This window comes from Granulosicoccus antarcticus IMCC3135 (genome assembly GCF_002215215.1).
Taxonomy (GTDB): domain Bacteria; phylum Pseudomonadota; class Gammaproteobacteria; order Granulosicoccales; family Granulosicoccaceae; genus Granulosicoccus; species Granulosicoccus antarcticus.
The window spans coordinates 1-57,500 of the sequence record NZ_CP018632.1; the positions used below are offsets into that span (position 1 = coordinate 1).

43 protein-coding genes (1 of these 43 running past the window's edge) are annotated in these 57,500 nt (G+C 52.0%); 29 read left to right on the plus strand and 14 right to left on the minus strand.

Features of this window, described 5'->3' with window-relative positions; translation table 11 throughout:
• The first annotated feature begins 301 nt into the window (after positions 1 to 301).
• From dnaA to IMCC3135_RS00035, 7 genes are all read left to right on the plus strand, one after another.
• The gene (dnaA, locus tag IMCC3135_RS00005; protein ID WP_088915700.1) at positions 302 to 1,693 is read left to right on the plus strand and encodes a chromosomal replication initiator protein DnaA; all 1,392 of its coding nucleotides are present in this window, start codon (positions 302 to 304) and stop codon (positions 1,691 to 1,693) included.
• 262 nt (positions 1,694 to 1,955) lie between these two features.
• Complete coding sequence (dnaN, locus tag IMCC3135_RS00010) at positions 1,956 to 3,062, plus strand: DNA polymerase III subunit beta (RefSeq protein ID WP_088915701.1); 1,107 nt, start codon at positions 1,956 to 1,958, stop codon at positions 3,060 to 3,062.
• Complete coding sequence (gene recF / locus IMCC3135_RS00015; RefSeq protein WP_088915702.1) at positions 3,059 to 4,129, plus strand: DNA replication/repair protein RecF; 1,071 nt, start codon at positions 3,059 to 3,061, stop codon at positions 4,127 to 4,129. The genes dnaN and recF overlap by 4 nt, the downstream gene beginning before the upstream one ends.
• A 35-nt stretch (positions 4,130 to 4,164) precedes the next feature.
• Positions 4,165 to 6,576 (plus strand): DNA topoisomerase (ATP-hydrolyzing) subunit B, encoded by a 2,412-nt coding sequence (gene gyrB / locus IMCC3135_RS00020; RefSeq protein WP_088915703.1) that lies wholly within the window; start codon positions 4,165 to 4,167, stop codon positions 6,574 to 6,576.
• 55 nt (positions 6,577 to 6,631) lie between these two features.
• Positions 6,632 to 8,656 carry a M3 family metallopeptidase gene (locus IMCC3135_RS00025; protein WP_088915704.1) on the plus strand — a complete coding sequence of 675 codons (2,025 nt, stop codon included), beginning with the start codon at positions 6,632 to 6,634 and terminating at the stop codon, positions 8,654 to 8,656.
• Positions 8,657 to 8,665: 9 nt separating this feature from the next.
• A complete protein-coding gene (gene ubiD, locus IMCC3135_RS00030; protein WP_088915705.1) occupies positions 8,666 to 10,123 on the plus strand; it encodes a 4-hydroxy-3-polyprenylbenzoate decarboxylase in 1,458 nt (485 codons plus the stop codon).
• A 192-nt stretch (positions 10,124 to 10,315) separates the two neighbouring features.
• Positions 10,316 to 10,861, plus strand: coding sequence for a hypothetical protein (locus IMCC3135_RS00035; RefSeq protein ID WP_157735644.1), 546 nt, complete (start codon positions 10,316 to 10,318; stop codon positions 10,859 to 10,861).
• Here IMCC3135_RS00035 and IMCC3135_RS00040 read toward each other — a convergent pair.
• Both IMCC3135_RS00040 and IMCC3135_RS00045 read right to left on the minus strand, forming a co-directional pair.
• A complete protein-coding gene (locus tag IMCC3135_RS00040; protein ID WP_157735646.1) occupies positions 10,757 to 13,477 on the minus strand; it encodes an EAL domain-containing protein in 2,721 nt (906 codons plus the stop codon). The genes IMCC3135_RS00035 and IMCC3135_RS00040 overlap by 105 nt on opposite strands.
• 182 nt (positions 13,478 to 13,659) lie before the next feature.
• Entirely contained in the window at positions 13,660 to 14,406 is a 747-nt protein-coding gene (locus IMCC3135_RS00045) for a uroporphyrinogen-III synthase (protein ID WP_088915708.1), read from the minus strand.
• Positions 14,407 to 14,486: 80 nt separating this feature from the next.
• Between IMCC3135_RS00045 and argH the strand changes: the two genes are divergently transcribed.
• On the plus strand, positions 14,487 to 15,938 hold the full coding sequence (gene argH / locus IMCC3135_RS00050; RefSeq protein ID WP_088915709.1) for an argininosuccinate lyase: 1,452 nt from the start codon (positions 14,487 to 14,489) through the stop codon (positions 15,936 to 15,938).
• On the opposite strand, the gene IMCC3135_RS00055 is transcribed toward argH, so the two are convergent.
• On the minus strand, positions 15,923 to 16,600 hold the full coding sequence (locus IMCC3135_RS00055; RefSeq protein WP_088915710.1) for an alpha/beta hydrolase: 678 nt from the start codon (positions 16,598 to 16,600) through the stop codon (positions 15,923 to 15,925). The two genes, argH and IMCC3135_RS00055, sit on opposite strands and share 16 nt — an antisense overlap.
• A gap of 74 nt (positions 16,601 to 16,674) precedes the next feature.
• Here IMCC3135_RS00055 and IMCC3135_RS00060 point away from each other — a divergent pair, with 74 nt between their 5' ends.
• Genes IMCC3135_RS00060 through xerC form a run of 5 tightly spaced genes read left to right on the plus strand, consistent with a single transcriptional unit; the run spans position 16,675 to position 20,836 of the window.
• Positions 16,675 to 16,929 (plus strand): hypothetical protein, encoded by a 255-nt coding sequence (locus IMCC3135_RS00060; RefSeq protein ID WP_157735647.1) that lies wholly within the window; start codon positions 16,675 to 16,677, stop codon positions 16,927 to 16,929.
• 39 nt (positions 16,930 to 16,968) lie between these two features.
• Positions 16,969 to 18,216 (plus strand): diaminopimelate decarboxylase, encoded by a 1,248-nt coding sequence (gene lysA, locus IMCC3135_RS00065; protein ID WP_088915712.1) that lies wholly within the window; start codon positions 16,969 to 16,971, stop codon positions 18,214 to 18,216.
• Complete coding sequence (gene dapF / locus IMCC3135_RS00070) at positions 18,213 to 19,046, plus strand: diaminopimelate epimerase (protein ID WP_088915713.1); 834 nt, start codon at positions 18,213 to 18,215, stop codon at positions 19,044 to 19,046. The genes lysA and dapF overlap by 4 nt, the downstream gene beginning before the upstream one ends.
• Positions 19,047 to 19,052: 6 nt before the next feature.
• Positions 19,053 to 19,847, plus strand: a complete 795-nt coding sequence (locus tag IMCC3135_RS00075; protein ID WP_088915714.1) for a DUF484 family protein — start codon at positions 19,053 to 19,055, stop codon at positions 19,845 to 19,847.
• Positions 19,848 to 19,849: 2 nt separating this feature from the next.
• Complete coding sequence (gene xerC, locus IMCC3135_RS00080; protein WP_269467046.1) at positions 19,850 to 20,836, plus strand: tyrosine recombinase XerC; 987 nt, start codon at positions 19,850 to 19,852, stop codon at positions 20,834 to 20,836.
• A gap of 72 nt (positions 20,837 to 20,908) precedes the next feature.
• Here xerC and IMCC3135_RS00085 read toward each other — a convergent pair whose 3' ends face one another.
• Positions 20,909 to 22,453, minus strand: coding sequence for a hypothetical protein (locus IMCC3135_RS00085; RefSeq protein ID WP_088915715.1), 1,545 nt, complete (start codon positions 22,451 to 22,453; stop codon positions 20,909 to 20,911).
• A gap of 173 nt (positions 22,454 to 22,626) precedes the next feature.
• Here IMCC3135_RS00085 and hslV point away from each other — a divergent pair, with 173 nt between their 5' ends.
• From hslV to IMCC3135_RS00120, 7 genes are all read left to right on the plus strand, one after another.
• Entirely contained in the window at positions 22,627 to 23,166 is a 540-nt protein-coding gene (gene hslV, locus IMCC3135_RS00090) for an ATP-dependent protease subunit HslV (RefSeq protein WP_088915716.1), read from the plus strand.
• Between the two features lie 7 nt (positions 23,167 to 23,173).
• Positions 23,174 to 24,505, plus strand: coding sequence for an ATP-dependent protease ATPase subunit HslU (hslU, locus tag IMCC3135_RS00095; RefSeq protein ID WP_088915717.1), 1,332 nt, complete (start codon positions 23,174 to 23,176; stop codon positions 24,503 to 24,505).
• 24 nt (positions 24,506 to 24,529) lie between these two features.
• Positions 24,530 to 24,883, plus strand: a complete 354-nt coding sequence (locus tag IMCC3135_RS00100; protein ID WP_088915718.1) for a gamma-butyrobetaine hydroxylase family protein — start codon at positions 24,530 to 24,532, stop codon at positions 24,881 to 24,883.
• Positions 24,884 to 24,970: 87 nt separating this feature from the next.
• Positions 24,971 to 25,750, plus strand: a complete 780-nt coding sequence (gene ubiE, locus IMCC3135_RS00105; RefSeq protein ID WP_088915719.1) for a bifunctional demethylmenaquinone methyltransferase/2-methoxy-6-polyprenyl-1,4-benzoquinol methylase UbiE — start codon at positions 24,971 to 24,973, stop codon at positions 25,748 to 25,750.
• A gap of 30 nt (positions 25,751 to 25,780) precedes the next feature.
• Positions 25,781 to 26,395 (plus strand): ubiquinone biosynthesis accessory factor UbiJ, encoded by a 615-nt coding sequence (locus IMCC3135_RS00110; RefSeq protein ID WP_088915720.1) that lies wholly within the window; start codon positions 25,781 to 25,783, stop codon positions 26,393 to 26,395.
• On the plus strand, positions 26,392 to 28,068 hold the full coding sequence (gene ubiB, locus IMCC3135_RS00115) for a ubiquinone biosynthesis regulatory protein kinase UbiB (protein ID WP_088915721.1): 1,677 nt from the start codon (positions 26,392 to 26,394) through the stop codon (positions 28,066 to 28,068). The genes IMCC3135_RS00110 and ubiB overlap by 4 nt, the downstream gene beginning before the upstream one ends.
• 110 nt (positions 28,069 to 28,178) lie before the next feature.
• The gene (locus IMCC3135_RS00120; RefSeq protein WP_088915722.1) at positions 28,179 to 28,490 is read left to right on the plus strand and encodes a hypothetical protein; all 312 of its coding nucleotides are present in this window, start codon (positions 28,179 to 28,181) and stop codon (positions 28,488 to 28,490) included.
• A gap of 4 nt (positions 28,491 to 28,494) precedes the next feature.
• Here the strand turns inward: IMCC3135_RS00120 and IMCC3135_RS00125 are convergent, their stop codons facing one another.
• Positions 28,495 to 29,148, minus strand: a complete 654-nt coding sequence (locus IMCC3135_RS00125; RefSeq protein ID WP_088921608.1) for a carbonic anhydrase — start codon at positions 29,146 to 29,148, stop codon at positions 28,495 to 28,497.
• 109 nt (positions 29,149 to 29,257) lie between these two features.
• Between IMCC3135_RS00125 and IMCC3135_RS00130 the strand changes: the two genes are divergently transcribed.
• The 3 genes from IMCC3135_RS00130 to uvrD all read left to right on the plus strand — a co-directional run bounded on the left by IMCC3135_RS00130 (position 29,258) and on the right by uvrD (position 33,359).
• Positions 29,258 to 30,100: a mechanosensitive ion channel domain-containing protein gene (locus tag IMCC3135_RS00130; protein WP_088915723.1), complete on the plus strand. Its 843-nt coding sequence runs from the start codon at positions 29,258 to 29,260 to the stop codon at positions 30,098 to 30,100.
• Positions 30,101 to 30,107: 7 nt separating this feature from the next.
• Positions 30,108 to 31,085: a zinc transporter ZntB gene (locus IMCC3135_RS00135; RefSeq protein WP_205737840.1), complete on the plus strand. Its 978-nt coding sequence runs from the start codon at positions 30,108 to 30,110 to the stop codon at positions 31,083 to 31,085.
• Between the two features lie 102 nt (positions 31,086 to 31,187).
• Positions 31,188 to 33,359, plus strand: a complete 2,172-nt coding sequence (gene uvrD / locus IMCC3135_RS00140) for a DNA helicase II (protein ID WP_088915725.1) — start codon at positions 31,188 to 31,190, stop codon at positions 33,357 to 33,359.
• A 93-nt stretch (positions 33,360 to 33,452) separates the two neighbouring features.
• Here the strand turns inward: uvrD and IMCC3135_RS00145 are convergent, their stop codons facing one another.
• From IMCC3135_RS00145 to IMCC3135_RS00160, 4 genes are all read right to left on the minus strand, one after another.
• On the minus strand, positions 33,453 to 33,923 hold the full coding sequence (locus IMCC3135_RS00145) for a flavodoxin family protein (RefSeq protein ID WP_088915726.1): 471 nt from the start codon (positions 33,921 to 33,923) through the stop codon (positions 33,453 to 33,455).
• A 48-nt stretch (positions 33,924 to 33,971) separates the two neighbouring features.
• Positions 33,972 to 34,301, minus strand: a complete 330-nt coding sequence (locus tag IMCC3135_RS00150) for a glutathione binding-like protein (RefSeq protein WP_205737841.1) — start codon at positions 34,299 to 34,301, stop codon at positions 33,972 to 33,974.
• Between the two features lie 79 nt (positions 34,302 to 34,380).
• Positions 34,381 to 35,307 (minus strand): hypothetical protein, encoded by a 927-nt coding sequence (locus tag IMCC3135_RS00155; protein WP_088915728.1) that lies wholly within the window; start codon positions 35,305 to 35,307, stop codon positions 34,381 to 34,383.
• Positions 35,304 to 36,143 (minus strand): DUF6502 family protein, encoded by an 840-nt coding sequence (locus IMCC3135_RS00160; RefSeq protein WP_088915729.1) that lies wholly within the window; start codon positions 36,141 to 36,143, stop codon positions 35,304 to 35,306. Before IMCC3135_RS00160 ends, IMCC3135_RS00155 begins: the two co-directional genes overlap by 4 nt.
• Before the next feature lie 149 nt (positions 36,144 to 36,292).
• Between IMCC3135_RS00160 and IMCC3135_RS00165 the strand changes: the two genes are divergently transcribed.
• A complete protein-coding gene (locus IMCC3135_RS00165; protein WP_088915730.1) occupies positions 36,293 to 37,117 on the plus strand; it encodes an HpcH/HpaI aldolase family protein in 825 nt (274 codons plus the stop codon).
• Here IMCC3135_RS00165 and IMCC3135_RS00170 read toward each other — a convergent pair.
• Complete coding sequence (locus IMCC3135_RS00170) at positions 37,093 to 37,509, minus strand: hypothetical protein (RefSeq protein ID WP_157735649.1); 417 nt, start codon at positions 37,507 to 37,509, stop codon at positions 37,093 to 37,095. The two genes, IMCC3135_RS00165 and IMCC3135_RS00170, sit on opposite strands and share 25 nt — an antisense overlap.
• Positions 37,510 to 38,001: 492 nt before the next feature.
• Here IMCC3135_RS00170 and IMCC3135_RS00175 point away from each other — a divergent pair, with 492 nt between their 5' ends.
• The 3 genes from IMCC3135_RS00175 to IMCC3135_RS00185 all read left to right on the plus strand — a co-directional run bounded on the left by IMCC3135_RS00175 (position 38,002) and on the right by IMCC3135_RS00185 (position 42,411).
• Entirely contained in the window at positions 38,002 to 39,102 is a 1,101-nt protein-coding gene (locus IMCC3135_RS00175; RefSeq protein ID WP_088915732.1) for a TRAP transporter substrate-binding protein, read from the plus strand.
• A gap of 149 nt (positions 39,103 to 39,251) precedes the next feature.
• On the plus strand, positions 39,252 to 40,307 hold the full coding sequence (locus IMCC3135_RS00180; RefSeq protein ID WP_088915733.1) for a TRAP transporter small permease subunit: 1,056 nt from the start codon (positions 39,252 to 39,254) through the stop codon (positions 40,305 to 40,307).
• 1 nt (position 40,308) lies between these two features.
• Positions 40,309 to 42,411 (plus strand): TRAP transporter large permease, encoded by a 2,103-nt coding sequence (locus IMCC3135_RS00185; protein WP_088915734.1) that lies wholly within the window; start codon positions 40,309 to 40,311, stop codon positions 42,409 to 42,411.
• Between the two features lie 140 nt (positions 42,412 to 42,551).
• Here the strand turns inward: IMCC3135_RS00185 and IMCC3135_RS00190 are convergent, their stop codons facing one another.
• The 3 genes from IMCC3135_RS00190 to IMCC3135_RS00200 form a co-directional block, all read right to left on the minus strand.
• Positions 42,552 to 46,994 (minus strand): PEP/pyruvate-binding domain-containing protein, encoded by a 4,443-nt coding sequence (locus IMCC3135_RS00190; RefSeq protein ID WP_088915735.1) that lies wholly within the window; start codon positions 46,992 to 46,994, stop codon positions 42,552 to 42,554.
• 13 nt (positions 46,995 to 47,007) lie between these two features.
• Complete coding sequence (locus IMCC3135_RS00195) at positions 47,008 to 49,260, minus strand: response regulator (RefSeq protein WP_088915736.1); 2,253 nt, start codon at positions 49,258 to 49,260, stop codon at positions 47,008 to 47,010.
• Between the two features lie 121 nt (positions 49,261 to 49,381).
• Complete coding sequence (locus tag IMCC3135_RS00200) at positions 49,382 to 50,569, minus strand: PhnD/SsuA/transferrin family substrate-binding protein (RefSeq protein ID WP_088915737.1); 1,188 nt, start codon at positions 50,567 to 50,569, stop codon at positions 49,382 to 49,384.
• 381 nt (positions 50,570 to 50,950) lie between these two features.
• On the opposite strand from IMCC3135_RS00200, the gene IMCC3135_RS00205 reads away from it, so the two are divergent.
• Complete coding sequence (locus IMCC3135_RS00205) at positions 50,951 to 53,878, plus strand: hybrid sensor histidine kinase/response regulator (RefSeq protein WP_157735651.1); 2,928 nt, start codon at positions 50,951 to 50,953, stop codon at positions 53,876 to 53,878.
• Between the two features lie 188 nt (positions 53,879 to 54,066).
• On the opposite strand, the gene IMCC3135_RS00210 is transcribed toward IMCC3135_RS00205, so the two are convergent.
• A complete protein-coding gene (locus tag IMCC3135_RS00210) occupies positions 54,067 to 54,789 on the minus strand; it encodes an LOG family protein (RefSeq protein WP_088915739.1) in 723 nt (240 codons plus the stop codon).
• Positions 54,790 to 54,881: 92 nt separating this feature from the next.
• Here IMCC3135_RS00210 and polA point away from each other — a divergent pair, with 92 nt between their 5' ends.
• A protein-coding gene (polA, locus tag IMCC3135_RS00215) for a DNA polymerase I (RefSeq protein ID WP_088915740.1) crosses the window boundary here: on the plus strand, positions 54,882 to 57,500 show its 5' portion. It continues 168 nt past the right edge of the window; 2,619 of the gene's 2,787 nt are visible here — the first part of the coding sequence; the start codon lies at positions 54,882 to 54,884; its stop codon lies beyond the right edge, outside the window.

Sequence of the window (57,500 nt, forward strand, 5' to 3'; positions counted from 1 at the left end):
GGATGATTTTGACTGTTTTGTTAAGTACTTTTTCATCTCTTTATATAGAGTCGAACCATTGACAGCGGGATTCTTTCTAGCCGTTTCAGTCGCGCCCCGTGTAGGCTACTCTTCCGACCGGATTCATCCGGGCTGCAGCACGAATTTTTCGATCCGCGCCTCAGCTCCATGAGTTCTAGTAAAATTCAACATTGAACCTCGATGCGTTATTCGCGTAGAGTTCATTCCCCCTGCCGTCGTCACCTTGGTTATACAACCATACGTGATAGCTGCTACCGTTCATGCCTTGGAGATAACGCAGTTGAGAGCACCACTTTGGGATCGCTGTCTGTTGAAACTCGAAGCTGAGTTATCGGACCAGCAACTCAACACTTGGATACGACCGCTCCAGGCTTGGCATGAAGCCGATCAATTGCGCATCCTGGCGCCGAACCGTTTCGTATTGGATATGGTGCAAAGCAGTTTCCATGCGCGTATTCAGGAAATTGCCAGCGCATTGACGGCCCCTGAGTCTATCGAGGTCAAACTGGTCATTGGCTCCGGCCAGGCCAATGAGACGCGGGATGCATTCCCGGCACTCGATCGCGAACAGCCAAATCGCTCGCGAGAACGCAATTCTATGTTCGGCGCGGCCCCTGCGAAATCCCAGATAGCCAAGAGCATCCCGCCTCTGGACTCTCACCTGAAACCCGAGTTCAGTTTCAACACTCTGGTCGCAGGTAAAAGCAACCAACTCGGTCGTGCCGCCGCTCTACAGATTGGCGGTGCCCCCGGAACGGCTTACAACCCCTACCTTATTTATGGTGCATCGGGTTTGGGCAAAACTCACCTGATGCAGGCCATCGGCAATGAAATCCTGGCCAACAAACCAGATGCCAGAGTTTCATATATCAATTCTGAAACGTATGTGCATGAGATGGTCAACGCACTTCAGCATGGAAAGATGAATGAATTCAAGGCCTACTATCGTGGCCTCGATGCGCTTTTGATTGACGATATTCAGTTTTTTGCCGGCAAGGAGCAGACTCAGGAAGAGTTCTTCCACAACTTCAACGCTCTTTTTGAAGGTAACCAGCAAATCGTTTTGACCTGCGATCGTTATCCCAAGGAGATCAACGGTCTGGAAGAGCGTCTGAAAACCCGCTTTGGCTGGGGCTTGTCAGTTGCCATCGAACCGCCTGAGCTTGAGATGCGTGTAGCCATCCTGAACAGCAAGGCCGAACAACGCGGTGTAATACTCCCCTCAGAAGTCAGCTTCTTCATTGCCAAACGGATCCGCAGCAATGTGCGCGAATTGGAAGGAGCACTGAAACGCGTCATAGCAAATTCTCAATTGATAGGCACCCCTATTACACTGGAATTTACTCGAGAAGCCCTCGCAGACCTTCTGGCCGTGCAAGCCAAGACTGTCAGCATAGAAAACATTCAGAAAACGGTTGCCGAGTACTACAACATCCGTCTCGCTGACCTGTCTGGCAAAAGCCGCTCACGCTCCGTTGCGCGCCCTCGGCAGCTAGCCATGGCCCTGGCCAAGGAACTGACCAGCAAAAGCCTCCCAGAGATTGGTAAGGTCTTTGGCGGCAGAGATCATACGACGGTCCTGCATGCGTGTCGCAAGATCGTCGAACTGAAAGAGTCCGATGACAACATCCGCGAAGACTACAGCAACCTTCTAAGGACTCTGTCCAACTAAGTTACCTTCCCTTTCAGGATGACTCATCTTCGGGTATAACCCTGTGGATAAGTTATCAACAAAGTGTGCATTGAATGAACTCTCATATTTATCCACAATTCATGCACAGGAAGGAAGCCTGAAGTCAGAGTAGTTATACAGACCAAAATAAACGTCCAAGTTATTGATTTAATAAGTAAAAAACGGGTTATCCACAGACTTAGCCGTCAGTAATAGTAGTAATAATAACCACACAATACAAACACACCTTTTTCTATCAGCCATGAAATTCAGTGCACAACGCGAAACTTTGCTGACGCCTCTGCAGCATGTAGTAGGCGCAGTTGAACGCAGACAGACCTCTCCCATACTCGGAAATGTCTTGATGACGGCCGATGATGGCTATCTGACGCTCACAGCAACCGACTCCGAAATTGAAATGCAAGCCAGAGTGGAAATGCATATCGATCAACCAGGGTCGACAACGGTACCTGCAAGAAAACTGTTGGAAATTTGCAAACATCTACCCGATTCAGCCAGGGTCGACTTTATCGCCACCGGTGACAAAGTCATTTTCAAGTCGGGCAGAAGCAAATTCACATTGGCAACACTTCCAGCTGAAGAATTTCCAACTGTTGATGCGTTAAACGAACCTCAACAAGTCATATTGACCGCTGACGTACTTTTGCAATGCATCAAGAACACAGCTTTTTCAATGGCCCAACAAGATGTCCGTTTTTACTTGAATGGCATGCTTCTGGAAATTGGTGCAGATCGTCTTTCTTGTGTTGCCACTGATGGTCATCGTCTTGCCTATTCACAATGCGCAACCAATGCCGAACCAGAAACTCCTGTCAGAGCAATCATTCCCAGAAAAAGCGTTGGTGAATTACAGCGGCTCCTGGGAAGTGTTGAATCTACTGACACCGTCACCTTGTTAGTCACCTCCCAACATCTGCAGATTCAGGTAGGTGGAGTCAGACTGACAACCAAATTGATTGATGGACGTTTTCCTGACTACAACCGCGTCATACCCATTGACGGAAACAAGGAATTACTCATTGATTGCCAAACGCTCAAGCAATCACTGACGCGAGCTTCAGTGTTATCCAATGAAAAATATCGAGGTGTCAGAATTGCTCTTCAAACCGGTACTTTGACAATCTCCAGTAACAACCCTGATCAAGAAGAAGCCATCGATGAGTTGGAAGTTGATTACACCGGTGATTCAGCTGAAATAGGTTTCAATGTCACTTACTTGCTCGACGTACTGAATTCACTTGAAACCGTCAATGCAAGAATTCTGATCAAGGATGGAAACAGTAGTGCTTTGATCACCCCGGAAACCACTAGCGACAGCAAGTACGTTGTCATGCCGATGCGTTTGTGATTCTCACAAAGCTGGAAGTATCCAGCTTCCGAAATGTTGTAAATCTATCCCTGGAACCGCATCCCCGTCTCAATCTGATTACGGGTGATAACGGAGCTGGTAAAAGCTCGATTCTGGAAGCGATTCAATGCCTGTCTACCGGGCATTCTTTCAGAACTCGAAAGGCCCGCGAATTAATCAGCCGGCAATCACAGTCATTCACTTTGACTGCACTCTTCAAAGATCCCAACACTGCTCGTGAACATCGTTGCGGTTTGCAACGAATGCGCGATGGTTCTGTGGAACTTCGTCTGGATTTCGAAGAAGTTGGCAGTATGTCTGGCGTAACCAGACTTTTACCCGTAAAAGCCTTAACACCAGACAGTCATAAGCTCATTCAAGAAGGTCCTCATGAGCGACGTCAATTCCTGGATTGGGGAGTGTTCCACATGGAACATTCGTTTTTTGACATCTGGAAGCAATTCAAACGGTCACTATCTCAACGGAATCAACTTTTACGTGATTCCGGATCTATAAATGAATTGCGCACCTGGGACGGACTATTTGTCGAGTCTGCAGAGCAGTTAAACAAACTACGCGCCGTTTACGTTGAACAATTAGCCATTGCACTTCAAAAACGAATGACTGATATCAATGCAAGGTTCCACGTGGAACTTCAGTATCGATCAGGTTGGTCAGATGAACACAAACTCGCAGATTTGCTGATTCGCAACCTTGATTACCACCGGCGAATGAAAACCACCACTGACGGACCGCATAGAGCCGAGCTGAGTCTGCTTGTTGATGGGGTGCCAGCGAAACAAGTGCTTTCCAGAGGTCAACAGAAGGTGTTGGTCTATTTACTGCATCTGTCCCAGCTAGACTTACTTGCAAACATCAACGCTCGACAAGCCGTGGTTCTCTGTGATGATCTGACTTCAGAGTTGGACAAAGAGCACTCAACCGAACTGATTCGTCAGTTATTGGATCTGGACGGTCAGGTGTTCGTTTCGGCTGTTGATTTGGAGGTTTTACGAGACTATGAACACACTGAGTTTCGTATAGAGCACGGAGGGCTTAAAAAGTAGTATAATTAGTAGGTTACGCTAAGCAGACTGAACGAATGAGCGATTCTCCCAGCTACGACTCCAGCAACATCAAGGTTCTCAAAGGACTCGATGCAGTACGCAAGCGTCCCGGGATGTACATTGGAGACACAGACGACGGTACCGGTTTACACCATATGGTGTTTGAGGTCGTCGACAACTCCATTGATGAGGCTCTTGCAGGACACTGCAGTGCCATCAACGTCACTATCCATACCGACGAATCCGTTAGTGTTTCAGATGACGGTCGCGGTATACCGGTAGATATTCACAAAGAAGAAGGCCGTTCCGCCGCAGAAGTCATCATGACTGTGCTGCACGCCGGCGGTAAATTCGACGATAACTCCTACAAGGTTTCCGGCGGATTGCATGGCGTAGGCATTTCAGTCGTCAACGCACTCAGCGAATGGTTGAAACTGACTATTCATCGCGATGGGTTCATTCATACCCAGGAATACAGCGATAGTAAGCCAGTGTCAGACCTTCAACAGGGCGAAGCCACTGAACTTACCGGTTCGAAGATTCATTTCAAACCCAGCGCCGATACGTTTACCAACATTCACTTCGAATACGAAATTTTGCGCAAACGACTGCGTGAATTGTCGTTCTTGAATCGTGGTGTTCGCATAATCCTGAAAGATGAACGAAGCGATCAAACCGATACATTCGAAGCTGAAGGCGGTATTCGCGCCTTCGTTGAGCATCTGAACCGCAAGAAAAACTCAGTTCACGGCACGGTCATCCACACATTGGGCTCGAAAGACGATGTCGCAGTAGAAGTCGCGCTGCAGTGGACCGATACCTATCAGGAAAACATTTTCTGCTTTACCAACAATATTCCACAACGGGATGGTGGTACGCACCTGGCTGGCTTTCGTTCTGCCATGACACGCACGCTTAACCAGTACATGGAAACCGTTGGTGTCAGCACCAAGGCCAAGGTTTCTGCCACCGGTGATGACGCACGCGAAGGACTGACAGCGGTTCTATCGGTCAAGGTACCTGATCCGAAATTTTCGTCGCAGACCAAGGACAAACTGGTCTCCTCGGAAGTCAAAGGCATTGTCGAATCCGTGCTCGGTGAATTCATGCACGACTTTCTGCAGGAGAATCCGACAGAAGCTCGACAGATCACAGCCAAGATCATTGATGCTGCCCGTGCTCGAGAAGCGGCGCGTAAAGCCCGCGAAATGACACGTCGCAAGGGAGCTCTGGATATTGCAGGGCTGCCAGGTAAGCTGGCTGATTGTCAGGAGAAAGATCCAGCCAAATCAGAAATCTATCTGGTGGAAGGGGACTCGGCTGGTGGATCAGCCAAGCAAGGCCGCGATCGTCGTCGTCAAGCCATTCTGCCGCTGAAAGGCAAGATCCTGAATGTTGAAAAGGCTCGATTCGACAAGATGCTGCAAAGCGTCGAGGTCGGCACTCTGATCACAGCGCTAGGTTGCGGGATTGGTCGGGATGAGTTCGACATCGACAAGCTGCGTTATCACTACATTGTCATCATGACCGATGCTGATGTCGATGGCTCCCATATCCGAACTCTGCTCCTGACATTCTTTTATCGTCAGATGCCAGAGCTCATTCGACGTGGTCATATCTACATCGCACAACCTCCTTTGTTCAAGGTCAAGAAGGGCAAGCAGGAACGCTACGTCAAGGACGAACCTGAACTCAACGCCTATCTGTTACAGCTGGCTCTGGATGGTGCTCGCCTGCATGTTAATGCAGATGCCCCCAGCATCAGCGAGACCGGTTTCGAGTCACTGGCCCAGGAATACATGCGCGTTGGATTGCTGATGAATCGTATGCAGCGACGTTTCAATCGCGACATTCTGGAAGCCATTATCAACCAGTCAGCCCTGACGGAAGATGATCTGAAGGATGCAAGCAAAGTCGCTGCCTATGGCAAGGAACTGGTAGGCACACTCAATTCGCAATTGTCCGTCACCTCGCAATACACCTCTACACCACTAGAGAAAGATGAACTGCACGGTGTGCAATTGATCCGACGCGTGCATGGCAACGACAAGGAAGTATTCCTGGATCCTGGATTCTTCAAATCTCCGGACTACCGCACCCTGGCCAAGTTGGCAGAGAAGCTGGTAGATATGCTGGGTGAGGGCGCTTATGTCGCTCGAGGTGAGCGTGAGCAGCCGGTCAGCACGTTCAAGGATGCGATGGAGTGGCTGTTAACTGAATCCAAGCGAGGCCTGACCATTCAGCGCTACAAAGGTCTGGGTGAAATGAATCCTGAGCAATTGTGGGAAACCACAATGGACCCGACGGCGCGACGCATGCTCCAGGTCAATATCGAGGATGCCATTGCTGCAGATGAAGTATTCGACACTCTGATGGGCGATCAGGTTGAACCTCGTCGTGACTTTATCGAACGTAATGCTCTGTCGGTTGCAAACCTGGACATCTAGGTTCTGACCTTCGTCTCTACACACGAACCATTTTTCAATCACTGTCTATTAGCTCATGTCTGAACTGCTGATTCAACGCCCTGACTTCTCTGCCATCGATGTCGATACAATCGAACAGCAGCTCGAAGAAAAGCTGGCTGATTGTCGTTCGGTTGTTGCCACGGTTTCTGCACTGGAGAGTCCCGATTGGGATTCTCTGGTACAGCCCATGGGAGAGGTTCATAACCGATTGAGTCTGTTCTGGTCTCCGATTAGTCACCTCAATTCGGTGATGAATAACGATCAGTTGCGAGAGGTTTACAACCGCTGTCTTCCAACTCTCAGCACCTACTACACGGAGTTGGGTCAGAATAGTGCCTTGTACAATGCAACACTGTCACTTAAGGACAGTGCCGAATTCGCGGCCATGCCGGCGGAACGTCAGCAACAGATTCACCACGAACTACGTGATTTCGAACTGGGTGGTGTTTCTCTGGAAGCAGCTGACAAGAAACGCTATGGGGAGATTGCTCTGGAGCTATCTCGTCTGACCACTGAATTTTCAGACAGCGTTCTGGATGCCACCAACGCTTGGGAAAAACTTATTGCTGATGAGGTAGAGCTGGATGGCTTGCCTGCTTCCGCCATAGCCGCGGCACGGCAGCGGGCGAAGAGCAAGGGGCAGGATGGCTATTTGCTGAATCTGGAGTTCCCCAGCTATATCGCCGTGATGATGTCTGCCAACAACCGTGAGCTGAGACAGGAGGTCTATACGGCCTTTTCGACTCGAGCATCAGATCAGGGACCCAACGCGGGACAATTCGATAACTCCGAACGCATCGAAGCCATCTTGTCTCTGCGAGCTGAAAAAGCAACTTTGCTGGGTTTCGAATCCTATGCTCACCTATCAGTCGTACCCAAGATGGTAGAGACACCTCAGCAAGTACTCGACTTTCTGGACGACTTGGCGGTGCGAGCTCAACCTGCCGCTCGCGAAGAATTTGCAGAGCTGAAGCAGTTTGCCGCGAACAATCTGAACTTGTCAGACCTGGCTGCCTGGGACATCACTTACGCCAGCGACCGTTTGAAGAAACACCGGCACGATTTATCAGACGAGGAACTGAAACCTTATTTTCCTGCTGATCGGGCAGTGCCCGGTATGTTCGCAGTCATCGGTAAATTGTTCGGTCTGGAAATCAAGATTGTCGACGAGGCCGTGACCTACCATCCCGATGTAAACCTCTATGCCATCACCGATAGCAAAGGTAATCCACGGGGTGAGTTTTATATGGATAACTACGCGCGTGAGAACAAACGCGGTGGGGCCTGGATGGATGTCTGTGCAACACGGCAGCGAGTAGGCAATGCGATTCAACAACCTATTGCCTACCTGACCTGCAATCTGACGCCTCCTGTCGGTGACGATCCTGCCTTGCTGACACATCAGGAAGTCACGACTCTGTTTCATGAGTTCGGCCATGGCTTGCATCATATGTTGACGCAAATCGAGACAGCAGGTGTTTCAGGCATCAATGGTGTGGAGTGGGATGCTGTCGAACTGCCCAGCCAGTTCCTGGAGAACTGGTGCTGGGAACGAGAATCGATCGATATGATCAGTGGGCATTATCAGACTGGTGAACCACTACCCGATGCACTGCTGGAGAAAATGCGCAACGCTCGCAATTTCCAGAGCGCCATGCAACTGGTCAGGCAACTGGAATTCTCCTTGTTCGACATGCATCTGCATCTGGAATCACGATCCGGTAAGCCAGCTGATGTACAGGCAACACTGAATGGCATTCGACAAAGAGTAGCCGTTGTACCCGTACCTGAATTCAATCGCTTCCAACACAGCTTTTCGCATATCTTTGCGGGTGGCTACAGTGCAGGATACTTCAGTTATAAATGGGCTGAAGTCTTGTCTGCCGATGCATTTTCCAGATTCGAGGAGGAAGGAATCTTCAATGAGACCACCGGTCAGTCCTTTCTTGAAAATGTACTGGAAGTGGGCGGCTCTCGTGATGCCATGACAAACTTTGCGGCATTCAGAGGCCGGGAACCTCAGGTGGACGCCCTCTTGCGTCATTCCGGTCTGGCGTAGACACTAGACATGAAATACAGGGATTTGCGTGATTTCCTGGCTGGTCTTGAGGCCAGAGGTGAGCTCAAGCGGATATCAGAACCGGTTGACCCCAATCTGGAGATCACGGAAATCTGTGACCGTACCTTGCGCAGCAAGGGTCCGGCATTGTTATTCGAAAACCCCATTGGTTCAGATATACCTTTGCTGGGCAACCTCTTTGGCACACCAGAGCGTGTTGCGCTGGGGATGGGAGAGGACTCGGTAGAAGCGTTGCGTGAGGTTGGCAAGTTGCTGGCCTTCCTCAAGGAGCCTGACCCACCCAAGGGCCTCAAGGATGCCTGGAACACGCTGCCGGTATTCAAGAAGGTTCTGGATATGGCGCCCAAAACGACGCGCTCAGCAGCCTGTCAGGAAGAGCAGTGGGAGACGGTTGATCTGTCTCGCTTGCCGGTTCAGACATGTTGGCCTGGTGATGCGGGTCCGCTGATTACATGGGGGCTTGTTATCACTCGTGGACCACACAAGAAACGTCAGAATATGGGCATTTATCGCCAACAGGTGATAGGTCCAGACAAGACGATCATGCGCTGGTTGAGCCATCGAGGCGGGGCACTGGATTTTCATGAATGGCAACAGACAAACCCTGGCGAACCTTTCCCGGTTGCTGTTGTGCTCGGAGCCGATCCAGCCACCATTCTGGCGGCCGTCACACCCATTCCCGATTCCTTGTCCGAGCACGCTTTTGCAGGTTTGCTTCGCGGCGAGCGTACGCTGCTGACCAAGGCAAAATTATCCGATCTGCAGATACCTGCCTCAGCTGAGTTCGTGCTCGAAGGTTTTCTGTACCCGGGCGAGAATGCACCTGAAGGACCGTTTGGTGATCACACGGGTTATTACAACGAAGTTGACGAATTCCCCGTTTTCACCATCGAGAAGGTGACGCACCGGCGTGATCCTATTTACCACTCGACTTATACGGGTCGACCACCGGATGAGCCGGCGATTCTGGGTGTTGCATTGAATGAGGTCTTCGTTCCCATTCTGCAGAAGCAGTTTCCGGAGATTGTTGATTTCTATCTGCCTCCGGAAGGCTGTTCGTACAGAATGGCGGTGGTCAGCATGAAGAAGCAATACCCCGGACATGCCAAGCGCGTGATGATGGGAGTCTGGTCGTTTCTTCGTCAGTTCATGTACACCAAATTTGTTATCGTCGTAGATGACGATGTTGATGCGCGATCCTGGGAAGACGTCATCTGGGCGATAACCACCCGTATGGATCCTGCTCGCGACACGACCTTGATTGAAAATACACCCATCGATTATCTCGATTTCGCTTCACCGGTATCCGGTCTGGGTTCGAAGATGGGGATGGACGCCACCAACAAATTACCTGGTGAAACGAATCGTGAATGGGGCGAACCCATTCAGATGGATGAAGCGGTGAAAGCTCGTGTTGATGCGATGTGGAGTCGTCTGGGCTTGTAACTCACAGCATCTGGTGACTGGGGTTTGTGCACTTGGCGGACTGATCAGGGGGGGGTAACCTTACCTACCGAATTACATGATTTTTCACGGCTGTCGTACCATGCCATTACAGGAAAATTTGCCGGAAGATACAACTGCTGGCTCCTCGTAATGTGACCCTGTGTTACCCCTCGATCAACGCCAGAGATATTGATGGAAGTAATGCCAGCCTGGATTCAGCAGCAGGAGTCCGTTATCGGCTTTGTCGAGCTGACGTCCATGGTGTCAGAATTAATGGTGGTTTTCGAAGGAGAGCAATCCGATGATTGGGCTGAAGAGGGGCAATCAGGTAGCGACTGGGTTTCGCCGAGTACCCTGACTCGAGTCATACGTCATGGTAGTAGCGCCTCTCTGCATAGCGTGCTCAACCAGGTGCCCGATGCGGTTTCTGCAGAATTCGAAGTGATTCATGACAACAGCAAAGTGTTTTCATGGTGTGAGTATTTGTGGCCTCACCTGCGAAGTAGAGAGCTTGTTCAGGAGCGCAGCGAGCAGATCAAAATACCCGTCAAGTGCTTTTACGAGATGATGTCATTTCATCAGGAGCGCAGTACCTCCTGGTTGCGTCGATACCGTTCTTTGATGAACGAAGAACTATCGTTGCGCGACTGTCGAATCGAGGTCGATAAAGTTGGCGTAGTGGCTCAACCTGACAGTTTCCAGATTTTTAAGAGTGTTGGCCATTTCTCGGGCCGGTAATGGTTTAGAGAAATAGTAGCCCTGATACCCTTCACATCCTTCTTTTGCAAGCATGGGCAGTATGTCGCCGTCCTCTACACCTTCGGCAATAACTCGTATTCCCAGTGTTCTGGCTAGTGCAATGATGCTCTTGATCACCGTCACGGCATGGGGAAAGCGCTTGATATCGGCTATGAAGGATCTATCGATTTTCAGATGATCGAGAGGCAGCTGGCTCAGATAAGCCAGTGAGGAATAGCCGGTTCCAAAATCATCGAGCGAAATTTGAACTCCTAAATCTTTGATATCATTGATAATATTTGTCTCTATGGTCTGAACCAACGCAGATTCGGTGATTTCCAGTATCAGGCTATCTGGTCGCATGGAGTGCTTGTCCAGAGTCGCTGCAACTCTCTGCGCAAAGTGTGGTGTACCCAGTTGCCGTGCAGATACATTCACAGACATGGTCGTGGCCGGTCCTATCAGACCTTTGCGCAACCAGATTCTATGTTGTCCGCAGGCTTGACCAATGGCCCATTCACCCAGTTCGCCAATCAGCCCTGTCTCCTCGAGCACATCAATGAAGGCGCCCGGGCTGACATGTTCGCCGGTGTCTTGCGGCCAGCGCAACAAAGCCTCGAATCCCAGTAGACGTTGTTCCTTGATCAGCAGTTGAGGCTGATAGAAGAGTTCGAAATCCTGACGATCAACAGCTCGTCGCAAACTGGTGATAAGCACCGATCTGTCACGTTGGGCTTGATCGAGTTCAGGGGTAAAGAAGATATGTCGCGATCGACCAGACAGTTTTGCCCGATACAGCGCCACATCAGCTTGTTTGATCAGGCTGTTGGCGTCTTGTGAGCCGTTGTGACCCATCCCGGTCGCCAAAGCGATGCCGACGCTGGCAGAGACATACACTTCTTCCATTTGTAAAAGGAAGGGTTGCTTGAGACCATGCACGATGGCATCAGCCACGATACTGGCATCCTGACTGTTCTCCAGAGTGCGCAGTGTCACAGTAAATTCATCACCACCGAGCCGGGCAACGACATCCTCTTCACGCACGGTATGCCGAATTCTGCGCGCTACCTGTTGCAGCAACTCATCGCCGGCATCATGACCCAGGGTATCGTTGATAGCCTTGAAACCATCAAGATCAATGAACAGTAAGGCAATGATTCCATGTGGCTTGCGCTTGTCCAGTGCCAGGTGCAACTGGTTGAGAAAGCTATTGCGATTGGGCAGACCTGTCAAAGCGTCGTGATGTGCAATTTGCGTCAGTCGTTTTTCTGCCAGGTATTGCTCGGTAATGTCCATGATCACAACGAGGCTACCGGTCAGGTTTTTCAGTGAGTTGATCAGACCGGTCGCGCTCATGCTGACCCACAGAGAACGCCCATCAGGAGGGTTCAGACGCACCACCTGACGATAGGTATTGCCATCCAGCAGAGCACGACGCATATTCATCAGCGTTTGCGCTCTCTCGTTTTCATAGAGGGTGTCAATCCAGCCACTGTGCATGTTCTGTTCGAGAGAATGTCCAGTCAGCTGACACCACATGTCGTTGGCATAATCACAAGTCCATTCCTGGTTGAGCTTGACGATGCCCACCGGTGCCAGCTGCGCGAGTGTTTTGTACTGGACAGAGGCATCCTGCAATTCGCGCGCAGATTGGATCCGGTCACTGATGTCATTGAAGATCAGAGTGCTGAATACCTGATCCTTGATACGAGTATGAAAGCTTGCAAGCTCCACGGCAAAACGACGACCATCCGCTTTCATCGCCATGACGTTATTCACGACAGTGGCAGGGGTATCCTGAGATTGCAGCGAATTGTTGTAACTGGCGGCTCGATGTCGGAGTGAATCGAGCACATCCTGCGGCAGAAAATTATCGACTGAGGAGCCCAGAGCCTGATGAATATCGACACCGAACATTCGTTCGCAGGCAGGGTTGAAGGCGGTGATCTTGATGTGTTCATCAATCGTCATCACACCATTGAAAGATGCGTTCAGCACCGTGACCAGTTGCCGGCTGGTTTGCCCGATGTCGGCAATGACATTGTTGATGCCGCGATTCACGATGCTGTTGATGTGCACTCGCATGAAAGCATCGAGCATGGATTGCAACCGGTCGAGAAGCACCAGATCGAAGCGAAGCTCGGCATTGGCCACGAATAACAAAGCTCGCACTTCATCCTTCTCGCGTATCGGCAGCAAGGCAAAGGAGCGTACGCGTGGATGACAACTGGGCAGATTGGATGTCAGCAGACTGGCTGCATTATTCGAAAAAATGGCTTTGCCGCTGGATATGACGTCCATCAACAGGCTATCCGGCTGACGATGAAGTAGCGTGTCGTGTTGCCTGGAGGCAGAGCCGCCGGTCTCTAGTGATACCACTGCATCCAGTTTCAGCAGCAGACCCGTGCTGGCCTGTGAGGGTTCCAGGCGCAGTACACAGCCATAGCTTGCATCAATGAGGCGTAATGACTCAATGATCAGCTCTTCACCCAGTTCACGCAAGGACAAGGCACGCGCTACCCGATCGCCGACTCGTTCGAGGAATCGGATCTGGATATTGTCTACAGCTTGTCGCACCTCGTGATCGGCACGCCTCTCTGTTCCAGTATCACTCACACGAATCGGTATTCCTGTAATCCACTCCACGCGGATATTGTGCTCTCCTCAGAAGTGAGGTGAGCCAATCACTCTATAACGAACAGGGGGAATTGCCCAACTGTTCAATCTAGTGTAGTGCAAGCATGACCATGTGAAGCGAGGAGACCTGTTATGACGTCATCGGATATGTACACATAGTGTCAGGAATGCAATCTGAAAAATTGCTGTATTGCTGTTATCTGACCCTCATCACCGGGTGGGCAGGCCACGATCGGATCCTTCGAAAAGCCGAACAGTTTCGCCTTCTCGATAGCTCGTTGACTGTTTACCACCAATGGTAGCTGCAGCACGCCAGGTAAGTGCTGGCCGGTCAGGATTACCAGGTTATCCAAAGACTCGTTACTGGTAACGCTAATCAGATCCAGTGGCTTTTTGTCGAGAATTGTTGCAATTAAATGCATGTTTTTACTGGGTATTTCACGGCGGTACAGATCCATTTCCGACACTTGCCAGCCTGATGTTCGCAACTGACTGCTGATCAGATCACGTCCACCTTGACCTTTGATCAGCAACAAGCGAGCAGGTAAGTGATGGCTGAGTTGCGCCAGGTAGGCTTCACTGTTGAAAGGGGCCTGTGGAATCAGTGCCAGGGGTTGGTTGAGTGTCTGCAAGGCTCTGGCGGTGGCGGCACCAATGGCATGTATAGCAACGCCATCCCAGGGCAGTGGTCGCTGTGCATGGGCAAAATTCACAGCATTGGCACTGGTGAACAGCACGATATCAAATCGTACTTGAGGATCATCCTGCAATGGTGTACCGGGTAACGATGCAATGCTCAGGCAGGGCAGGTGACTGACCGTGAAACCCAGAGCCTGCAGCTTGTGCGAAAAAGCGTGATGTTGCCCGGTCGGCCGTGTGTTCAGGATATGCGGTGATGATGAAAACATGGTCTCGATTGTCTGCTTCCGGTACCCGAGTTCGAGTCTAATCAGTACACTTGTACCAGTATGCACCAGACAATTTGATTATGAACTCTACAGATCAACCCACGCAAGCTGACGGTAACGCAGCCCCCCAGACTTCAACGACCAACTCGCAATGGGGAGGACGTTTCAGCGAATCGACCGACGAATTCGTGCAAGCGTTTACCGCATCGGTGCAATTCGATCAACGCATGTACCGCCAGGACATAGCGGGTTCACGGGCGCACGCCACTATGCTGGCGCGCATCGGCGTGCTCAGTGAAGAGGACCTTGCAGCCATCATCGGTGGACTGGATGCGATCGAAACTGATATCGCAGAAGGTAACTTTACCTGGTCTATCGCACTCGAAGACGTACACATGAACATCGAGGCTGCTCTCACAGCCCGCATCGGCGACGCCGGTAAACGGCTACATACGGGTCGATCGCGTAATGACCAGGTGGCGACGGACATTCGTCTGTACATGCGTGATGCCTGTGACGCCTCTGCCGGTGAGTGCACCCGTCTTCTGGAAGGTTTACTGACACTGGCGCAAAAGCATACGGCCACCATCATGCCGGGTTTCACTCATTTGCAGACCGCTCAACCAGTTACCTTTGGTCATCACGTCATGGCCTGGTTCGAGATGCTGCTGCGCGACCTGGAACGACTCGGTGATACTCGCCGTCGCTTGAACCGCATGCCATTGGGTGCGGCTGCTCTGGCCGGAACTTCCTACCCGATAGACCGTGAAGTGACCCGCGAGTTGCTGCAGTTCGATGCGGTTTGCGAAAATTCCCTGGACGCGGTGAGTGATCGCGACTTTGCGATTGAATTTTGTTCCAACACCGCTATCTGCCTGATGCATCTGTCCCGCATTGCCGAAGAACTGGTTCTGTGGATGTCGGCGCAATTTCGTTTCATTGATCTGCCGGATCGCTTCTGCACTGGATCTTCGATCATGCCGCAGAAAAAAAATCCCGATGTGCCAGAACTGGTGCGTGGCAAGACCGGTCGAGCTTATGGCAATCTGATGTCATTGCTGACGCTCATGAAAAGTCAGCCGCTGGCCTACAACAAGGATAATCAGGAAGACAAAGAACCATTGTTCGATTCTGTGGACACCCTGCTTGGCTGCCTGCGTGCATTCGCAGATATGCTGCCAGCTATCCAGGTCCGTGAAGACTCAATGCGTGCCGCGGCCAGAGATGGTTTTTCAACGGCGACTGATCTTGCTGACTATCTGGTGCGCAAGGGTCTGGCTTTTCGCGATGCGCACGAGGTTGTGGGCTCTGCCGTTGCGCATGGTGTCCAGCATTCGCTGGATCTGGCTGATATGTCGCTGGAAGTGCTGCAGGGCTTTGATGAGCGAATCGAGGCCGATGTCTTCGATGTACTGACCCTGGAAGGGTCAGTCAATGCGCGCCGCCATATCGGCGGCACTGCCCCAGAGGCTGTCAGCGGCGCGATCGAACGGGCCAGAACGCGCCTGCTCAGTGCTTACATGCCGAACTGACGCTTCAACCAGTTGGATACATCGACTACTTCATCGGCACTGACGCTGTGTGCCATGGGGTAGTCGTGCCATTCAAGTGCAATCCTGTTTTCAAGCATCACGTCGCGAGATTGCACAGCATGTTGCATCTGGATGACATCGTCCTGTTGTCCATGTGCCATGAAGACGGGAACAGATCGGCGCTCCTCGGTGATGAGGGGCAAGGTAATGTCCTGAATCGGCAAGTAGGTGGATAAAGCCAGAATGCCGCCAAGCGTGTGCTTGCCAGTCAGTCCTTCATACAATGCAATGGCACCGCCTTGTGAAAAGCCTGCCAGTGTGATGTTGCGTGCTGCAACGCCAAGTTCGATCTGATGATCAATAAGATCGCTGACGAGGCTGGCAGATTCACTGATGCCGGCGCTGTCCTGTTGACGGCTGCCAAAGTCCATCGAGTTGATGTCATACCAGCCACGCATGGCTGCGCCACCATTGACGGTAATGGGCCGAACTGGCGCATGAGGAAATAGAAAACGTACACCGGGACGTGCCAGTAACTGCAGTTCTGGAACGATGGGTTCGAAGTCGTGGCCGCTTGCACCCAGGCCGTGTAGCCAGATTACGGTGTACTCGACTTGTTCGGCGGTATTGATTTCAATGCAATCGAGCAGTTTCTGGGACATGGCTTAGTACTGCTCTGGCGTGGTTAATGGGCGAGGCGAGTATACTCCAAAGCCCCCTTATCGAGAGTATTGGCATGAAACGGCAAAATATGAACGGATTCATCTGCATCTTGCTGCTGTCTGTTTTTCTGGTTTCCTGCGGCAATAAAGGTGATCTGTTTCTCATTGCCGATCCCATCAGTCAGCAGGATATGCAACAACTCCAGCAAAGCCTGAATACTGATGACATACCCACCGGTGATGCCGTGGATGTGGATGATCAGGATGTCTACAAGAAGCCGCTCAAAGATAGTGACGATACATCTGGCGCGTCGCCAGTCGATAAATAAACGGGATTTCCCCGAAGAATTCAACAGCTGAAACTAACAATGACTGCCTTTCATCGCCAAGCCGGATCGCTCATGAGCGACCAGAAAACGCTGACATCCCTGGCCGAGGAGTTTGGCACCCCGCTGTATGTCTACAACCGCAAAGCCATCGAACAGGCCTGGCAGGAATTTGCCCAGGCGCTGGAAGGTCATCGCCATCTGATCTGTTATGCGGTCAAGGCCAATAGTAATCTGGCTATTCTGAATATTCTAGCGCGTCTTGGCTCGGGCTTCGATATCGTCTCTGAAGGGGAATTGAAACGCGTGTTGGCGGCCGGCGGTGAGCCGGGCAAGATTGTCTTTTCCGGTGTTGGCAAAAGCACCCGTGAGATGGCGGCGGCTCTGGAGGCTGGTATCCGATGCTTCAATGTGGAGTCCGACTCAGAGCTTGAACGTCTGGCAGAAGTGGCGGCCGCCCACGGTGTCGTGGCTCCCGTGTCACTGCGTATCAACCCTGATGTGGATGCCATGACGCATCCCTATATTTCGACAGGATTGAAGGAAAACAAATTCGGTATCGGCATGGCCCATGCCATGGATACCTACCGGCGCGGTGCTTCTCTGGCCTCCCTGAATATCAAGGGAATCGATTGTCACATCGGTTCGCAGTTGACCAATCTGGAACCTTACGCCGATGCTATCGCTTTGCTGATAGACATGGTTGATCGCCTGGACGGTGAAGGTATCCATCTGTCTCATGTCGACATAGGGGGCGGTCAGGGTATTGCCTATACCAGCGAGGAATCACATCTGAATATCGCCAGCTGGGCTGACTGCGTCGTACAGGCAATCGGTGACAGGGATCTGGAAATTCTGGTCGAACCCGGTCGTTACATCGTGGGTCAGGCAGGTGTGTTGTTGACTCGGGTGGAGTACCTGAAGAGCAATGAAGATCGACATTTTGCCGTTGTGGATGCTGCCATGAACGATCTCATCCGACCGGCGTTGTACAGCGCCTGGCAAGGCATCGAAGAGGTGGAAACACTGGAGCGGGAGTCAAAAATCTATGATGTTGTGGGTCCGATCTGCGAGTCGGCCGATTTTCTCGGCAAGCAACGCGAACTGGCAATTGCTCAGAACGATTTGCTGTGTGTCCGCTCTTCAGGCGCCTATGCCTCTGTAATGAGTTCCAATTACAACACACGAGCACGCGCAGCCGAGGTCATGGTAAGTGGTGATGATGCGACTCTGGTACGTGCTCGTGAGGATATCGATGCCTTGTTTGCGAACGAATTCATGCTGCCATGAAGTCCATTGAATTTACCAAGATGCACGGTCTTGGCAATGATTTCATGGTCATTGACAATCTCCGGCAAGGGCTTGAACTGAGCCCGCAGCAGATACTCAGCCTCTCGGACAGGCATACCGGTATCGGTTTTGATCAGCTGCTGGTGGTGGAGCCTGCCAGTGTTGATGGTGTCGAGTTCGACTACCGGATTTTCAATGCTGACGGCACCGAAGTGGAGCATTGTGGCAACGGTGCACGTTGCTTTGCCCGCTTTGTCAGTGATCGTGGCATGACGAAAAATCGATCCATCCGCGTAAATACCTGTAATGGCGTGATAACGCTTGTCTTGCAAGATAATGGAGAGGTCATGGTGCAGATGGGCGTGCTGGTTTTCGAGCCTGCCGGGGTGCCTTTTCTAGCCGACAATGAGGCGCTTTTCTACGATCTTGAAGTCGCTGGGGAAAACTTTCAGGTAGGTGCTGCCAGTGTCGGTAATCCGCATGTGTTGCTACAGGTTGATGATGTTGATTCCGCCGAAGTTGAGCGTCTGGGACCATTGATTGAAAGTCACCCACGTTTTCCAAGACGGGTCAACGTCAGTTTCATGCAAATAATTGACAGACAAAATATTCGTCTGCGAGTCTTCGAAAGAGGGGTTGGTGAGACGCAAGCTTGTGGCAGCGGAGCCTGTGCTGCCGTGGCTATAGCGCATCGACAAGGAAAACTTGACAATTCGGTGTCTGTGACCTTACCCGGAGGCGAATTGAAAATACATTGGCCAAATGAAAAGACATCAATTGAAATGACGGGCCCATGTTCTACAGTCTTTGAAGGACAAACGAGAATGTAGAAAAACATGCAACCCGAACAAGCTGATCTGAGCCAGGTATTGACCGATGATGATGTACTCCGGTTTCTGAGTAGAAACCCTGAATTCTTCGTCAACAATCAGGACATTCTGCCAAGACTGCGCATACCCCATGAGACAGGTAGTGCAGTCTCTCTGATCGAAAGGCAAGTCAGCGTACTGCGTGGCAAATGCGGAACACTGGAAAACAGCCTGCGTGACCTGATCGGTGTTGCACGTGAAAACGAATCCTTACACCAGCGCCTGCACGTTTTGATCCAGGAAATCATTTCAGCCAGAAATCTCAACAAGATTGTCGATCTGACACGAGCCAGCCTGCAACAGAACTTCAACGCCGACGATGTTCATCTGCTGCTGTTCTGCACGGAGCCCAAAAAACCTGCTGTACGTAAGCGTACAAGCGCTGTGAGCGCGGCAAAGAGTGCGACCAAGGCTGCACCTCGGGTACGCACTCAAAAGCCGATTGAGGGCACGCAAATTGTGCCGCACGATGATTCGGCGCTAGAGCTGTTCAGTGAGTTGTTCGCCAATGCTGAGACGATTTGTGGTCTGCCGAGCGAAGAGCAACTATCGAGCCTCGTCGGTCAGGATCATTCCGATGTCGCCTCCGCTGCCTTGATACCACTGCAACATGAAAGACCACTGGGCGTCATCATACTGACCAGTCGTGACGAGTCGCGCTTTGCATCGGGCAAGGGTGTGATGTTCCTGAATCACCTGGGGCAATTGCTAAGTCGCAGATTGGCAACCTACGGCACCATTTTACCTGTAACGGTCGCGTGAAGATGGACAAGGCCAGAGAGGACAACGCTGGCTCTGTCATGATGGAGGAGGATGCTCAGGCTGCCGAGCAGGAAGACTCTGTCTTTCAGTCTGCCATTGACCAATACCTTGAAGATCTGCGCGTTGCTCGCCGGAGTTCACCGCACACTGTCAGCAACTATGCGCGCGATCTGCATGCGATTGCTCGTTCAGCTCAGACCAGAGAGGTTGACGGTTGGCGGAATCTGACGGCCGATCATGTTCGCAGCATCATCGCTGAACAACATCGTGATGGCATATCGGGCCGTAGTCTGGCTCGCCGTCTATCTGCGTTACGGGGTCTCTACAATTTTCTGATGGGGCAGGGTCTGTGTGAGGTAAATCCTGCGCAAGACATTCTGGCACCCAAGGACAAGAAAGCCCTGCCCGCGACGCTGGACCCGGACGAGGTCAGCAGGCTACTGGCACAGAACCTCAACGATCCGATGATCTGTCGTGATCTTGCCATGTTCGAATTGATGTATTCATCTGGTCTACGGCTGGCTGAACTGGTCAGCATTGACTTGGCAGATCTGGATCTGAGTGTCGGTCAGGTTCGTGTTACAGGTAAAGGCGGCAAGGTTCGTGACTTGCCTGTGGGTGAGCATGCAGTCAACGCCGTCAACAAGTGGCTGGGATATCGTCGTAGTCTGCCAGGAGCTGATGATAGGGCGGTTTTTCTCAGTTCCCGGGGGCAGAGAATTGCGCCGCGCACCGTACAGATGCGGTTGAAGAAACTGGCTGAGTCTCAGGGGCTCGAGCGTGACTGCTATCCGCATATGCTACGGCATTCATTTGCCAGCCATCTGCTGGAGAGCAGTGGCGATCTGCGGGCAGTACAGGAATTGCTGGGCCACGCCGATATCAGCAGTACTCAGATCTACACGCATCTGGATTTTCAACACCTGGCGCAGGTGTATGACGAGGCGCATCCCCGTGCGAAACGCAAAGGCGTACCAGAGGACAGTTAAGGTGCCTGAGACTTCGTGAAATCAATAGTGATTGCTTCACGAGTTCCAAGGAGTGTTCCGGGGGCGTTAGCGTTATCCGTCAGTCAATGAAAATTGACTGAACAGCCCGTTGGCCTGCAGACATTTACGCAACTGTACCTGGCGCGACCTGTCGCCCTGAGAGGCCAGTAGACGGTCGCCGGACTGGTAGAGATAGGATGGCATCAGAATGGTCTGCATGACCGTGCGTTGCACCTTGCAGGCAATGATCAGTGCGTTTTCACCGACAGACTCTGGTTCCTGAACCGCATCGGCAGCCATTTGATCAATGTCGTGGCGATTGATGAGTGTGTTGCGAGTGACATTGACGGGCAGCAGGCTGGTGGCCAGATATTCCACACCCATACAGATACCCTCGGTGCCTCTGGCATGTACCCAGCGCACAACGCCCAACAGCGCATTGATCTTGCTGCTTTCACGTTCATCCGGACCGCGCAGAGGCTTGTTGAGTTCAGTCACACTGATCAGTTCACCGACCTGTACCAACCCGGCCCGACATTGGGCACTGGCCAGGCACATGCCCTGCGAGGACTGATTGATGATGTTCCAGGTGGTCTCTTCCGGCGCGGGGGTTTCATCAGGCCGGTACAGCAGATGAGCGCAGACTTCCTTGTGTCCAAAAACCACACGACGTGGTTCATGCAGAATCTGTCGGCACGATCGACGGTGTCGAGTGCGTGACAGAGCGACGTGCAGACGTGCCAGGGACTGACGTTCCAGCACATCGTTACCCAGAACACCGGTCGGGTTAGGCCGAATTCGGGATGAATACTTGTCAATGCGATAGAGCACGGGAGCAATACTGAACCAGCGTATCTGATCGGCGACATCGCTCAGCAGGCTCAACGCGGGTTCAGGTCGTGAACCCTGGCGTAGATTGATGGCGTAATCGGTGGATTGCAGGGTGGTTTTTTCACGCCCCTTTTCGATGTAGACGTCAGCCACACAAGTACGCAGGAAATCCAGTACCAGTTGCAACTGTCGAACACGTTGCTGTGTCAGGTCGGCAACACTGACCAGCAGGATGAAACGGTAGTGATCCTGCAAAGAGAGCAGCTCGGAACCCTGACGGCTCGATAGCAGCAGATGCTCCTCGGCCAGCGCATACAACTGATGTGCGTCCTGGATAAGTGCATCGGGAATTCGACGGTAGGCATGTGCCACAGATTCTGCTTGTCGTGCCAGAGCCTGCATGGCACGCCGGGCATCATCTGCCAGCGGCTCTTTGCTGTCTGACAGCAGAATCTTGAAAGCAAAGGCTTCTTCTCGCAACAATGCGTCCCGCAGTCTGGCACTACGTGAAAATTCACGTGTCAGTGGCAGCGGCTGAGCATGGCTTAGCTCACTCAGATGCACGTGCAGCTCTCGAAGCACTGGAATGAAGCAACTGAGCACGGCGCGCCGTTGATCAACGTCGTTGTGCAGACGGTTACTATGCTTGAGACCGCGATACACTTCGCGGGCGTCGGATTCGGCCTCCAGTGGGCGAAGGTCCTTCAGCCACGCCGCAACCCCATCCGGGTTGACAGGGAAGCTACCGGTGTCAGCGACAGTACGATGTGGAACAGTGAGTTGCATGGCGCGAGGCTATCACACGGACACTGTAGAGTACCGTATACAGTGCACGTCTGGTGCGGTTGAAAGGTCGATCAACAGGTACACTGATGATCTTCTGGTACTTAGGATAGTCTCCTGGTGCTTATTATTTTCACGTTTTCATACTGAATGCGTGTTCAACGAGGATAGATGTTGTGGAACAGTTCCGCGGAACCACGATTTGCTCGGTACGCCGTGGCAATCAGGTTGTCATCGGTGGTGACGGTCAGGTGAGCATGGGTAATGTGATCATGAAGGGCAATGCACGCAAGGTGCGACGCCTGTATCGTGACAAGGTGCTGGCTGGTTTTGCCGGTGGTACCGCAGATGCCTTTACTCTGTTTGAACGCTTTGAAGCCAAACTTGAAGCCCATAATGGCCAATTGACACGCGCGGCAGTGGAACTGGCCAAAGATTGGCGTACCGACCGTATGTTACGTCGCCTTGAGGCACTGCTGGCCGTGGCAGATGAAACGGCCTCACTGGTAATCACAGGCAATGGTGATGTGATCGAGCCCGAAGGTGGCATCATTGCCATTGGCTCGGGCGGCGACTTTGCCAAGTCGGCCGCACGTGCCCTGCTTGAACACACAGAATTGTCCGCGCAGGAGATCGTCCGTCATAGCCTTGAAACGGCGGCAGACATCTGTATCTATACGAATAACAATTTGACGATTGAAACTCTGGATTTCTAGATTACATATGTCCAACATGACACCGCGCGAGATCGTACAAGAGCTCGACAAGCACATCATCGGCCAGGCCAACGCCAAGCGCGCAGTGGCAATTGCACTGCGCAATCGCTGGCGCCGGCAGCAGCTTGATGACTCTCTCAAGAACGAGATCACGCCCAAGAACATTCTGATGATCGGGCCAACAGGTGTTGGCAAGACAGAAATTGCGCGTCGCCTGGCTAAACTGGCGAATGCGCCTTTCATCAAGGTCGAGGCCACCAAATTTACCGAAGTAGGTTATGTCGGCCGTGATGTCGAATCGATTATTCGCGATCTGGCAGATGTGGCGCTCAAGGAGACTCGTGAGCAGGCCATGCAAAAATTGCGCAACCGGGCTGAAGATGCTGCCGAGGAGCGCGTACTGGATATCCTGCTGCCACCCGCCACGAAGGTGGGTTTCAGTGTTGAGGAAACCACGGAAAGCAGCACCCGGCAGAAATTTCGCAAAAAACTGCGTGAAGGCGATCTGGATGACAAGGAAATCGAAATAGAGGTCCGACAACAGTCCGCTGGCGTAGAAATCATGGCGCCACCGGGAATGGAAGAAATGTCGCAGCAGCTGCAGGGCATGTTTCAGAATATGGGTGGTGGCCAGGCCAAGAAGCGCAAACTGCCCATTCGTGAGGCGATCAAGCATCTGATTGATGAGGAAGCAGCCAAGCTACTCAACGAGGATGAAATCAAGGCGCAGGCCCTGGAGAATATCGAGCAGAACGGTATCGTGTTCATCGATGAAATCGACAAGGTGGCACGTGGTGGCGAACGTACCAGCGGTGCGGATGTTTCACGCGAAGGTGTGCAGCGTGATCTGCTACCTCTGATAGAAGGCAGTACCGTGTCGACCAAGTTCGGTATGGTCAAGACGGATCACATTCTGTTCATTGCCTGTGGTGCCTTTCACCTGTCCAAGCCTTCAGATCTGATTCCCGAACTGCAAGGACGTTTACCGATCAGAGTCGAACTGGAAGCACTTACCACGCAGGATTTCCAGCGCATACTCAGCGAACCCGATGCATCACTGAGCGAGCAGGCCATTGCCTTGATGGGCACCGAAAAAGTGAATCTGGAATTTACCAACGATGGTATTTCACGAATCGCCGAAGTGGCCTGGCAGGTTAATGAGAGCACCGAGAATATTGGCGCTCGTCGTCTGCATACCGTGATGGAGCGTTTGCTGGAATCAGCTTCCTTCGATGCTTCTGATTCGGCTGGCACAACCGTTACCGTCAATGCAGACTATGTCGACAGCCACCTGGGCAACCTGGTGCAGGATGTCGATCTGAGTCGGTATATCCTGTAAGCAGCCCAGACACTACTGATTATCATGGCAAGACCTACTGACATCAAACTACACCAGAAGAGCCGGGTGCTGGAACTGCATTTTGACGATGGCTTCGAGTGCAACCTGACCTGTGAGTATCTGCGGGTAAACTCGCCATCGGCCGAGGTGCAGGGGCATGGACCCGGTCAGGAAGTACTGCAGGTAGGCAAGGAAAATGTTGGCATCACGGCGCTGACACCCAGCGGCAACTATGCTCTGAAAATCCATTTTGATGATGGCCACGATTCAGGCCTGTTCACCTGGCAGTACCTGCATGGTCTGGGCAAGCATTACGAGGAAAACTGGCAACGTTATCTGGACAAGCTTCAGGCTGCTGGCAAGTCACGTAAAGCCTGATCCGATATTCGGTTCAGGTTTCAATACTACAAGTACACAGTTGCAGTACCTTTCAATGAACGGGCAAAGCGCCGGGAAAGACAGACAATGTCGGTGATTGATAGCCAGGACAAGCATGACGTGAACGACGACAAGACACATTTTGGCTATCAGACAGTAGATGCCGATGCCAAGGCTGGCATGGTAGGCCAGGTATTCGATTCGGTAGCGGCCAAGTACGACGTCATGAACGATCTCATGTCCTTTGGCGTGCATCGTATCTGGAAACGTTTCACCATAGATCAATCGGGTGTTCGTCCTGGTCAGTCGATTCTGGATATTGCCGGTGGTACCGGCGACCTGGCCGGCAAGTTCTCGAAGCGCGTTGGCAAAGACGGTCTGGTTGTACTCGCTGATATCAACTCATCCATGTTGCGGGTAGGACGCGATAAGCTGATGGATATTGGTCTTGTGGGCAATATCGATTTTACCCAGGCCAATGCCGAGGCCTTGCCTTTCGAGGACGATACCTTTGATTGCATTACGATCGCTTTTGGTCTGCGTAATGTGACAGACAAGGACAAGGCGCTGGTATCCATGAATCGGGTGTTGAAGCCAGGCGGGCGTTTACTGATTCTGGAGTTCTCCAAGCCTGTATTGCCATTGTTGAGCAAGGCCTACGACGCCTACTCTTTTGCGGCACTGCCAATAATGGGAAAACTGGTGGCCAACGATGCCGAGAGCTATCGGTATCTGGCCGAGTCGATTCGCATGCATCCGGACCAGGAGACGCTCAAGAGCATGATGGACGATGCCGGTTTTGGTGTCACCAGCTATCACAACCTGACGGGTGGCATCGTAGCCTTGCACAAGGGTTTCAAGATCTAGAAAGTAGTCGAAAACGAGCTTGCTGCCGACATGCCGCTACCTATGCCACTGAACGTTTTTCTTGAGCAAACCATTGAGGTGTTGCTCAAGCTGGACCCGGAGACTCGTGAAAGACTCGAGACTCTGGATGGCAAACTGATCAGAGTCAATGTGACCTCCCCGCCCATGTCGGTTACCGTATCGGTGACCGACGGGCGGGTGTATGTGGTTGCCGATGCCACAGAGGTTGCAGATACGACGATCAGTGGTTCGCTTGCGGCGTTGCGATCTCTACCGGGTGGCAATGAGGCTTTGTATCGGGGAGAGGTCACTCTGGAAGGAGACCTGGGCGCCGGACAGGAGCTGAAGCAGATCATCGCTGGTATTGATCCGGATTGGGAAGAACTGGTCTCACCTCTGGTGGGCGATACTCTGGCATACAGACTGGGTACTGCAGGTCGCCACCTTGGGGCCTGGCTGGAGCGAACCCGATCAAGCTTGCAACAGAACACCAGCGAATATCTTCAGGAAGAAGCTGAATTGCTGGCACCCAATTCGGAAGTACGTGATTTCTGTAATCAGATCGATGACGTTCGCGCGCGAGCCGATCGGCTAGAGGCGCGATTGCGCAAGCTGGAACGGGCTACGGCGAGGGATGCTACATGATAGGCAGGGTGGCACGGTTCGCACGTATCGAACAGGTGATGGTCAAGTACGCTCTGGAAGAGTTGATTCTGGAGCAGACTCGTGCCCGCAGTCTGAAGCATCTGTTTCTGTTGTCGCCAACTCGCTGGATGTCTGCCGAAACGCGGGCCTTGCCGCGAGGTGTGCGCATTCGGATGGCACTGGAGGAGCTGGGTCCGGTTTTCGTCAAGTTGGGGCAAGTGCTCTCTACCCGGCGTGATTTACTGCCTGACGATATTGGTGATGAGCTGACCATTCTGCAGGATAAGGTCAAGTCATTCCCCAGTCCGATTGCCCGTGCACAAATAGAAAGTGCATTGGAGGCGACCATTGCTGAGGTTTTCAAGGATTTCGAGGACATACCGATCGCATCGGCCTCCGTGGCTCAGGTGCATGGCGCGGTACTGCATGATGGTAGTGAGGTCGTGGTCAAGGTCTTGCGCCCTGGTATCAAGGAGGTCATCCGTCGAGATGTCAGCCTCATGTATCTGCTGGCTGATATGGCGGCACTGGTTCTGGAGGATGGCAAGCGTCTACGTCCTCGAGAGGTAGTGGCTGAGTACGACAGAACCATTCACGATGAACTGGATCTGGTGGCCGAGGCAACCAATGCCGTCGTGCTGCGCAACAATTTCAAGGATTCAAAAACACTCTACATTCCGGAAATCTACTGGGAGTACACGCGTAGTTCCGTCATGGTTCAGGAACGCATCAGCGGCATACCGATTCGCGATGTCAAAGCCATGGCCGAGATTGGCATGGACATGAAAAAACTGGCAGAGCACGGTGTGGAAATTTTCTACACGCAGGTGTTCGATCACAATTTTTTCCATGCAGATATGCATCCTGGCAATATCTTCGTATCACGCGAGCACCCGGAACACCCACAATACATCGCCGTTGATTTCGGTATCGTCGGTTCACTGACTGATGAGGATCAACGCTACATCGGTGAGAATCTACTGGCCTTCTTCCAGCGAGATTACCGACGGGTCGCACAGTTGCATATTGACTCGGGCTGGGTGCCCAGGGATACACGAGTCAGTGAACTGGAAGCCGGGGTCCGGGCAGTGTGCGAGCCTATATTCGAAAAGCCGTTGTCGGAAATATCCTTTGGCCACGTGTTACTGCAACTGTTTCATGTGGCCCGCCGTTTCGAAATGGAGGTGCAGCCACAACTGGTGCTGTTGCAGAAAACCCTGCTTAATATCGAGGGTTTGGGGCGGCAGTTGTATCCGGATCTGGACCTTTGGGCTACGGGCAAGCCATTTCTGAAACGCTGGGTTCTGAAACGCAATAATCCGCAGACGATTCTCAAGCGATTCGTTGATCAGGCACCTGCCATACTTAAAGTCATGCCCGAGCTGCCCATGATGATGCATGATTTCATCGATATGCAGAACAAGACCATGCACAAGGAGCTGGCCGAGAGTGATCGGCATTCACACCGCTCGGGAAGTGGTCGAGGCCGAGGCCGGAGGGAGTCATCAGGTAAGGCTCTGCGATACAGCATCACAGGGGCGGCAGCACTGATATCCGCGGCAATGCTGAGCAGTGCATTTGTGATGAGTGCCACAGCTGCGGTGCCCTATTGGGTTGGCTTTGTAGCACTGGTCGGAGTTGTCTATCTGGTGGTGGGGTTACGCCAAACCTGATTAAACGGTACTTGCACACATTTCTGAAATTACCTGTCTAGCGGGTAAATGTTCTGGCAGCAAGGTTGCTATGAGTCTTTTACAACTCAGCGAATTTCAGTGAAGAGCGCATGCACAAGACTAAAATTGATCCTATCTGGGACGAAGGAATTTCGTCATATCTGATAGGAGAACATGAACGTTTGAAGGCTCCGCTGACAATCGATGATCTGCAGGGATTTGCCAATCAGCATGCAGTTCGCATCGGCGATATTCTGGAGACTTTGTACCTGATGACCATTTATGGTGAATGGCAATATGCCGATCTGGAAGGCGTCACTCTGGAGCTGAATGAGGTGGCACTTGACGAGCTATACGCCAAGGGGCGACTGGGTCGTGAGGATCTGGTGGATTTCGACGGTGTCTGGTCGCCCGTAGATTGATCTCCTAATGTTCGATCGCAGCAGGCGTGTCTTCTTCACCAACGCCATCCTGGAAAAAATCGACCTTGCCGGTTTCCAATGAGTATTCGGCACCGACGATTTTCAAGCCCTCGTGAGCGATGAGATTTTCCAGTATCTGGGACCCATGCTTGAGGTGGGCAACCGAGGCTCGGATGTTGGCTCGGGTGGCCAGTTGAATCAGTCTTTCTTCATCACTCTCAAGACCGGCTTCCATAAGCGTCTGAACCGAAGGCTGGATGCGGTTGACGATGGATTGCAGGTTGGGTGAGCGATTTGCAGAAGGTTGCTTGAGTTCACTGACAGTGGCTCGGATAGCACCGCACTGAGTGTGACCCAGTACGACAACCAGGCGGGCGCTGTGTGCGACTGCGGAGAACTCGACGCTGCCCAGTAGTGAAGGCGCAACGATATTGCCGGCAACCCGAATGACGAACAGATCACCCAGGCCCTGGTTGAATACAATCTCGGCTGGGACACGCGAGTCGGAACAGCCCAGAATGATGGCGAATGGGTTTTGCTGTTCGACAAGATCAGCGCGTCGGGTTTGACCCGTCACGACTGAAAGGTCGTCAACATCGGCCACGAATCGGGCGTTGCCCAGCTTTAGTCGGGAGAGAGCTTCGTCTGCAGGTATCATGAGTCTGAGTATACCCATAAGGCGATGAAAACAGATATTTACGAATCGCAAGGTATAGGAAAATCATGCACAAGCGCCTGATTATGGTGCCAACGTATTGGAAACACTCATGAGCTACGCTGTTCTGCAAAGTCTGCTGGCGCACAGAGCGACGCTGACTATCGGGATTGTGCTGTGTGCACTGCTATTGCGCGGACTGCTTATCCGCCGCATCCGTAAAACCAGAACCATTCTGACATCGTCTGAACGACGAGCGATGTCAACAGTGCACATGAGCTCCGTTATCTTCATTCTGGTGACGGTCTTCGTTTTGTGGTTGCCGCAGATACAGAACTTCATCTTGTCGATTACGGCCATCGCGGTTGCACTGGTCATTGTCACCAAAGAGCTCTCGATCTGTCTGCTGGGAGCCATTGTCACGAGAACCAGTCGCGCATTTTCCATAGGCGACTGGATTTCAGCAGGGACACATTTTGGCGAAGTCATCGAGCGTAACTTCATGACGACGACGATTCAGGAAATTGAACGACGTAGTTTTACCTATACCGGTCGCACGGCGGTTATACCCAATAGTCTGTTTCTGAGCATTGCGGTTACCAATCAGAACTTCCTGCGTCGATATCAATTCCACAGCTTTGATATCACGATTGAACCAGATGCCTTTCCGATTGATGCTGAGGACAAGCTGCAGGCGCGCATTGAAGCTCTGACCGTCCATTTTATTGATACCGCACAGCGCTACAACAAGATGCTGGAGCAGCGCACGGGAATTGATATTCCCGATGCCAAGCCGACGGTCGAATTCTCTACCAATGAAGCTGCAAAGCTTGTAACGACGCTGTCCATTTTTTGCCCAACCGATGAAATAGCAACACTGGAGAAAGCCATGATGAAAGAGTTTTTCGAGTGGTACCGGGTTAATAGAGACCAGAAAACCTCTCGTGTCGGGTGAGCCAGGAGTGGATCCTCGTGCAATGATCTTCGGTTTCAGCGTCCAGGCGGATGGCCGAGTGATTGAGCTGGATTGGGAGGCTGTAAAGCAACTTGATGTCATCGGTGTCAATCAGTGGCACTGGGTTCACCTGAACCGCTTGTCGCCCGAGGCGCAAGCCTGGTTGAGGGAGCGGGGTGCGCCTGATGATCAGGTGCTTGCAGCGTTACTGCAGGAAGACACTCGGCCACGTATCGTGCGCCACGAAGACGGTTTTTTGCTGAATCTGCGTGGAGTCAATCTGAATGATGGTGCAAATCCGGAAGACATGATCTCATTGCGTATGTGGGCGACAGAGCACTATGTGATAACCACGCGTGCGCATCGTATTCTTGCCGCCGAGGATGTCCGTGATCTGTTCAGAGCAGGGAACCCGCCAGATTCCAGCGGTAGTCTGATCTCGCTGATTGTAAAACGACTGGTGGCCCGCATGGGACCCGTCATAGCGGAAATGGATGACGAGGTGGACGAGCTGGAAGAGCAGTTGCTCACTACATCGACCACGACATCACGAGCCAGCGTCAGTGCCTTTCGTCGCATGGTGGTGACACTGAGACGCTACATGTCGCCTCAACGGGAAGCTCTGGCCGGATTTTTGCGCGATAGTGATGAGTTCCTGGTGGGCGATGACCGGCATTCACTACGAGATTCACAGGATGCGCTGATACGCCTGCTGGAAGATCTGGACATGATTCGTGAACGAGCATTGTTGTTACAGGAGCAGATAGTGGAGCAACGTGGTGAAGCCATGAATGCCCGCCTGTTTGTATTGTCTGTGATTTCAGCCGTTTTTCTGCCACTGGGATTTTTTACAGGCCTGTTTGGCGTCAATGTCGCTGGCATGCCCGGTGTCGAAAACCCGCTGGCGTTCGGCATGTTGTGCTTGGCAATGGTCCTGTTTGCGTTGCTGATCGTTTGGTTGTTTCGCCGCCTGCGGTGGATCTGAAAAGCGTGTTCAGGAATGGATAAACGTTCTTTGCATCAGATAACTGGATAAATACTCAGGTTTCCTGCTGCGTTCTGCGCTGTCCGTTGCTACCATGCAGCCATGGATGTATCAGACCTTATAGATTCCCTGAACGATGTACAGCGTCAGGCCGTTAGCGCTCCTCCGGGACACTTGCTGGTTCAAGCCGGTGCCGGTAGCGGCAAGACACGTGTGCTGGTGCACCGCATTGCATGGCTCAATAGGGTGGAAGGCATTTCGCCCTTCGGCATCATGGCGGTTACTTTTACCAACAAGGCGGCGCGTGAAATGCGATTGCGGGTTGAGCAATTGCTGGGTCAGCCTGTCGGGCCCATGTGGATAGGCACCTTTCACGGCATTGCACATCGATTTCTGCGCATGCATTGGCAGGAAGCCAAGTTACCGCAGGCATTCCAGATTCTCGATTCAGATGATCAGCTACGTGTCGTCAAGCGAGTGATTCGAACGCTGGAGCTGGATGAAACTCTTTTCCCGCCTCGCCAGGTTCAGTGGTTCATCAATGGTCACAAGGATGAAGGCCGCAGGCCTGCGCATATCGATGATGAAAATGATCCGATAACGGCACAATATATCCGTGTTTACACGGCCTACGAGGCAGCGTGTAAACGTGCAGGCGCGGTGGATTTTGCAGAATTGCTGCTAAGAGCACTGGAAACCTTACGAGATACGCCAGCTTTGTTGGCGCATTACCGCAAGCGTCTGCAACATTTACTGATTGATGAGTTCCAGGATACCAATGCTATTCAGTACGCCTGGATCCGCTTGCTGGCTGGCGATACAGGGCACGTTTTTGCCGTTGGTGACGATGATCAGTCCATCTATGCCTGGCGTGGTGCGCGGGTAGAAAACATTCTCAATTTCGACCAGGATTTTCCCGGTGCCGAATTGATACGACTGGAGCAGAACTATCGCTCTACCAGTAACATTCTCAATGCCGCCAATGCCCTGATTGACAAGAACCAGGGGCGTCTGGGAAAGAACCTCTGGACCGAAGGCGGCGCGGGTGAACTGATTACCCTGTACAACGCCTATAACGAAACCGATGAAGCAAGGTTCATCGTCGAAACCATTGTCGATCGTATCGCCGATGGCGCCATGCGACGTGACTGTGCCATTCTCTATCGCTCCAATGCCCAATCCCGCGTTATTGAGGAATACCTGGTAGCCGCCGGTGTTTCCTATCGGGTTTATGGCGGGCTGCGCTTCTTCGAACGTTCGGAAATCAAGGACACTCTGGCGTATCTGCGATTAGCCACCCACAGCTACGATGATGTCTCTCTGGAGCGCATCATCAACCAGCCGGCTCGCGGTATTGGTGACAAGACGGTAGGGGAGATCCGTAACGAGGCGCGTGCGCGCAACATCCCTCTGTGGGAAGCGGCTAACGAGCTGGTTAATGCAAAGCGTCTGAGTGGTCGCGCCAACACGGCGGTGGCCAAATTCCTGTCATTGATCGAGTCCATGCGAGAAGCCATTATCGAGCAGAGCTTGCCGCAACAGGTGCAGACGGTCAGTGAGCTGAGTGGTCTCATTGAGCATTTCAAGAAAGACACCAGCGATCGCGGACAAAGCCGGGTGGAGAACGTCGAAGAACTGTCCAATGCTGCTCGTACCTTCGCGCATCATAATGACGACGAACCTGAGATGAACGCCATTGACGAATTTCTCGCACATGCCGCATTGGAAGCGGGAGAGGGTCAGGCTGAAGCTGACGACAATGCCGTGCAGTTGATGACCTTGCACTCAGCCAAAGGGCTGGAATTTCCAGTGGTCTTCATGGCTGGAATGGAGCAGGGTCTGTTCCCTCATCAGCGCTCGGCAGAAGATCCGGTGCGCATGGAAGAGGAACGACGATTATGCTACGTGGGTATCACCCGGGCTGAGCGCAAGTTGTATATGTGCATGGCCGAACAACGGCGTCTGCATGGACGAGACCAGTACAACCCGCCATCAAAGTTCATCGCCGAATTGCCCGCAGAATTACTGGAAGAGATTCGACCACGCATGCAAGTCAGCACGCCGGTCTATCGGCCAAAGCCTTCCACACGATTTGTCGAAGAGGCGAATGATACGGGACTCAGTGTCGGCCAGATGGTCAAACACGGCAAGTTCGGTGTGGGTGTGGTGCTTGATCAGGAAGGTCGTGGCAAACAGGCCCGTGTTCAGGTCAATTTCGAAGAGGCTGGCAGCAAATGGCTGGTGCTGGCCTACGCCAATCTGCAGCCGGTCTGAGCCGGTCAAGAGCAGGAGCCTGTTCGAGAATATGTCGGCCTTCGGGCCGGCCGCCATCATCAGCAAGCCCCGTTACTCTGGCTTTGAATAACTTCAGATGATTCCGGCCTCAAGGCTGGCGGCCATGGCCAAGCCCAGCTCTTCACACTGAGTAATGAATTCTTCATTGAATTCGCCCCTGCATATCAGAGGTTCCTGGACGACTCGCCAACGCAGGCCTGTCGTGATGCTTTCTATCGCTCGGCGTGTACCGGTACCATCATGGCCTGCGCGAACATAGAAGGTAAAAGGCATTCCCTGGGTCGTCTCCAGGCATTCATAGTAGCAACGATCGAAGACGTCCTTGATCAGCCCCGCCATATATCCAAGGTTTTCGGTCGTACCGATTATGATTGCCTGAGCTGTCTTGATATCTTCTGGGCGTGTGTCCAGAGGGGCGATATACCTGACGTCTACGTTGGAGATTTCCTGATTACTGGCTCCACTGATGACGGCTTCTAGCAGACGCTTGGTATTCTCCGAAGGCGCATGAGAAATAATAAGCAATCTCTTGGTATCGACCATATTATTCAGACTCCTGGTGAACCCTCGGGCGTAGATATCTTTTGGTAATCAGTAGTTCGGATTGGCTATCCAGTCTTGGTAAACAAGCTGGACGCTTGGTCGTTGCATGACCTTGTCAGCAATGCGTTTCACATTCGGAAACTGATCGATATCCGGATGCCCCAGTGATGGCCGTAACCAGGTTGTCAGCGCGAATAGGTATATATCTGCCAGGCTGAACTGTTCACCCAGCAGCCATTGCTTGTCAGCGATTTGTTCATCGATCACTTTCCAGGTTTCACCGAGCCTGCGATTGCCACGTCGCTGAGCATTTGATTCGTCCGCTGCGGTATCTGAAAAACGATCGGGATAATAGGATAAGAGTAGCCATGGACGCACTTTTAGGTGCGTAGTACAGCTTGTACATATTGATATCCTATACGAAGATGTGTTCAATCATGCAGGTCTGGGCAGCACTTCAATCCTCATCCCGGCTGTCTTCCATAAGCGCTTTTCTTATCGGGTCCCCAAAAAGTATCAGGGTATAAAACTCGCCAGCTTCCAGCCCTAAGGTCAGAGGTGACAAGCGGTCCAGCGAATCGACCAGGCTATAGGTCCCCGGGGAGGCCGATTGGTAATCAGTTTGTTGACCAAGGCTGGCCGCTGACATTGTTCCCAGATCAACCTCCGCGCCACCGGGCTGGTTGCCGGCAGGCACCAGGCTTATGCTGGCTGTCTGGTCATCGGCATCGAGCGGACTGACTTGCAGTAGACGGATCCTGGCAACGCCATCATCACTCGGTTGTTTTTGAGTGAAAATGGGAATGACTTCAACACTGGGTAGTGAGTTGTCACTACCTGTCTCGGTAGCATCAGCGGCAAGCCGGTTACGGGCAATCAGAGTGGAGACCGAGAACGCACCGAGGTTCAGAGGAGACAACACCAGGACGGTTTCCGCCGTTGAAACATTCGTCACGTTCAGCGCGGTTGCCTCCAGTGCTATCTCTGTCTCACCACTGATCGATGTTGGCGAAACGCTCTCCGCAAACAGCGTAACTGCGCCTGGAGAGGTTGAGGCATTCAAAAAGGCGTCGCTGAAGTTCAGCAAAGACACTAAAGGCTGCGGATTAGTACTGCTTATCTGTAGATTTTCGAAGGCTCTCGAATCTTGCTGATCATCAGGTTCGGATGCACCTGGCTCTTGGCCGGTGTCGGTGGGCGGTGTCTCGACACTATCATTATCATCCGGCTCGTCTGGGTTCGGATTCGGACCTACAGCGTCAGGAATGTCCAGACTGAAATCCTGACCGTCACCGGTTCCGAATATTCCACCATCGCAGCCAGACAATATGAGTAACGTACAAAGCAGCAAAAGCACCTTGTTGCCTGCTCGGAATCGGTTCATGTTGGTTTATCTTCCTTGTCAGATGCGGCCGCCAGTTCGTCCTGTGAGCTTATATCTTCTATCCAATAAACGCCCAGACCAATTCTATGACTGCCCTCACCCGTGACTGAGGAGGTTGTACCCTTGTCGAACCCTGCCAGTGATTTATCCAGCACTTTGAGTAAAGCCATGCCTTGCTTTGCGCTGAGTTTGCGAAAATGCTCTCGTCCTTCTGTCGTGACATCGTCATAAGCTACGCTCATCTGCAGACGACGCTGATCGGTCTTGTGCAGATTGTGCTCCAGAGTCGTCAGCAAGTCAGTAGCACTGAGGGCAAAGATATCCAGCAGGGCTGATTCACTCTGATGAGGTACATAGCCTGCATGTTGCAGCGTGACCTTATCCTCTTGATGATCGACGGTACCGACGCGTTTCAATTCATCGAGCATGGCACGTGCCGGTACATCGCCGCCATAGCGTTTGACGAGCTGGTTGAAGCTATCTTCCGGATCTCCATAGCGCAGAACATCAGGCTTGCCACGATCGTTCTGAAATTCCTGATCCTGGAGCCAACCGGTCACTACGCGAACGGCACGATTGAATTTGCTGACACCGGTGCCCACCTCACTGGGCAACTCACGAATGCGTTTGACCTCTTTACGGTTGATGCCGGTCATGATGGCCATGCGTGAGACCGTGGGGGACTTACCTTTAATGCCGAAGTGCTCACTCGCTTCGGTGACGTAAGCCTGTTTGGCCCAATTGGCAAACTCGGCATGTGAGACACCATGGCGCAGCAGCAGGCGCACCAGTGGCGATAGAACTTTGGTTACAGCTTTTTGCAGGCTTTCGTGCATACTTATTCAGATGATGTCCGGTGCCCAAGTGTCTGTCTGGCAGCAACTCTTTGCACAGCCGGTGAAAGCACTTGCGATCGCATAGGGTTCATGTACAAGCAGTTGGGATATTAATCCCACCTATCGGCAGATATTAACAGGAATTCAGTGTGAAACGACAATCAAAAGCCAGATCTGCAGATTCCTCAGCTTCCAAACGTGCTGTTGAGTCTCAATTCACGTTTCCGGCCTTCGGTTGCTGGGTCAATATTTTTGAACCTGCGGTCGCTGAACTCGTGGGTGCCTGTGGGTACCAGTACGCCCTGATCGACATGGAACATAGCCCGGTAACGGTCGATTCTGTCCTGCCCATGGTTCGGGCCGTGCAGCTGGGTGGTGCGAAAGCTATTGTGCGTGTGCCGGAGAAACAGAGTGCCTGGATCGGACGACTCATGGATATGGGGGTTGACGGCATCATGGTACCCATGGTGAACAACGCTGCGGAGGCAACAGAGTTGGCTCAAGCGACGATATACGCACCGGAAGGTACTCGTGGCATGGCAGCCGGTATTGTGCGGGCCAGCAACTATGGTTTGAATACCGCCGAGTATCTACAAAACTATCGTGATAATTTCATGCTGATTGTGCAGATTGAAACGCGTGAAGGCATGGAGCAGGCAGAGCAGATTGCCGCGGTTCCCGGTGTGGACTGCGTCTTTATCGGGCCAAGCGACCTGGCAGGCAGTCTGGGTCATCGAGCTCAACCGGAACATAAAGAAGTTCGCGCGGCCATACGCCAGATCTACAAGAATGTCAAAAAGACCGGCAAACCGGTATCGACGTTGAACTTCACCAGTCGTAACGCTAAACAATTGATTACCGATGGTTTCGACCTGGTATTCAGCGGTAGTGACATGACGATGCTGAGTAAGGCCTTGCAACAGGATGTTGCAAACAATCAGAAAATTGTTCAGGGACTGGTTGGCAGCAAGTAGAGGTTTGTGAACGTTGGTTTGCCATCCACGCACTGGCTGGCATCCAGCGGTACAACGATCATTACCAGGGTTCGGGACAGCATCGCTGACAGCGCCAGGGTTTCTATTTCTTCCTGACGTGCCGCACCTGTCTCGCTACTGGTGTCCATACGCAAGATATTGCTTCGACAACTACTTGGCCCGACCTCGTGTCCTCCGATATGCAGGGTCAGGTAGTCCCGGCCATCGAAGGTACCGCGCTGTACCTCGTTGAGCTGAGTAGCAATGGATACCTGGGTCGGCGGAGACACTGAGCTAGCCGTCGCAGAGCCTGCCATCAGAGTGCAAATCACCGTAACAGTGATAGTCCACAGGCATAGGCATGTATTTTTCAGGCAGCGTGTCAAGTTCATGGAGTCTCTGTAAGACAGTAAAGTCCCGTGGATCAGTTTGAACTGACTATCGGCTTTGCACAACGTTCGCATCAGGGTAATAAGCGCATGTTTTGGACCAGTTGGGTTTGCTGTGTTCCAACTATCGGTTACACATCTGCGTTCCTGGCAGAGTCGCGCATATTGTCATTTAAAACCGCTGACTGAATCACGATTTGCTGTCATGGCAGTTTCACACACTCAAAGTGCTAAGCGTGTCATTTCAAGGTGTGAGTGTCAGTTTTATGACGATCCAATATTCTGAACTGAGGCACATTAGTGCCCATGCTTCACATAATGTCTAGTGTATTGGTAGACGTGGGATTGTGTATTGGGCTACATTACCGACGGCTGATCGGCAATAATTGTTGTGCCGGTCCAGAACAAGATAACGATGCCCACCAAATCGGCTCGACAGTACACAGTGTCACCACACTTTCATTTTTTGTAGTTAATCATCTAGAGACTAGCCATATGTCACGACGTCACTTCCTGAAAACAGGTGCCGGAGCAGCAGGCGCTGCGGCGGTTGCAGGCACCGGACTAATCACTTCAGCACCCGCGATCTCACAAGGGCGCGAAAAGCTGGTCATGGTCACGACCTGGGGACGCGGGTTGGCTGGTGTTTTCGATGCTGCTCAACGAGTTGCAGATTCGGTGAATGCCATGTCCGATGGCACACTGGAAATCGAAATCAAGGCTCAGGGCGAGTTGGTTTCTGGTATTCCGGCTGTATTCGACGCAGTAACGGCAGGTCAGGCAGACATGTACCACGGTGCGGATTACTACTGGGTTGGCCAGCACCCCGCATTTGCCTTTTTTACAGCCGTGCCATTTGGTATGACAGCGCTAGAGCTGAACAACTGGTATTACCACATGGGTGGTCACGATCTGCATCGGGAACTGGGTGAAGAATTTGGTCTGGTCTCCTTCATGGCCGGTAACACGGGTGCTCAATCAGGTGGCTGGTTCCGCAAGAAAATCGAAAGTGCAGATGACTTCAAAGGTCTGAAATTCAGAATGCCGGGCCTGGGTGGTGCAGCACTGGGCAAGCTCGGTGCTTCGGTTCAGACAATCGCAGGTTCTGAGGTTTATCAAGCACTTGCTTCTGGCGCTATCGACGGAACTGAGTGGATCGGACCGTGGGCAGATGAGAAAGCCGGCTTCCAGGAAATCACCAAGTTCTACTACACTTCCGGATTTCATGAGCCAGGTGCTGGTCTGAATATTGGCATCAATGCTGATCGTTGGGCTTCACTGAAACCACATCACCAGAAGATGATTGAAATTGCCTGTGGTGATGCAAACTCATGGAACCTGCATCAGTACCTCGCCAACAATGCAACCGCACTGGATCGCCTGGTTGCCGGCGGCGTAACACCACTGGAATTCCCTGATTCGGTTTGGGATGCCTTTGGCAAAGCTTCCAGAGAAGTTCTGGATGAAAACATGGATGACGAATTTTTCGCAAAAACACACGATTCAGTCATGAGCAGCATGAAGTTGTCTTCACGCTGGGCTGATTTGTCAGATGGCATCTACACTCGTCAGCGTTCACGCGTTACTGGTGGTTAGTCAACTGCTTTAAACGTAGTACAACATCACGGCTGCAATATCATGCTTCTACTCGATTACCGCAAGGTTCGGGTCTACCGAGATCCGAGGATTTCGATGCATGATGTTGCAGTTTTTGTTTTTCCGATTGAATAGTTCTGGAGACGAGCTTGGAGGTACTTCTTTCTATATTGGTGGGTTTGGCTAATGGCCTGCTCGACCTGGTGATGCTGCCGTGGACGATCTGGCAGTGGTTCCACATGGAAGTACTCAAGGAGCGCATGGTCGCCCTGACGCTGGGCGGGATGTCCTCTGAATTTCTGTACATGATGCTCAGCCTTGTGTTGCTCATCCTGGTACTGAGTCTGTTCAACAGACGGTTTCTCAAAGCGACGGTGCTTTCGCTGGAATCTTTCAATCGTCGTATTGGTCAGTTTGCTTCCTGGTTTGTCCTGTTGCTCATGTTCCAGCAAGTTCTGGTCATTATCATGGGGCAGGTATTTCGTGGCAATGAGCTGCTCTTTTCACCGTTTGGCATGGCTTTGTCCAACGCTGAGTTGCAGTGGCTCTCGGGCCAGCTGAAGTTCTACAACGCTATTCTGATTACCTTTGCTTCGGCCTATACCTTTATCGAAGGTGGCCATGTTCGGGTCGATCTGGTGTACGGCAATCTGGGCTATCGGTCCAAACGAGTCATCGATTTCCTGGGTTCCATCTTCTTCATGCTACCGGCCACTATTCTGCTTTGGTGGTTCGCCTGGCCACTGGTGATGAATGCTCTGTTTTCACAGCGACCCATGAATATTTTCTCTGACAAGGCTTCCTGGAGAGGTGTACGGCTGGAGACATCTGGTACGGCCGAGTTCACCTGGGTCTGGGCTTTCAAGGCATTGATACTGGTCTTTGCCGCCTTGCTGTTCATTCAGGCAATTGCTTTCATGCTGAGGAACCTGTGGGGATTGCTTGAGCGCAACGAATCGATAGAGCCACATCCGAGTGATCCGGACACCGATGTTCTACAGGTCCCGGACGATATGCCGGATATCAATCTCGGCAATCCTGCTGTGCATCAGGATACTGGCGAACCATCGTCTATCTCTGCCACTCAGACCCCGCACCAACCAGTGCGCGCAACCCATCAAAACACCGTGAACCTGACCTCCAAAATCGCTGCACCATCACTGGCTCCAGCTGGTGGTCACGGCACGTCGACAGGAGCGCAATAACATGCTCTTCGGTCTCAACGGCGTTGAAATATCGCTGATTATCACGTTTGCCTGTCTGTTTATTGGAATCTTGTCAGGCTTTCCCGTCTCCTTCGCCATCGCGGGTTCTGCCATTTTCAGCTTTGGCATCATCGCCTTGATGAGCCATGCCGGTTTGCTGTACACGCTGGTGGAAAACAGCAACGGTACAGAGATGGTTCCTGTATTGCCGCAAGGTTGGGAGGGGGCGTTTCTGTCGACATTGTCAACCTGGTCTGGTGGCGTGTACTCACGCGCATTCGGCGGAAACGTCGAGACCTTGCTGGCGGTTCCACTATTCGTGTTGATGGGAATTGCTCTGGAGCGCTCCCGGATCGCTGAAGACCTGTTGACCACCATGGCCAAGACATTTGGCAGTTTGCCTGGTGGGTTGGCCATTGCCGTTGTGCTGGTTGGCACCCTGCTGGCCGCCAGTACCGGGGTGGTCGGGGCAACCGTTGTAACCATGGGTCTGATCGCACTGCCGACCATGCTCAGGGCGGGTTATTCGAAATCGCTGGCAACCGGCGTGATAGCGACCTCCGGCACGTTAGGACAGATTATTCCGCCCTCCATCGTCATCGTCTTGCTCGGTTCCATCGTGGGTGACATGTATTCTATCGGTCAGGAAAACCGAGCCAAGGAAATGGGGCAGACCGTCATGCAGATGCTGGGTGAGCCAGCAGTGCTATCGACGGGTACCTTGTTCAAGGCGGCCTTCATTCCCGGTGTGGTACTGGCAATGCTCTACGCTCTATATGCGTTGGGCTATGCCTTGCTCAAGCCCGAGTCCGCACCGCCAATCAAGATTGACGAGAAGGATCCGAACAAATTCGATGTCGCGGCACACTATGGCCATCGCACCGGCCTGATGGTTCTGCTCGCTGTTGGTCCTATCATGTTGCTGGTGGCGCTGTGGATCGCGCTGAACAGCATGGGTATTGCGACAGCACAAGAACTGGCCGCAGATACGGGACTGGTCTCCAACGGCACCATGGCCGTCAGTGTCGCTGCATTGTTTGTATTGTTATTGGCATTAGTGCTTCAGCCACAATTTCGCGCCTTTCCCGTACTGGTGGGTGTTGTCGGCGTAGTGGCCTATGTGCTGGTTGATATCTTTGTCCTGGGACCACTGGATTCAGCGGGTACCCGGTTCATCAATTATGGCGTCCCAGTCCTTCTGATTCTGTACGGCGTCAAGGCGGCCGTTTCCCGACTGACCAATATCGATGTCATACGGGTTGTAGCTCCACCCGTCATTCTCATCGTGTCTGTACTGGGCTCCATACTGGGTGGCATAACCAGTCCTACGCCGGCAGCGGCGTTGGGTGCGGCAGGTGCCATGATGCTTGCTGCAGCACGGATGTCCGAGGGTAATCGAAGCGCTACACGCATCGTACTTTGGGCCTCGTTTGCCATTGTCGTCATGTTGCTGATGCGTGGGAATTTTGATTTACGCATGACCATGGACGATATCTCCATGGAAGATCAGGTTGCAGTGTGGGTCACTATCGTTGCTTACCACGTGGCCATTTTCGGACTTCTGTTTTCCTGCTTTGTATTGATCAGCAAGAAGGTCATGTCGCCAATCGTGCAGGAGACCACCAAGGTCACCAGCATGGTTTTCATGATTCTGATCGCATCCTTGCTATTGAGTCTGTCTGTCCGCGCCTATGGCGGAGAACATTACATACAAGAGGTACTGAAAAGTATCGATGACCCGCACAAGCTTTTGCTCGTGGTGATGGCTGTGTTGTTTATATTGGGCTTTGTACTGGATTTCATCGAGATCATCTTCATCGTCATACCGATTGTCGGACCTGTCATCTATGCGGCGGATCCGGCATTGATGCCACCCGAATGGATCACTATCCTTATAGCGGTGAACTTGCAAACCTCATTCATCACGCCGCCATTCGGATTTGCGTTGTTCTATCTACGTGGTGTGGCACCACCTTCGGTCACAACCGGTGATATCTATCGAGGGATCTGGCCGTTCGTGATCATCCAGGTTATCGGCTTGGTTATCCTGTGGAACTTCCCGGTGATAACTACCTTCCTGCCTGATCTATTACCCGCAAATTAGCGTTATCAAAATGCTGAGACCTGGCTGAACAGACCTTTCAGCTTGCAGTAATACAGGGCTTTTCAGATGGCAGCCCGGCAAGTGTATCTACTTGCCGGGGCTGTCTTGTCAGGTACTGGTCCTGTCAGAAGGCATTGATATCAACCCGCTTTTCTGAAAAGCTGACTATTCGCCGCACGATTAGCGGCACGACGATCAGGTTCAGCCTCTCCTGAGGCTGTCAGACGAGGCTGAGCACGTCGGTCTCCGAGACTATCCTTCATTGCCCTTCGCTCGATTCTCTGTTGATATTTGAACAGCCTGTGCGAGGTCAATTGATAGATATCAACTCGAGCTGCCTCTTCTTCAGATTGCAGTGCCTGTTCGATCTTTGAGACTTTGTTGGTACCAGCTTCTGCATCTTGCGACAATACCGCGGCAGAGGAACCGGCGACAGATTTGCGTTGCTCTTCCAGAATTTCCACCGAGCCTGACAAGGTCATGCGAATAACGTCGCCGGTGTTCAGTCGTTGACAGATACCTGTTACGCCCACGATAGCTGGCAGATCGTATTCTCGTGCCACGATAGCAGCGTGACTCAACCAGCCACCCACTTCGGTGACGATTCCACGGGCCTGAGAAAACAAGGGATACCAGGTCGGGTCTGTCATTCTGGCGATCAGAATCTCGCCTTGCTTGAACGTATTGATCTGATCGATATCGGTGATAACCCGTACCGTACCGACAACCTCTGATTCGCCCGCTACACGTTTGCCACTCAGTTCGGTCAGTTCTACAGCATCGGGTCGTGTACCTGTGAGCATATCGATACGTTCCAGGTCATTGATGGATAGTGAGGCGGGCAGTTGCAAAGGTTTCCAGGAACAGGATTCCTCAAAGCGCTTATCGGCTAACTTTGTCAGGTCGCTATGTTGCTCGGAGTTATTGAGTTGAATCACTTCATCAATGGTCAGCTGGAATATCTGCCCCTTCAGGTGACACTTCTCATCAATAGCTAGCAGCAGGTTCCGAATCTGAGCCAGTTCAATCAGGCAGAAGTGCTTGGCTTCTTCTTTCAGGCGCATGAAAGCGCGAGCTCTTTGCACCGAGATTGCCAGAACCTTGCTGTCGGGCAAGGAGGCATCGTCATTTTCCTGCTTGAGGATGACTTCGTCACTGTCGCTGGAGTGAGCTGAACGCTCTATATACTGACGAACCAGATTCATGTCCTCATTGAAACGCGGTTCTGAAAGTTCATAATCCAACGGTGCACGATGACCGAAAACCAGCAGAAACTCTTCAATGTTTTCGCTGCTGATCGTCTTGTGATTCAACAGCGACATTGCATGACTGACAACCGTCTCTTCATCATCGTTAAGAAATTTTGCAGGTTCCAGCTTGGCCGCACTCAGTTTGGCCAATGCATTCTTCATATGGAAATCTGCACTGATATTGATACGCTCTGCTGTGCAATAGGTTTCTTCAACAAAACGATTTACCCAAACTTGCAGTAAGTTAGTTGCTGCCGGTAGTGTCAGTCGTTCCATGGCAATTGCATTGCGTTCTACCATCTCTGATTGAAAGCGTGGCAGAAATTCATCTCTGAACTGTGCCTCCGTCTCCTCAGCATTGCGGGCCAGACGGAAAGAGGCGATGCCCCCCGGACCTTTGCCCAGACGTCGCTTTTCCTCTTGTTTGTTGACATAGGTCCAGCCGAAAATAGTGTTGATATAAGGCATTGAACGAAAGTGAACGCTGTAGGGGATTCCCAGTTCCTGGCAGGCCAGGTCGGTACTGCCACCGGCAGACCAGAGCCGCTCCATGAAATCACTGCTGAATGGTGTTGGCCGCGGCAGTAATTCAGAAAGCTCACTTTGCACATAAATGGGCTCATCGGCTATTAACTGCTCACTACGACGCAATCGCTTACGCTGACCAAGCAGGTTCTTCAGTAGCTTGCTGCGTTCACGCTCGGCAAGGTTTTTCAAAGAGCTGCCATTGCAAATAGAGCGGGTGATGTCACGCGCCTGCAGCAAATAGAATTTACCATTGGCATAGGCCCATTCGATATCCTGCGGATGCTCAAACAGAGCTTCCAGTTCGCGACCCAATGCCAGAAGTGGTGCAATATCGATTGGCGGAAGCATCTCGCTTCCAGATTGCTCTGGTAGTAATTGACCGGTCAGCTTGCCGTAGGCAAATGAGTCCGGAGTGACATTGCCATTTACCAGATCCTCACCCAGGCCTGTGATCATTTCCACCATCATGGCACCTGCTGTTGCCGGGTGTTCGGTGAACATGACACCGGCATATTCGGCAGGTACCATTTTCTGTACGACGACTCCGCCCTGATCCAGAATAGCGGGCATGCCCTCTTCAATGGAATCCTGCGTGTAGGCAGCCGAACGTTCCGAACATAACGACTGGTAGACCTCCTTGACAGCACCTTCCAGATCTTCACGGGGAACATTCAGAATAGACTCGTAGACACCGGCGAAACTGGAATCGGCGCCATCTTCGTTGGCACCAGAGCTTCTGACAGCAACCTTGGCGGTACCCAGGCCTTTCCACAGTTTGTTCAGTACATGCTTTTGGCTTGTGCTCAGCAGGGCATCGTTCGGGTTACGGCGGCCTTTGTTGGTAATTTCACTGGTAAATACAAAGCCGTCAGGAACGTTGTATCCCGCTTCGATCAATTGGCCCAGGCGTGAGGCTTTTTTGCCCGTGGACTCAGGCAGGTAATGCGCCTGTGATAATGGGATTAATCCGGTGTCGGTTACGGTGCCGGTCTTGTCTGCGCCGGCTGTATCCCATTTCAAGGTGTTGCCCAGTAATTTGAACAGCAGGCTTTGTAGAATCAGAAAGCCCATGCTGACTGCCAGATACAGATTGGCAGCAGCTGCCAGTGATGACAAAAGCCACAGCAACGCGGCTCCACCGAGTCCAAAAAGCAAGGCTTTGCGTCGAGTTCTGGCAGGACTTTGTGAGGCAAGCACACCGATGAACAGGATGCTGGTCAATACTGGCAAAATAAGCAAAGGATCCGGAATAGAGGCTGTCTCAAGCCACAGGAAAGACTGATTCCAGGACTGGCTGCTCTGAGTGACCGCTGAGTAAAACAGTAGCATCAGAGTCAGCTGGAAAAGACTGGCGAGCATGTTGATGACCGGTCGAATCTTGAAACGCTTGTACAGTTGCATCGTGGCCTCTGACAGCGCGCGCGGATGATCTGATAGTTCATCCTTCAAGTCTGCGATACGACCAGACAGTGATTTTTGAACCCGAGTGTCACGTTCTGCCTTGAGTGCCAGCGGCAATAACATTAATCGGATCATGAGAACCACACCCAGCAGGCCCAGGGCATAGTGACCCGTGGCTGCCACCATCTTGTCCAGAATAGCGCGCATGGGGGTCACGACATAACTTGCCAGAGTCAGTTGCTCCTGCCCCTGTTTCCAGTTCGCGACATGGGCGCGCGATGATTGCTTCTCGATATAGTATTCATGGGGCACCGAGTAGCGTCCACGAAAATCAAGACCCGCTCGTGCCAGTCGCAAGCCGATCAGCTGCGAATAGAAGCAACTGCGCTTGTCGTAGCAGGCAGCGATGTACGGAACATCTGCCAGTGATGAAATTCTCTCTGTCAGTGCGGCGCTGGGTAGTGCGCGCATGGTGATATTGGTGGCATTGGGTAGGTGATCTTTGACGAAATCATTCGGATAACGCACATCCAGAAATTGCGCGCCTTCCTCAGCCACCATACTGTGAACTTCTGGCGTATCCAGCAGGACATCCTTGTTCTGGAAATCGGGTAGCTGGCGTAGATCATCCATGGACAGATCAATGTCCGATGACAGAGCCCTGTTCTCGGTTAGCCATTTTTCATAGCCACCAACCATGAAGTTGCATTCCTTGCCTTGCTTGGTTAACTCGCCGCACAATTCAGAGCTTCTGTTTCCCGAATAGCACAGCAACAAAGTCGGAGCGTTGTCAGGCAGCAAGGAGGAGCGTGCCAGTACATCTGGGTATCGCAGATGTGCTGCACCTTCTATTGAGCCGGTTTCGTATTCTTCGTTTTCACGAACATCAATGATATTGAGTGGCAAATCCCTTTCCAGCCAATCTGCCAAAGTATCAGTGGAAATACCTTGCGGATGGTCCAGCTGTTCGCTGAACGAGAGTGTTTGAATGCTCGTGTCACCCACCACTTCGCCATTTTCAACCGACTTTCTGACAAGGTTGGTATGCAAGCGTTGATTGCGAGCGTCAACACTGCCTGTGTATTGCAGCGCATTGGCCGCCAGCGAACCAAGCAAAGTAATACCGGCGAGAGCCAACAGTACTTTGCCCCCCATAGATGGGCCCTTCCGCCTGGCAGCCACTTTCTTTTTTGCTGACATGGCGAAGCCACCGAAGACAACGCTCAGTAGTCCCAATAGCTGGGCAACACTTGCGGAGAGGTTGATTACCAGATCCGGTGACGGGATTGCTTGCGCCAATCCGCTATGCAGCAGCATAATAGCAGCAAGAGAGATAACGGCACTGATGCGATATGAACGGTTTCCCGAGTCGAGAGCCACTATTGTGTTTTTGAGTTTTATCATGGCGTTGTCCCGTTCATGCAGCCTGATCGTAGGAGTCGGTATCCGACACTGTCAGTTCAGACAGGCGGGTCGACATCCAGAAAACAATCTTTTCTTCAAGTGCGTGTTCTTCAAAAGGTTTGGACAGATAGTCATCCATGCCTGCGGAAATGCACTTCTCTGCATCGCCAGTCATGGCATTCGCTGTTAGTGCGATGACCGGGATACGCTCACCTGTTTGTCCGGAAGCACTTTCTCGCAACCGTAAACTCCTTGTGGCGGCATAGCCGTCCAGTACTGGCATCTGGCAGTCCATCAGAACCAGATCGTAGGAGCCGCTCTCCAGTGCATCCAGACCTTCCTGTCCATTGTCTGCAACATCGGCAGAAAATCCGATCTTCTCGAGCATCCCGATAGCCACTTCCTGATTGACGGCGTTATCCTCGACAACCAGTATGTTGATATGTGAATAAGCCTCACGTCTGGCCTCCTTGCAATGGTCTTCGACTTCCACTTCCTGGTAGTCATCCTGCATGGCTCTTTCAAGAATCAATCCCAGTTCAGAACGCTTGACCGGTTTGGTTATTTGAGCGGCTATACGGGAGTTGTTATGCGGATACAGTTCTTGAATCTGTTCGGTTACATAGGCCATAGGCACCAGTCTTATGAGGTCAAAGGCTGGGTCTCCATCAATGCAACGAGCAAAGACATCACCGGGCATGTCAGCCAACTGAGCATTGAACAGCAGCAGGTCAGGAAGCTGATTCAAGGCTTGCGCCTGACGAATATGTTCCAACGCTTTCTTGCCGCCGGATACTACGACAGCGGACAGCGATAGTTCCGCCAACAATGTTTGTATCAGCAGGGCAGAGGAAGGTTTCTCTTCGACTAGCAGAACACGTCTGGCGCTAACCAGTTTCTGTTGTGCCTTTTCGGTTAATGTATTGCCAGAGGAAGGGAGTGTCAGTTCGAACCAGAAATCGCTTCCCTCTCCTGGTTTGGATGACAACCCGATCTTGCCTCCCATACCTTCGATCAAGCGACGACTGATCGCCAGACCAAGGCCGGTTCCACCATATTTTCGTGTAGTTGAACCATCTGCCTGTGCGAAGGATTGAAATACCGTTTCCTGTACCGACTCCTTGATGCCGACTCCCGTATCCGAAACGGTAAACAGCAGTCGTGATCCGGCTTTTGTTTCCTTGAGAAGTTTGACAGTGACCTTTACATCGCCCTGGTTGGTAAACTTCACGGCATTACCCATCAGGTTGGTCAGTACTTGTCTGACACGTGTGGGGTCACCATTGACGTACTGTTTCAAATCACCGTGCAAATTACATAAGATTTCGAGTTTTTTGCTATTGGCCTGTTCCGACATGGAGATGGCACAACCCTCGACCAGTTCTTCGAGGTTGAAGTCGATGGATTCAAATTCCAGTTTGCCAGCCTCGACTTTGGAGAAATCCAGAATATCGTTGATTAACGTCAACAAGGATCGTCCCGAGGTGGTGGCGATCTTTACCTGTTCTGTCTGTTCCGGGTCCAGCGATGTACCTTTGAGAAGAGAGAGCATACCCAATACACCATTCATTGGAGTGCGAAGCTCATGCGACATATTTGCGAGAAATTCTGATTTCGCCAATGAGGCTTCTTCGAGTTCAAGCTCCTTTTGTTTGCGCAGTTCGAGAATATTGCCAAGCTCGTTGACCGAACTGCCAAGATCCATCAGCTCGCGAGAGGCGATCACGTCAAGATCATCACTGGCCTTGTTGGCCTGAAGTAGCAACAGGTGGTTGTGAATGAGTCGGATGGGCGTGACTACAAGTCCATTAATGAGTCCAACAACGAGTAAGGCCAACACGATGGATATGCCAGCTGCGTATAAATATATTCTTAACGCATAACTACGTATCTCACTCTGCTGACGCTGAACATTCCAGGTCACCTCGATGCGGCCAAATGATTCGCCTTCGAGTAATACATCGTGGGTGAAATCCATGGATTGTTCAGGATTGATATAGTCGCTCTTCCTCCATTGAGTCAGAACTTCGTCGTTCTCATTGAAAATGCTGACCGCTTCAACATCTTTATCGTTCTCTACCAGCTGCGCGATCGTGGTGTCCAGCACCGGGCGATCTTCACTGAGTATTGCATCCAGTGAGGTGGCTGAAACCATCGATACCAGTTTTTGTGTCTGGTCACGAAAGTTACGCTCGAAAGCCCGGTTTTCATTAAAACGGACAAACTCGGCAGCCGACAATCCGACAGCCAGAATTGTGCAACCCATGACCAGGATAATCTGTTGACGAAGTGGCCAGTTTTTGAAAAATCTTGCTAACACGGCTATTTGCACTCTCGAATGATAGATTCAGAAATGGACGCTTGCACGTAGTGACGTACGTACCTGCTTAGTGCCCGTTCGCTGGATTGGACGTGCTGTCCGCTTCTGTTTCTGGAATTGTCAGATTGATGACGACGCGATGTGCCTGTTTGTCGTCGCGAGGTTCAAACAAGGTGCGAGGCAAAGAAATATTGAGTGTCACAAAGTGATCGTCGGGACCGCCGTTTGCATGAGTGATCAGAGTGCTGTTGGTGGTGTGTGTAATATTCACAAGGTTGCTCATGTCTATATCCTGGCTATTCACATCTATCGCAGCATGCAGTGCAGGTTCGATCTTGCTCATGTCAGGTCGGGCCAGAGCTGCGTTATGAATGGCCTCGTCGTCTCGTTCCGCAAAAAATGCCTGATTGTTACCCATGGCTTTGCGTATGACCTTGTAATCGGAGTCATCGCCATCCAGAAACCCGTCTATTTTCAGTGCTGCAAGTGTTTTCTTGTCATTGACTTCCAGTAGGGACTCACGCAAAGCTACCAGTATTTTCGGATCGAGGCCGGAGCGGGCAATCCAGGGTTTGGTTACATTGGGAAAGCGAACCAGCTCTCTGATCGGTTCGCCAGCTTCAACCAATTTCTTGAAAGTCTTCTCGTTCAAGGCGCCCGCATCAAAGCTGCCCGCACCAACAGCGGTGCCCACCTTGTCGTGACGACCAAGATATTCGTAGCGGTTGAGATCTCCGGCACGTATGCCGGCCTGCTCGAGTTCGAGTTGGGAAAGGAAGCGACCAATGGTTGAGCCCTCATCGCCGAAGGCAAAGGACTTGCCACGAAGCTCTTTGATGTCACTGATAGGGCTATGCTGGTTGACCGCGATAATGCCGTATACAACTTTGGAGTTGTTGACATTTTCAATAGCCAGAATGCTGATGTCCTTGTTCATTCGCTTGGCTTCCAGATAGGACGCTGGACCAAATGCCGAGAAATCCACACGTCCATTGATCAAGTGTGAAATTCCCTGGTCATAGTCTTTCGCGATTTGCATGCGAATGTCGACTTCCTGACCCAGACGCCTGGTCATGTTCTCTTCCAGCTCTCTCAGGATGGGGCGGTAGACCTTCACCATAGCCGAGGGCTTGTTGGAGCTATAAACCCCGAAATTGAGTCTTACAGTGCCCTCGGCGATCGCAGCAGAGCTGACGATGGAGACGAGAATGCCTGCCAGTAGCAAAGAGGTTCGAAATGCGGAAACTAGAAACATGAAACGTCCCTTGTCAGAAAGATGTCGGATATCAAGGGAGAAAACGGCACTCAGAGGTAATTCTTAAGTGCTGCGAGGTGCCAACATGAGGAAACTGTGACTCCTGAGCGTTTGCTCATTCTGTTCGCAGTCTTGTAAATTCCGTACAAATGCGTAGTTCCGCACGCTACTGTGACCCCGAATATCACTGCTTTGAAAGGTGGATAGGGTGGCTATCAAGGAATGTCGGTCAGCGCCGATAGGTGAGGTGAACCGCTTTAGTAGCGATTCAGAGCTGTTTTGACGAGGATGTCTTGCGCTCTGCTACTGATTGGGCAATAGCCCCTATCGATATGAGGCAGCTTTACCGTGGAACCAGTGATAGAAGCTAAACAGGATTTGATGACTGTCGACAAATCTGTTGGTCGACAGGTCGCCGCGCGCAAGGGCCGTTCTGTGCACTTGCGCATGTTGTTGGCGCTGCTTGTCTGTGTTTTTGCATTTGTGTTGTTGATCAGCATGAAACTTGATCTACCAGCATGGAAAATTGTGTGGTATGACGAAAACGGTGTAAGCGTAGTTGTGCTGAAAGCTTTGGGTCAGTTGCGCAATGAACTTGCCATATTAGGTTTGGTGGCCTTGGGTGGTTTGCTGTACCTGTTTCACACAGGGAATGAACAGGGAGACAGTTCACATGAGGAACTACCGCACTGGAGCGGTCGGGGAGAGGCCCTGGAGTTACTCGATTCCATGAGCAGCGAGGGATCACATCAGAGGCTCGATTTGGCTGGTCCGAGGGGGCACGACTATTCGAACTCTGGCGAACAATCTGATCGAGAGAGTGATCCGGATACGATGAGTGAAGATAGAACATCGAGATTTCGTGGAAAGAATGAAGACGCTCAATTGCAGATTGCCACCGATGAACTCACACGTGTACGCAAGGAGCTGATCAGCTGTCGTCAGCAGCTGGATGTTGCCAATCAGGCCAAGGCACAATTTCTTGCCAATATGAGCCACGAATTGCGTACACCCATGAATGGCATCATGGGGATGACGGATTTACTGCTTGGTGGTGCGTTGTCGGCTCGTGAGGAGCGGTTCGTCAATTCTATTGCTGCATCATCAAATTCGCTGCTTGCCATTATCAATGATCTGCTGGATTATTCAAAAATAGAATCTGGAATACTGCAGCTCGAGCACGGACGTTTTTCAGTGAGAGACTGCGTTGAGGATATTTGTACATCGCTGGCGACCACAGCGCATGCCAAGAACGTTGAGCTCATCTGTTATGTTGACTCTAATGTGCCCGCTCAAATGGACGGTGATCCGAGTCGTGTTCGACAGATACTGCAGAACCTGATCGCCAATGCCGTTGCCTTTACGCATGAAGGCGAAGTGGTTGTGCGAGTAACACGAAAGCAGGAGAGCAAGGGCAAGTCGCAATACCACTGCGATGTCCAGGATACGGGTGAAGGTATTTCACCTGAAATGCAGATTCACTTGTTCGAATCCTTTACGCAGGCAGATCTGTCCAATACTCGCGAACATGGCGGCCTGGGCATGGGATTGGCGATTACGAAAGAGCTGGTAACCATGATGAATGGCAATATCACCTTTCGTAGCCGATTGGGTGAAGGCACACGATTCAGCTTTACGATGGAGTTGGAAGATGTTCCAGAAGGTGCCGGTGGTTCTCTGCGTCGCCGCTCACTGCACGGAGCACGAGTATTGGTTGTTGATGATAATGAAACAAATCGCACCATCCTGTATCACCAGCTGTCCAATTGGGGTCTAGTGGTTGAGACAGTAGAAAGTGGCAAAGTTGCATTGCAGGCTTTGCGTGCAGCACATGATCGGGATCAGGGTTTTGATGTCCTGGTTCTGGATCTTCATATGCCCGAGATGGATGGTATTCAACTGGCGAAGAATATTCAGGCTGAGCCTGACTTTCGCCATATTCAGGCCATCATGCTGACCTCTGCGATTCTGCAACTCGATGGCATGGAATTGCGCAAGCTGGGGATATACAAGTATGTCAGCAAGCCTGCCAGACAGTCCGTGCTGCATGATTCTCTGGCCTCTCTGATGCCTCATGAAAGTGGTGCTCGTCTGCGGGAAGATCGGGTGGAGCAGGCAGGGCAGGTGGTGCGAGCGGGGCACGAGCCGGTAGTCTCGACATTGAAACCTGGAGCACGTGTACTTCTGGTTGAGGACAATCCGGTGAATCAGGATGTGGCCATGGGTATGCTTGAGCAGCTGGGCTGTGAGGTGGTTCTTGCTACCAACGGCCAGAGTGCTGTAGAGATGGGCAATCTGGAAAAGTACGACATCGTGCTCATGGATTGCCAGATGCCGACCATGGATGGCTACGAAGCCACTCATCGCATGAAGCTGGATGGCTCATTGAATGCACCTACCCCGGTGGTAGCACTGACAGCCAATGCAATGGAAGGTGATCGGGAAAAGTGCCTCGAGGCAGGAATGGATGATTATGTGTCCAAGCCTGTACGGATTCAGGTGTTGTCGAACATGATCGAAAAATGGGTTGACCAGACACCCAATGAATTCAATAAGGAAGAACACAGCAAGACCCCTGCCCTGTTACCTTCCGGTGCTCGCGAAGATGATTTACACAGCCACAGTTTGAATATGGACGACGGGCTTGATGGGTTGAGCTCGGCAGGTGCAGAGACTCCGTCCGAGCCAGTGCCGGTGCAATCGGATTTATCAGTTCAGGAAAAATTCGATAACAGTGACGATCATTTGTCTGCGACTGACGCGACTGACGCGACTGACGTGGCTGACGTGGCTGACGTGGCTGACGTGGCTGACGTGGCTGATGCGATCATTGAATCTACTAAGCTCCCAGAGCAAGATACGACTGCCTCCGAGCAGTTGATCGTTTCCGAAGACAATGAGACCAAGACGGTCGAGAGCATTGACAATCAGCAGCCAGCTCCGTCGCGAACCAGCGCTTCGGTTATCAACTTGAAAGCGATCAGCACGATTCGAGGGCTACAACGCCCCGGTAAGCCTGATCTGCTGAGTAAGGTTATTAGTATCTATTTCGAGAAAACACCCGAAGTGCTCGACGTCATGACATCCGCCATGGCCGAGAACGACCTGGGAACGGTATCTGATTGCGCCCATAGTCTGAAATCCAGCAGCGCTTATCTTGGGGCAGACACCCTGTCTACTCGGTGCAGCAAAATTGAAGTTGCCATCAAGAATGGCGGTGGAGCTGAGTTGGAGGAATTGGTTGCGGGGATTTGGGCAGAATATGACCTGGCATCTGCTGAGCTAGGTGACATCATTCAGGCAGCCTGAGTCGTTACTCGGATTTTCTGAGTGAGCTCATTTTCATGAAGAGCTCAATAGCACTTAGTGGTGGGCTTCACCACTAAGCGCTATTGGATGACAAGCAGAGGAGCCCAGAGGCAAAGTCGGCTTGAGTGCGCCGCCGGATTTGTCAGCGACTGCTTCGGCACAAAAACCGTGTTACTTGTGAAAAAAGACTACAAATCCATCATGAGTTGTGAATCGTCAACGATTTGGTCCAGTTCGACGCCTTCGTAGAAATCGAAGATGGCATCAACGACGAATTGCGGATCATCCGTGAGTTGAAAGAGGTCCATGTCGCCTGGACTGATGGTGCCGGCTTCGATCAGTGAAGATTCGAACCAGTCCAACAGCCCCTGCCAGAATTGAGTGCCGAACAGGATGATGGGAATGCGTTTGGACTTGCCGGTCTGAACCAATGTCAGAATCTCTGCCATCTCATCCAGAGTGCCAAAGCCGCCGGGCATGACGACATAGGCCGAGGCGTATTTGACGAACATCACCTTACGGGCGAAAAAATATTTGAAGTTAAGGCTGATGTCCTGGTACGGATTGCCCGATTGTTCGTGTGGCAGCTTGATATTCAACCCGACGCTGGCCGATTTGCCACTGAAGGCACCCTTGTTGGCTGCTTCCATAACCCCCGGCCCACCGCCGCTGACTACCGCGAAGCCGGAGTCTGACAGTAAGCGGCTGATTTCCTCACTGTACTTGTAGTAGGGGTTATCAGGCTTGAAGCGGGCTGAACCGAAGATGCTGACAGAGGGGCTCAGGTCCGCCAATTGCTGAAAGCCTTCGACAAACTCGGACATGATCTGGAAAATTTTCCAGGAATCTCGTGTCAGAGCCTTGTCGCGAGCGTCCCGGCGCATCTGATTCTGGGTGGGTAGCTTTCGCATCGATTCGTCCTTTGCCGGTAATCGGCGGTTTTCGAAATTACAGGTCAGCTGAATAGGTACACTATCCGAACCGCCAATGAAGGTTCTTACGTATGTCCAGCACCGCCAATATCGATAGCGCCGCCGACCGTCCCGTCATCCTGGTCGATGGTTCAGCGTATCTGTATCGGGCCTTTCACGCCATGCCTCCGTTGACTAATGCAAAAGGTCAGCCGACAGGCGCCATCTATGGTGTGGTCAATATGCTGCGTCGTCTGGTGGCCGATTATCAGCCCACCATCATGGTGGTGATCTTTGATGCCAGCGGCAAGACATTTCGTGACGAGATCTACACAGATTATAAGGCGAACCGGGCCAGCATGCCTGATGACATGCGCTCCCAGATCAAGCCACTCTACGAGGTGGTTGAGAAAATGGGATTTCCTCTGGTCATTATCGAAGGCGTCGAGGCCGATGATGTCATTGGAACTCTATCCGTACAGGCAAGTCTGGCAGGCTTGAAAACGGTCATATCCACCGGTGACAAGGACATGGCACAGCTGGTCAATGAGCATGTGAGCCTTGTCAATACCATGACGAACACCCATATGGACGTTGCCGGAGTGAAGGACAAGTTCGGTGTCGCCCCCGAACGCATCATCGATTACCTGGCATTGGTCGGTGATACATCTGACAACATCCCCGGTGTGCCTAGCTGTGGTCCCAAGACTGCCGTGAAGTGGCTGGATGCACATGGTTCTCTGCAAGGTGTTATCGACAATGCGGAGTCGGTCAAAGGCAAGATCGGCGAAAAGTTGCGTGATGCAGTCGCACATTTGCCCATGTCCTACGATCTGGCCACTATCCGGCTTGATGTGGAACTGCCGCAGGGTATCGCCGACATGACTCTGAATGAGCCTGATATCGAGGGCTTGACGGCGTTGTATCAGGAGCTGGAGTTCAAGACCTGGAGTCGTGAGCTGGCCGAAGGAAAATCACCGTTGCAGAAGCCACGTGGTGGCGATGGGAAAGCGGCCAGTGGCGATGCGGATGCTGCGGGCGTGGTGTCGGCAGATGTCAGCGATCCCGTCGAGCGTCGTTATGAAACCATTCTGACACTCGATGCTCTGGATGGCTGGATCAGTCGACTAGAGGCGGCTGAGTTGTTTGCCTTCGATACTGAGACGACAAGCCTGGATTACATGGTGGCAGAGGTGGTCGGTGTCTCATTTTCTGTAGCAGAGGGAGAAGCTGCCTATGTGCCATTGGCACACGATTACGAAGGTGCGCCCGAACAACTTGACCGGCAAGTCGTACTGGAGCGGTTGCGGCCTTTGCTCGAAGGAGACAAGCGCAATCTGGTGGGGCAGCATATCAAGTACGATATCAACGTCCTGCGCAATCATGGCATCGAACTGGTTAATGTTGCGCATGACACCATGCTGGAATCCTATGTGATTGATAGCACGGCAACACGTCATGACATGGACTCGCTGGCAAGGAAATACCTGGATGTCGCCACGGTCAAGTTCGAGGATGTCGCCGGCAAGGGCAAGAAGCAGCTGACTTTTAATCAGATTGAGATTGAAGCGGCTAGCCAATACGCTGCTGAAGACGCCGATATCACGTTACGCCTGCATCAGGTTCTCTGGCCAAGGCTGGTAGCAGAGCCGGTATTGCAGACCTTATATGAAACTATCGAAATACCTGCATTGCTGGTGCTATCCCATATCGAGTACACCGGTGTGCGAATTGATGCAGGAATGCTCGAGAAGCAAGGAGCCATTCTTGCCAAGACAATCGAGCAGGTGAAGCTGGATGCCTACGCAGATGCTGGGCGCGAGTTCAATCTGGGGTCGCCCAAGCAGATTGGCGAAATCTTCTTCGATGAAAAGCAGTTTCCGATCATTCGTAAAACACCGAAAGGACAGCCTTCCACGGCTGAAGATGTGCTTGAGCAGTTGGCGCTGGATTACCCGCTGCCCAAGTTGATATTGCAACACCGCAGTCTGACCAAGCTGATGTCGACTTATATAGAGAAGTTGCCATTACAGATCAACCCGAAGACCCAGCGTGTGCATACCTCCTACAACCAGGCCATTGCTTCGACGGGACGCTTATCCAGTACAGATCCGAATCTGCAGAACATACCGGTACGCACCGAAGAAGGTCGTCGTATACGTGAAGCCTTCATAGCGGAGGATGGTTACAGATTGCTGGCAGCGGATTACTCCCAGATAGAGCTGCGAATCATGGCGCATCTGTCTGGTGATAAAGGATTGGTCAGTGCGTTCGAACAGGGGCTGGATGTTCACAAGGCGACAGCCGCCGAAGTATTCGGTGTGCCTCTGGAGGCGGTCGAGCCGGATCAGCGTCGATCGGCCAAAGCCATCAACTTCGGACTAATCTACGGCATGTCGGCTTTCGGACTGGCAAAGCAGCTGGATATAGCGCGAGGCGAGGCTCAGTCCTATATCAATTTGTATTTTGAGCGTTATCCCGATGTAAAGCGTTATATGGATGAAACGCGTGCACTGGCCAAAGAGCAGGGCTACGTCGAGACCGTGTTTGGTCGTCGTCTGTACCTGCCGGACATCAACGCCCGCAGTGCACAACTGCGAAACTATGCTGAACGCACAGCCATCAACGCCCCGATGCAGGGCACTGCTGCCGATATCATCAAACGAGCGATGATCAATGTTGATGACTGGTTACGCAAGGACAAGATTGAT

Bases quoted from the DNA above. Each gene is read 5' to 3' on its own strand.
- dnaN (WP_088915701.1), top strand. From the start codon at position 1,956: ATGAAATTCAGTGCACAACGCGAAACTTTGCTGACGCCTCTGCAGCAT.
- gyrB (WP_088915703.1), top strand. From the start codon at position 4,165: ATGAGCGATTCTCCCAGCTACGACTCCAGCAACATCAAGGTTCTCAAA.
- IMCC3135_RS00025 (WP_088915704.1), top strand. From the start codon at position 6,632: ATGTCTGAACTGCTGATTCAACGCCCTGACTTCTCTGCCATCGATGTC.
- ubiD (WP_088915705.1), top strand. From the start codon at position 8,666: ATGAAATACAGGGATTTGCGTGATTTCCTGGCTGGTCTTGAGGCCAGA.
- IMCC3135_RS00035 (WP_157735644.1), top strand. From the start codon at position 10,316: ATGGAAGTAATGCCAGCCTGGATTCAGCAGCAGGAGTCCGTTATCGGC.
- IMCC3135_RS00045 (WP_088915708.1), bottom strand. From the start codon at position 14,406: ATGTTTTCATCATCACCGCATATCCTGAACACACGGCCGACCGGGCAA.
- argH (WP_088915709.1), top strand. From the start codon at position 14,487: ATGAACTCTACAGATCAACCCACGCAAGCTGACGGTAACGCAGCCCCC.
- IMCC3135_RS00055 (WP_088915710.1), bottom strand. From the start codon at position 16,600: ATGTCCCAGAAACTGCTCGATTGCATTGAAATCAATACCGCCGAACAA.
- IMCC3135_RS00060 (WP_157735647.1), top strand. From the start codon at position 16,675: ATGAAACGGCAAAATATGAACGGATTCATCTGCATCTTGCTGCTGTCT.
- lysA (WP_088915712.1), top strand. From the start codon at position 16,969: ATGACTGCCTTTCATCGCCAAGCCGGATCGCTCATGAGCGACCAGAAA.
- dapF (WP_088915713.1), top strand. From the start codon at position 18,213: ATGAAGTCCATTGAATTTACCAAGATGCACGGTCTTGGCAATGATTTC.
- IMCC3135_RS00075 (WP_088915714.1), top strand. From the start codon at position 19,053: ATGCAACCCGAACAAGCTGATCTGAGCCAGGTATTGACCGATGATGAT.
- xerC (WP_269467046.1), top strand. From the start codon at position 19,850: ATGGACAAGGCCAGAGAGGACAACGCTGGCTCTGTCATGATGGAGGAG.
- IMCC3135_RS00085 (WP_088915715.1), bottom strand. From the start codon at position 22,453: ATGCAACTCACTGTTCCACATCGTACTGTCGCTGACACCGGTAGCTTC.
- hslU (WP_088915717.1), top strand. From the start codon at position 23,174: ATGTCCAACATGACACCGCGCGAGATCGTACAAGAGCTCGACAAGCAC.
- IMCC3135_RS00100 (WP_088915718.1), top strand. From the start codon at position 24,530: ATGGCAAGACCTACTGACATCAAACTACACCAGAAGAGCCGGGTGCTG.
- ubiE (WP_088915719.1), top strand. From the start codon at position 24,971: ATGTCGGTGATTGATAGCCAGGACAAGCATGACGTGAACGACGACAAG.
- IMCC3135_RS00110 (WP_088915720.1), top strand. From the start codon at position 25,781: ATGCCGCTACCTATGCCACTGAACGTTTTTCTTGAGCAAACCATTGAG.
- ubiB (WP_088915721.1), top strand. From the start codon at position 26,392: ATGATAGGCAGGGTGGCACGGTTCGCACGTATCGAACAGGTGATGGTC.
- IMCC3135_RS00120 (WP_088915722.1), top strand. From the start codon at position 28,179: ATGCACAAGACTAAAATTGATCCTATCTGGGACGAAGGAATTTCGTCA.
- IMCC3135_RS00125 (WP_088921608.1), bottom strand. From the start codon at position 29,148: ATGATACCTGCAGACGAAGCTCTCTCCCGACTAAAGCTGGGCAACGCC.
- IMCC3135_RS00130 (WP_088915723.1), top strand. From the start codon at position 29,258: ATGAGCTACGCTGTTCTGCAAAGTCTGCTGGCGCACAGAGCGACGCTG.
- uvrD (WP_088915725.1), top strand. From the start codon at position 31,188: ATGGATGTATCAGACCTTATAGATTCCCTGAACGATGTACAGCGTCAG.
- IMCC3135_RS00145 (WP_088915726.1), bottom strand. From the start codon at position 33,923: ATGGTCGATACCAAGAGATTGCTTATTATTTCTCATGCGCCTTCGGAG.
- IMCC3135_RS00155 (WP_088915728.1), bottom strand. From the start codon at position 35,307: ATGAACCGATTCCGAGCAGGCAACAAGGTGCTTTTGCTGCTTTGTACG.
- IMCC3135_RS00160 (WP_088915729.1), bottom strand. From the start codon at position 36,143: ATGCACGAAAGCCTGCAAAAAGCTGTAACCAAAGTTCTATCGCCACTG.
- IMCC3135_RS00170 (WP_157735649.1), bottom strand. From the start codon at position 37,509: ATGAACTTGACACGCTGCCTGAAAAATACATGCCTATGCCTGTGGACT.
- IMCC3135_RS00175 (WP_088915732.1), top strand. From the start codon at position 38,002: ATGTCACGACGTCACTTCCTGAAAACAGGTGCCGGAGCAGCAGGCGCT.
- IMCC3135_RS00185 (WP_088915734.1), top strand. From the start codon at position 40,309: ATGCTCTTCGGTCTCAACGGCGTTGAAATATCGCTGATTATCACGTTT.
- IMCC3135_RS00190 (WP_088915735.1), bottom strand. From the start codon at position 46,994: ATGATAAAACTCAAAAACACAATAGTGGCTCTCGACTCGGGAAACCGT.
- IMCC3135_RS00195 (WP_088915736.1), bottom strand. From the start codon at position 49,260: ATGGGTTGCACAATTCTGGCTGTCGGATTGTCGGCTGCCGAGTTTGTC.
- IMCC3135_RS00200 (WP_088915737.1), bottom strand. From the start codon at position 50,569: ATGTTTCTAGTTTCCGCATTTCGAACCTCTTTGCTACTGGCAGGCATT.
- IMCC3135_RS00205 (WP_157735651.1), top strand. From the start codon at position 50,951: ATGACTGTCGACAAATCTGTTGGTCGACAGGTCGCCGCGCGCAAGGGC.
- IMCC3135_RS00210 (WP_088915739.1), bottom strand. From the start codon at position 54,789: ATGCGAAAGCTACCCACCCAGAATCAGATGCGCCGGGACGCTCGCGAC.